This is a genomic window from Umezakia ovalisporum Ak1311 (genome assembly GCF_029891685.1).
GTDB classification, from domain to species: Bacteria; Cyanobacteriota; Cyanobacteriia; order Cyanobacteriales; family Nostocaceae; genus Umezakia; species Umezakia ovalisporum.
Genome location: NZ_JANQDJ010000086.1, coordinates 115,344 through 173,014 on the forward strand (window position 1 = coordinate 115,344; position 57,671 = coordinate 173,014).

Here is a 57,671-nt window from a genome sequence, read left to right on the forward strand (position 1 = left end):
TAGGGGTTCCCGTGGGTTGCGGGGCTTGGGTTTCATTACCTGGTCAGATTTCGGTTCAAATGCTAAGGGTATAGTCATGGTTACAGAGTTTACCATGTTTAACCACAGTACTTGCAGCGATAAAATTGGTAAGGGTGCAGCGATTAGGGCACTAATGAGAATAGTCATTGATTCGCCACCGTTAACAGGTAAGATAAAGGCGATGGCTTTTCGCAAGTTTTGATAGACTGTCCGCCCTTCCTCTACTGCAGCTTCAATGGAAGCAAAGTTGTCGTCAGTCAGTAGCATATCGCAGGCTTCTCTGGCTACATCTGTGCCGGAGCCTCCCATGGCTATACCAATATCAGCTTGTCTCAGTGCTGGCGCATCATTAACACCATCTCCAGTCATGGCGACAATTTCGCCTTGGGATTGCAATGCTTCGACTAATTGTAATTTTTGTTCTGGGGCAACTCTAGCAAACACTACACCATTTTCTACGACTTGTGTCAGTTCAGCATGGTTCATTTTGCTGAGTTGTTTGCCTTCAAAGGCTTGTACCTGACCATTTTTTTCTAAACCAATACGTTCAGCGATCGCTTTAGCTGTGGCAATGTGGTCACCAGTAATCATTTTAACTTGAATGCCAGCAGTTTTACATGTACGCACCGCAGCAATTACTTCTGGTCGAGGAGGGTCAATCATTCCTTGTAATCCTAAGAAAATCAGCCCGGTGGCAATATCCTGGTGATCTACTGAATTTTGGTGATCTGGTACAATTTTTTTACCCAAAGTCAGTACGCGCATTCCCTGTGTAGCTAAAGCTTCTACTTGGTGTTCTATGAATTCACGGTTGATTGGTTCTGGTTGTCCTTTGGCATTGAGCATTTGTTGACAACGGCTGGTAATTGCTTCTACAGAGCCTTTGACGTAAATAGTTCTGGCTCCTGTGGTTGCTTCACCCAAGCTATCACCAGTTTGTTCTATGGATTGATGGCTATCATGTAGTGTGGCCATATACTGAAGCTGAGATTCAAAGGGAATGGCATCTCTTCTGGGAATTAACTCTTTGATGTGAGAATGATTCCACCCTGCCTTTTGGGCAACTGCAATTAAAGCACCTTCAGTAGGATCACCAACTACAACCCAATTACCATTTTTTTGTTCTAAACAAGAGTCAGTGCAGAGTAGCCCAGCAAGTAAACAAGCTTTGAGGGTTGGGAAACTTCCCGTTTCTAGGTTTACAACTTCTTGTGCCAGTAAAATTCGTCCTTCTGGGTTGTAACCTGTGCCTGTGACTTGGAAGTTCTGTCCCCCGGCATAAATTTCCTGCACTGTCATTTGGTTTTCTGTAAGTGTGCCGGTTTTGTCAGAACAAATAACTGTAGCTCCGCCCAAAGTTTCCACTGCTGGTAACTTGCGAATGATAGCGTGACGGCGTGCCATTCGATGTACTCCCATGGCCATTGTGATGGTTACTACCGCTGGTAATCCTTCGGGAATTGCACTCACTGCTAAAGCTACAGCGGCTTCAAACATTGCTGGCCAAGATTGTCCTTGCCCTAAGCCTAGGGCAAAAGTCATGGTTGCCAGTCCTAGAATTATGTAAAGTAACTGATGACTAAATTTGTGGAATTTGCGAGTTAGCGGTGTGCTTAGGTTTGTCTGCTGTTGCAAGGATTGGGATATGCGGCCAATTTCTGTAGTATTAGCTGTGGAGACTACAATACCTGTTCCTTGCCCAAAGGTGACAAAGCTACCTGCATAAGCCATGTTTACTCGTTCTGCTAAGGGAGTATCTGGTGCTACAGTTGTAGGAGATTTTTCCACGGGTACAGATTCCCCGGTTAAAGCTGATTCATCTACCTGTAAGTTGCGTGTATTGAGCAGGCGCACATCAGCAGGAACTTTATCACCAGAAGCAAACAGCACTATATCCCCAGGTACTAATTCTGACGAAGGAATGCGTGATTTTTGTCCGTTACGGATGATTGTAGCTTCTGTAGTCACGGATTGAGCTAAGGAGGCGATGGCGCTTTCAGCTTTTGATTCCTGGACAAAGCCGATGATGGCATTAATTAGTGTTACAGCCCAAATTACTGCTGCATTTGTCCATTGACCCAACAGGGCTTTAATGAAACCAGCCACCAGCAGAATGTAGAGGAGAGCTTGATTAAATTGCGATATAAATCTTAACCAAGCAGGTTTTCCTTGTTTCCCCTTTAGTTGATTCTTGCCAAATTTTTCTAATCGATGGTTAACTTCTCTTGTGGTTAAGCCTTTTTTTGTGTCGCTATTGAGGATTTCGGCAGCTTGTTGTCCTGGTAGTGCGTAATACTCAAGTCCTTGTTGGCCTCCCATTTTGCTTGCAGACATAAAATTTTCTGAAATACTAAAATTGTAAAAGCCTGGTAATTGTTAAAAAATTGGAGCTGCCAAGGGAAAGACGGCATCACGCTATTCTGACACACTGGCAGTAATGTGATTTTAATAATTCCTCAACAACTTCTTAGGGCAAGATTTCTGTATATGGTATTATTTTCGCAGTGGACTTTCTTCTCCCCTGGGGGATAGCCTTTTCTTTGCTGTTGGCTGTTCAGCGTTGATTTTTCCCTACTCCCTCTGGGAACAGAGTTTCAGAAATTGCTGTGGAATGTCTGCACTTTCTCCCCAGTGTAAATGAATATAAGAAGCATAAAGATTTTTGGATAAACCCCATCCTTCAGTTCCCAAGTTATCGTCACAATCGTAACGATAACTCGTAAATAAGGGTTGATGAGGATGAGTGGTTAAAGAGGAACGATGAAATTCATGCCCGTAAACGTTTGTACCTGCGGATACTAATAGATTATCTTGCAAAGGAACTGCGCGACGATAACCTAAAGTTAAATTTCTACCCATAACAGCAGATGTGGGTAACACTCCCACCATAGGCCAAGATTTAGTTTCAAAATCAATAATTTGCTCACACAAGTACATTAAACCGCCACATTCGGCAATTGTGGGCATTCCTTGCAGAATTGCGGTTTTCACTTTATGAAGGATAGTAGTATTTGCTGCCAGTGGTTTGGCAAAAATTTCTGGGAAACCGCCGCCAAAATACATTCCTTGGACACCTTGGGGTAGTTCAGTGTCTACTAAAGGACTCCAAAATACTAACTCTGCACCTAAGTTTTGTAGTAAGTCGAGATTGTCTTGATAGTAGAAGTTAAAAGCGCGATCGCGTGCAACGGCAATTTTGACTGGATATGTAGAATAATTACTGAATATATCTACCTTGTTACTTTTGGTTTTATTTTCTAACAGTGGTAACAGCTTCTCCCAATCAAAACAAGTGTCTCCTAAATCAGCAAGATGACTAATAACAGCATCCAATTCTGGGAGTTCTGCGGTGGGTATTAAACCGAGGTGGCGATCGGGGATTGTAATACTATCTTGACGCCGGAGGACACCGAGAACAGGTAATTGCAATGCTGCTAAAGAATCTTGGAGTAGGCATAAATGGCGATGGCTTCCCACCCTATTTAAAACTACTCCAGCAATTTTAATTCTAGAATCAAAGGAACAATAACCGTGAGCGATCGCTGCTACAGAACCAGACAAGCGACTGCAATCAATTACTAACACCACAGGTAAATTTAACAGCCGTGCAAGGTGTGCGGTACTAGCAAAATCGGTGCTAATTAGACATTCATTTTGATTGTGAATTGCTTTTACGCCATCGAATAACCCCATTACTCCCTCAACGAGGGAATATTCACTTGCTTGGCTATGATGAGCGAAACATTTTTGAACGTAAGCTTCAGAAGTCAGTACGGGATCTAAATTCCGACAAGGACGGCCAGTTACGTATGAGTGAAACATAGGGTCAATATAATCTGGGCCGACTTTAAAAGATTGTGTTGCTACACCACGACGGCGTAAAGATGCTAAAAGGGTGAGCGTAACTGTTGTTTTGCCCACCCCACTACGTTCTCCGGCAATGACTAAAGCCATAGAATTGAGATAATTGGTAATTGGGCAGCATTGTTAATTATCACATTGCTCATAGTCAATGAAGTAGTTCGACTTAAAAAAACAGGTGGAGGATTTATATTTTTGTGATCTTATTTTTAATAAGATTTATCTACTTACAAACAAAAAAGGGATGACCTGAGCATCCCTGTTGACTGTTAACTGTTGCCTGCTCCCCATTCCCTGTTCCTTCTTCCTTTAGAAATATGTCTTACGGAAAAATGAAGAATCCCCACACCTAAAGGCGTGGGGAGTGTGAATTCTAGGTAAGTTGTGTGCAAAGGAAAAATCCCTTAATCTAAAATTGGCGCGGTTAATTACGTAACTTGAGAGTCTGCGCTATAAATTCTAGACTTTCTTCAAAAAGTAACTCCCGACCCCAACGTTGCACTTGCTGACTCAGCAAAACTTCAGCTTTTTGCTCTGAAAGTGAACCCAGCTGTTGAAACAGACCAGCAGCTTGAGCGCCGCCGTGTGTTTCCATTCGCATACAACCGCCGGTTTCTGAGCATATTATCGTACCACAGTTTGCTTGGGGATTTGTAGAACTCAGGCGTAAGGCAATCAAATCACCCAGAACTTCACCCACGTCGGCTACGGGGACCCCGGCTAACTCAGCTTCCACTTGTCGTTGGTCTTGAGAAACAAAGCTTATTTGAGTGATTTCATAATCACCGATTTCCTTTTTATAGGAAACTGGCGACCATTGTAATCGACTGGCCAGCCAACCCAAGAATAGCAAAGCTTGGGCGGGATTACCTTTTTCATAGTCAATGTTCACACGGTCAACTTCTTTGAGAGCAGCGCGACGATGGGGTGAGTCGTAAGCTTGAGCCGTCAATTCCTGCCATGCTGATAACCGTCGCCAGTTCAAATCAGCAAGGGGGATGCCATTTTGTACCAAATCTTGGAGACTAAGTAAATCATTTTCTGGCTCGTTAAAGTTGCACGAGTCAACAATCACATTATTGCAAACTGCCGCCAGTCGCTTGAATAGATTGTTATTAGGGTCTGGTGTGGCTTTCCACCACAGGAACTTTGGTAAGCCACCAATTAACAGTGCAGGAATCATACCTCCCACCCGTTCCAAAGCAGCTGCGGTTCCACTCAAAGTAATGTATTCACAACAAATGAGTGTACTTGAAGATTGCTTTTGAATTGGGCAATAGGCAGAAACTTGGGCTTTTACGCCTTCATCTTCGCCAGCGATGGGAAACAAGGCAATAATCCGACAAGGATTACGCAGGGCAATTTCATCTGCAATTGTGGGATTTGTGGGACTGAAGTTATAAGCAACACTGTCTCCTGTTGCCATATTGCCTTGACGCTTTGCAAATTCTTCGCGCAAAACAGCAAGTGTTTCTGGTGTAGCTGTACCAGTTTCTGGTAAGCCATATTTAACTTGTACTTGTCGTAGCGCAGCGGCCATTTGTGGTCCGAGAATGCCATCAATGGGGCCCTTATAAAAGCCTAAACCAGCCAACAGATACTGAGTTTCTTCTGGTTCGTAAACCACTAAAGTAAATGTTGTGGCTCTGGTAGCAGCGGGAAGTCCACCTTCCTCACCTGTGATACCGTAACTTTGCCAAATTTGATTCAGTTCCGATTCTATTTCGTTGAGGGAAATATCCTTTGGAGCTTGAAGTGAAAAGATTGTAGGAGCTTGGGAAATCATAGTAGTTTAGTCATTGTTCATTGGTCATTGGTCAGAAGTCCACTCTTTTACAGTCTGCGCCAGCGACGACCATCTTGGTTAATTAACAGTTCCGCTTCTGCCGGTTCCCAAGTACCTGCTTCATACCGAGGAATGGAAGCTGGATCTGTGGGTGCGTCCCAAACGGAAAGAGCTGGGGTGACTACTTGCCAAGCTGCTTCAACTTCGTCAGCCCGTGTAAATAATGTTTGATCACCCATCATACAATCGAGAAACAGGCGATCATAGGCATCGGAAGTTGCTTGAATGCCAAAGGAACCATAACTGAAGTCCATATCAACAGAACGGGTGCGGAATTCTGCCCCTGGCATTTTCACATCAAAGCGCAAAGAAATTCCTTCATTTGGCTGAATCCGCATTGCCAAAATGTTGGCATTTCTCTGTTGCGCAGCAGATTGAAACATCCGAGAGGGAACATCGCGAAAGTGAATGGAAATCTCACTGACTTTTTTCGGCATCCGCTTACCTGTACGGAGGTAAAAAGGAACACCCTGCCAGCGCCAGTTGTCAACTACAAACTTCATAGCTACATAGGTGGGCGTGATGGAATGGGGGTCAACTCCGGCTTCTTGGTGATAGCCTGGCACTTGTTGACCTTTCATCCAACCAGCGCTGTATTGACCGCGCACTGCTGAACGTGACAGGTTGGGAATATCAGCTAAACGGGTAGCTTGAAGTACTTTAACTTTTTCTGTACGGATGCTATCGGCATCCATTGAGTTAGGTGCTTCCATTGCTGTCAAGCAGTAAAGTTGCATGAGGTGATTTTGTAACATATCCCTCAGTGCGCCGGCTTTTTCATAGTAGCCAGCCCGGTCTTCCACGCCCACGGTTTCTGCTACAGTAATTTGCACGTGGTCAACAAATTGACGATTCCACAATGGCTCAAAAATCGCATTGGCAAAGCGGAATACTAGCAAATTTTGAACTGTTTCTTTGCCTAGGTAGTGGTCAATGCGGTAGACTTGATTTTCTTTGCAATATTTTTGCACTATTTGGTTAAGACTTTGAGCTGATGCCAAGTCACGACCAAAGGGTTTTTCAATTACAAGACGATGTTTGTAGGGGTCGTCTAGCATTCCTGCTCCCCCCAGTTGTCTGATTGCTTCAGGAAAGAAGTTAGGAGCTACCGAGAGGTAGAACATCCGGTTTCCCCGTGTACCGCGTTGCTCGTCTAATTCCCTTAAGAAGGTTTTCAGTTTTCGGTAGCTTTCTGGTTTGTCTATGTCTCCAGGACAGTAGAACAAACCTTGACAAAAGTCTTGCCAGAGTTCACTTAAAGGAACATTAGCATGAGCTTCTTCCATGCCTTTTTGCATTTGCTCGCGGAAATACTCGTGGCTCCACTCTCGACGTGCTACGCCAACAATTGTTGTTTCTGGAGGTATGCGCCCTTCTCGCCGCAATTTGTACAGTGCTGGCACTAATTTACGCCAGGTAAGGTCGCCAGAAGCGCCAAAGATAACTATAATTTGGGGTTCGGGCATCCCCTGCTGTTGGAGGCCAACTCGCAAGGGGTTTTCTAGCAAACTAACCATATGTGTTTTCAGTGGGGTGTTGAGTGGTGTGTTGATGAAACGCTTGGGAATTACATCTAAAAGAGTTGTGTGTTGTTGGCGTTGGTGTCTTTCCAGGAGAAGTCCTATACTGGTGACAATAACTTGACTTTGTTTTCTAAAGAGTTCATCAAGGACTGGTAGGGCTTGATGAATTTATCAATGCCTTCAACTAACAATTCTTCCATGACAATATTAAGATTAATATCAATGTCTGGGTCTTTGAGGCTTTCGATGAGTTGATAAGCTTGATCAATGCCTGTTTCTAGGCGACTCGCCACGTTGCAATGATGGGCACAAGCGGCTATTGTTTCTGGTGTTAAGGTGTTAACGGTGTCGGGGCCGATTAATTCGTCAACATACATCACGTCGGTGTATTTTGGGTCTTTGGTACTGGTACTAGCCCAAAGTAACCGTTGTACTTTCGCTCCTTTTGCTGCTAAGGCTTGCCATCTCTGGCTGTGAACAATTTTTTTGTATTCCTGGTAGGCAATCTTGGCGTTGGCGATGGCTACTTTACCTCTGACGGCTTGGAGTTTTGCTTCGTGGGCAATATCATCAACACCGCGCTTCAATTTGGCTTCTATTTTGGTGTCAACATTTGTATCGATGCGACTGAGAAAGAAGCTGGCGACGGATGCTATTTTACTTATGTCCTGGCCTTGTGCTGATCGTTTTTCTAAGCCACTTATATAAGCTTCTGCGGCTTTATTATAGCTATCTACTGAAAACAATAGCGTGATATTTATGTTGATTCCTTCAGATATGGCTTGTTTGACTGCGGGTAAGCCAGCTGCTGTACCTGGAATTTTCACCATTAAGTTTTCCCGCCCAATTTCTTGGAAATACCGCCTAGCTTCAGCTACTGATGCTTCAGTATTATGGGCAATGGTGGGTGGTACTTCTATGCTAACGTAACCATCAAGTCCATGGGATGATTCATATATGGGACGCAGGATATCACAGGCGTTGCGAATATCTGCAAAAACCAGGGATTCGTAAATTTTGTATGTGGGTAATCCAGTGCGAATTCCTGCTTGGATATCGTCATCATACATCGCATTGTTAGCGATCGCTTTTTCAAAGATAGCTGGATTGGAGGTAATTCCAGAAATGCTCTGATTTTCTACTAGGTTTTTCAGTTCACCTGATTGAATAATTCCACGGTTTAAATTATCCATCCAGATGCTTTGACCATATTGTTGAATTTCGAGTAAATGATTGGTTGTCATGGCTCTAGTTTTACTCCTGTTAATCATTTGTCACTATTCACAGTACTCCCTACTCCCTGTTCACTGTTCTCTAATTGGCTAAGTGAAGGAACATAAAACAGACGAAACGTTCATGCTTTCTTTTGAATTGTGGCGTTGCCAATCACTTATTACATCGACCAGCTGAGGTAATTTTTAATTTATCACTAGGGCTATTTCTCGTCACGCCAAGTGGAGGTGCAAAGTCGGCATAAGCCTTTACTGATAAGGCTTTGCTGTCTCAATAAATGGTTAAAGTTAAGATGGTACTTAAGTGCTTCTTGGATTCCAGATGTTCTCGAATAACATAGCTATAATTAACTTTTAATTACTGGTATCACTTCGTTGCAATCGTTGGAATGGGGGTAGATGTCACTACCTTTTGTAGTCAATTAAAGGCGCATTTATTATAGGGTATGCTGTTTGAAGATTTTTGATTTTTGAGTTTTCTGTGGGTTCTTTAGTGTCCGTTTTGAATAAAAGATTCCACTTTTGCTACGTCTTCTTTACTACCAATGATTAAGGGTGTGCGTTGATGTAGTTTCTTGGGTACTACTTCCAATATATCTACTAGACCAGTGGTGGCGCGACCACCTGCTTGTTCAATGACAAAGGCTAAGGGAGCAGATTCATAAAGCAAGCGCAGTTTACCTTCTGGTTTCTGAATTGTGCCGGGATACAGAAATACGCCGCCTTGAATTAGAATTCGATGGATGTCACTGACCATTGCACCGCTATAACGAGCTGTATAACCTTCGGTGCGGTGGACGTAGCGGATATACTCCCGCATGGATTCTTCCCACTGCCAAAAGTTCCCTTCGTTAACACTATAAACCGAACCGCGTTTGGGAATACGGATATTTTCTTCTGAGAGGATAAATTCGCCTAAACTGGGGTCAAGGGTAAATGAATGAACGCCATTACCTATGGTATAAACCAGCATTGCGCTGGGCCCGTAGAGTATATATCCTGCGGCAATTTGCTCGCGTCCGTTGGTTAAGAGGTCAGATGCTTTTTGGTCTTGATTGTCTCCTTTTTGTTTACGAATTGAGAAGATGGAGCCTAGGCTGAGATTAGTATCGGTGTTGGATGAGCCATCAATTGGGTCATATAGTAAGGTATAGCGACCACTGGGGCAGTTTTCTGGGATGTAGTAGGGTTCTTCCATTTCTTCGGAAGCTAGGCGACAGACTAAACCGCTTTGCTTAAACACTGAGATAAATACATCGTTGGCGTAGATATCCATGTTTTTTACGGATTCTCCTTGCACGTTGATGTCTCCTGAAAATCCTAAAACACCTTCCATTAAACCAGCGCGGCTGAGGCGGCGGGCTATTAGTTTGCCTGCTAATGCGATGCGATTCATCAGCGCACTTAAATCCTGTGCTTCTCCTCCAAAACTGTGCATTTGCTGGAGTACGTGACGTGATAAGGTTGTACAGTCACGATCTAAGCTTTTCTTCGTGGCATCATTCACGGATAAATCTAGAGATCCTGAGGCTTGAGTCATTTTTGTTACTCCCTAGCATTTTGCATATGGGTGAGTTGTATCAGTGGCAATTTTTGGTTGCTGCCTCTATCTTAGAAAGGTATTTTAATAACTTAAATATGATTTTAGATAAACTAAAGAATTGAAATTCCGGGGTGGCTTTTCCAATAATTACCAGGGCGGGAGGATTTGCAGAGATTTTTCCATCACCTTTGTAGGCATGGTTGATGAATTTTGACTAGATTTTCGCTTAGATAATACTAATGTAGTATAGCTATGACAAGTAGAACCATCACTAGTAAGTAATTTGGTGTTTTCAGTATTTTTTTAACTACTCAAAATTTAGATGTAAGCATTGAGACAGTACATCAAGTTGCAGATAATCTGGCTTCAGTACGTTGACAGTTTTCTGATAGAAATGCCCGGCTAGCTGGGAAATTTGCTGACTATTCAAGACCAGCCGGGCGCGGACTTATTTTTTCTAGTTAATTTACGCAAACTAATTTTGCCTAACTAGAAAACAATCTGGTACGATAGAAAATCTCGTTTATTAAAAATCTTGTTTTTTACTCCAACCCCCTCCTCGCCGATTATCTTCCCTGGGTTTAGCCTTATTAACTCTGAGTTGACGGCCCATCCATTCTGCGCCATCTAACTCAGTAATAGCCGCGTCTTCTTGGGCATCTTCATTCATTTCAACAAATGCAAAGCCACGCACTCGTCCTGTTTCGCGGTCAGTAGGTAGAACTACTCTTTTGACTTCGCCATAGTCTGCAAATACATTTTTTAAGTCTTCTTCAGTAGCGCGGTAAGAGAGGTTTCCAACGTAAATAGTCATGTGGGTCAAGTAATTTTCAACAGAAAGCGATTAGTTCAGCTGGGGAAACAGATGTAAACAAACTGCAAATACTGCATAGTCCGCTCTGACTCACCGATGGCGAATGTTGTAGGACAGCGATCATCATGCTGGCTTTTGCTTCAACTAAAGATGCCAAGGGGCTGAACTTAGGCATACGCTCACATAATAACCGATTGTGACATTTTTCAAAGTATGACATTTAACAAAGTCAAATAATATAAAATTAAAAGTTCTTATATGTTTTCTATTGTCAATGTTTTTGTGGTATGATGAAGCTATTTTAAGTTTTATTTTTCCTTAAATAAACATACTGTTAGGGCAGGCAAAACACCCACCCTACAAGAGTTTTGTTAACCCTAAATCCTGGGTTAGTCAGTTTCCGAATTCGCTGCAATTTTAATCAATGGCAATTTGCTGAGGCTTTTTAGCTTTGCCATTATGTGCTTCATTGCTTGAGGTAGCATGCTCGGTGGAGCTAATATGTTGATCTAGCCAGCTTTTTACGGGGTCATCCTTGAGGTTGAGTCGTAGTAAACCAGAGAAAAATCCCCCCATAAATGAAACTGGGTGCTTGGTTAATTGTTGAAATATTGGTGACAATTCATCAATAAACATTTTTTAGAGTCTCCTATTGTTTTAATTGATCCTAACTTGGAAACTTAAAAACGGGACGAATCGGGCCTGTATAAAAAAATAGGGAGAAAGAACTGAGTAAAATTCACTTCTTCCTCTCCCTGATGTATTTAGACTTTACGACATTGGTGCTTGGTCGGGAAACATACACTTATCAGAGTCACAACCACTAGGTCCAGCTTCTGTTAACTCACCAGAATCATAGCGGCTTAAAGCTGCACAAAAATCATCTGTTTTGCGTCGCGTTTTCACTTCTAGATTTAAACGCTGATATGTGAGTTTGTCGATTGGCTCAAATGGTAGTCGGGGGAACGATTGCAAATCGTCAAATCGGGCTAACAATGCTGCTGAAATATAACCCTGATCGTTTTGGATACTATCATAAATCCCCTGTGCGAGGGTTTCAATTTCTTCAGAGCGCAACTCCAGTGTTGCTGATGTGTTGTGAGTGACATACCAACGCTGAACCTGGAGGACGAAATCAAATTGAGCGGAGACCGAAAATTGAGAGACATCAATTTCATCGGCTCCTGGTAAATCAGCCCAAGATACTGCAACAGGTATTTCTACTAGCCATTCACTAACGCGGGGATCGAAAGGATCGTTTAATAAATTACCCTGTTCGTCTTTGTCCGATTGGGAGGGGATGACACTGTAACCGTAGTCAATGCAGGCCAGAGCCACTGGGTCATTTTTGCCGAAAGTGATGCGGCGAATAAATCTTTGCGCCTTGGGGGGATGCCAGCCTGAACTAGCACCTGTTAATAACGATTTAGTGCCACTGGGTTGGACTGTGGTACAGCGGTTAGGACGTTTGAGATGATGGCGATCGCAATAATCCCACACAACTCGATGTACAGTATCTTTCCAGAAGGTTAAATATTTCTTTTCCTGCTCCTTAAAGGCTAATCCTTGGGGAGTTGCGGGTCTTCCTTCTGCCCACCAACTCAGCCAATCTACACCAAAAGCATGAACAAAGAAATCAAATAAACCTGTGAAGGAAACCCCAACAATGGGATCTAATTCCCGGCTTTGTTGGTAGCGGGGTTCTAAAAATTTATGATTTAACAGTGCAGCTACAGATAACGCGCCGGCGGTGAAGGCCTCTTCTTGTTCTTTATAGTTATGTGGATCAATTTGGTTTAAGTGAATCTCTGACAAATTACAGTGGAAGTTGCTACCTATGATTTCACCACAGGGATTGAGACCGTATCTAGCCAAACGATGCTCTATTTCTTGAGCATTAATATTTGGGTCGAGTTTTTGTATCCATTCTTGGGCTTTTCCTTGCTCATATGCTTGCAAAAACTCTTTTTTTAGTTCTGGTGTATTTACTAGATCACAATTAGCTCTAGCAACGGCTTCACCAGCCCATTGAATAGCACCTTCGCCGCTGTAATATTGTTTGCGAACAGCTTCTACACATTCTTCTAATGTGGGCTTGCGGTGAAATACTCTGGTATGGTTAGCCATCCGTAAAGCATCCCGTTCTGGATCAATGCGCCAGTTGCCATTTTCATCCTGTTGCCAGAGATTATCTTTGGCGGTGGATCCCAATTTATCCTCAGCTTGGAATTGACGCATCCCGGCACTTCTTCTAATATTGCCTGCAACAATTGTTACGGCCGCTTCATCAATTAATAAACAGCACTCCACTGAATTTAATTGTCGGCCGGTAGCTTCATTGAGAATGGAGGCACAACGTTGATAAAGTACTGGTAGTTTCACAGGATTAGCGACACCTCCAAAGCCTTTGAGAGTTTCCCCGGATTGACGAACATCGCTGAGATCAACAACTACTTCCACTTCTGTGGAGAATCGTTCATCTGTAGAGAGTTCCAACAGAGTTTTATAGGATTCTACCCAACCTTCACGGCTATCTCCTACGTAAATAGTGACGCTGTTACCTTCAATGTGGGTGTGAGTGTATTCACGACGTAGTTCTTGAGGTGTAGTACCGATTTTTCCCTTTATAGTCACATTTAGGCGATTACGAACACTAGGTAATTGATTAATGTATTGTGGTTCTATGATGGCTCCAGTACCATTAAACTAAGCAACACTCTCACGAGTGATACTCGTCTCCAGAACCGGACATGAGACTTTCATCTCATCCGGCTCCTCAGAAAACATACCCTTGTCACGGGAACTACTCAGACTACCAGCTGTGGCTATTTTTTTATGGCAATGTCTATGCAATGTTTGTAGATGAGCGAACTTTGTCCTGTTTAAGCTAATTGTTGCTTGGTTTGCTGTTGTCAACGTTAGACCGCAACCAGCAGATTTACCCTTGTGCCCGTAAAGGTTTTTTATCGGTAAAGAGGAAATCTCCTTACTCTGACCAGTTCTTGCTCCCCAGTATACGAACTCACCATGATAGAGTGAGGTCTCGTCTTTAACCTTGATGTGATGAAAAATTTGTGTCCAAGTGTGCTTTGAAAGAATATATCTTTCATTGGTGTCTGGGTTAATGTAGCCAAAGACCCAGTTATCTCCTCCTAGGGTTGTCCAATATTTCTCTAGTACCCACTTAGTTCCTTGATTGGGGTGTCTGTATCTTGCCCATGATCTCAACTTGACATAAATCATGCGACTTATGTCTTTAAAAGCTTGTGTTGAGCTAGCAGATGAGTAGTAATTAGCCCATTTTTCTATGATGGGATTGAGTTTTTGGATCAGTGCCTTTTGTGGTGCTGCCTTGTGGGAGTCGATCACATCGGATATAACTTTGTAGTGGCTTTGTACTGCTTTTTTGCTTGGTTGGATGATTGTTTGGAAACCAAGGATTTTTCCTCTTGTTGACCTTGCGCTCATCCCATCATTGACCGGGAACTGGCGAATATTAAAACCCAAGAAGTCAAATCCAGGTTTTTCCCCTTCATATTCTTCTAAGGTGTGACAGATTCTGGTTCTGCTTGGTTTGAGTTCCAAGCCAATGTCTTTCAAGAAACCTGCAATGATAGCTTTTGCCCTTAACACAACATTGACATCTTTGTGAATAATCACAAAGCCACCTGCGTAGCGAATCAAACTGAGGGTATTGTGGTTTTGTTTTCTCCCATAATTCCTAGGAGTAGGTGGGGCGTTGGCGTATTCCTTAATGACCTCTTCCATCCCGTGAAGGGCGATATTTGCCAGCAGTGGTGAAATAACTCCTTGTTGTGGCATTCCCGTTTCTGTGGGGAAGATATCGCCTTTGTCCATTAAGCCAGATCTTAACCATTTACGGATTAAGCGCCGCATGGATGGGTATGTGTTTAATTTGCTCAATACTTTTTGATGTTCAATGTTGTCAAAACACTTGGAGATGTCGGCATTTAGGACATACTTAGCTTGACACTGTATTGCTAAGTAAATGGCTTTGATGGCATCATGTGCTGCTCGTCCCGGTCTAAACCCATAACTATTTGGCTCGAATTTGGCTTCCCATTCTGGTTCAAGAGCTAGTTTAGCTAAAGCCTGATTTGCTCTGTTTGCCAATGGGGCTATTCCCAGAGGTTGTTTTTCGTGTGTCCCTGGTTTGGGAATCCAGATTATACGGTTAGTTCCTAGATTTTTAGCTAGTTCTAGGCGTTGAGCATAGCCAAGAGATTTTACTTTGTCTACCTCTACCGTGTTCTTACCTTTGTTGTTTTGGGTGATTGTGCGCGTTGCTAGTAGCTTGGCATACCAGGATTTCATCAAGGTTTTCTGGAGTCTTCGCATTGCTTTGACATCCCCACGTTGAGCAGCTTTATGTATGCGCTTTTGCAACTTCAACACCATCCTCTGGATTTTGTTCCAGTTGATATTGTTCCATACCACCGTAGTCTTAAAACTCGTTTTAGTCGTCTTCATTGCTATTTATACCTACATATATCTGTTTTCCGTGAGTCCGTCAGCATATCCTACGCATTACCGCAGGCTTTAGCTTCTGACTCAATCTCGCCAAATAGTTCATCCGGTTAGCACCTACTCAGGTATCGACCCACCTGAGAGAATCTATGTGGTTACTTCGTTCCTGATAGTCATTGATTGAGAGTTTAGGTTCCTACTGTTCACCGGGGTTATGAGTGGTGCAGGCCAGACGGTTGTATTCTGGTCACTCTACCCTTGCCTTTTGGCACAGCCTGCTAGTCCACTAGGCTGTTTTATATGTTGACGATGATTCAATCGTAGGTTCGCTTTTGCTAACCGTATTCTCCTGCTGGTTGGAGTTGAAGCCTGGACTAGCTTCTTACCACCGTTCATTCCCGCTTCACGGATTGATGGCTAGTCGCTACCGTGGGGAAAGTGCTTTCACCCTTGCACTCAGGGGGTTGGACTTCATCTATTTTTCTTATGCTTTTCAAATTTATGATTGGAAATTTCTATAGTTTATTTGTACTCACACAAGATAGTTTGATGTCACCAACATGACCATCAAGTTGTCAAGGTTATTTACCTTGCGGCTAATCCTCCTAACCCTTTATGTGGTTAGGTTTCTAGCCAACGAGTCGCACACAACCCATCATGGCTAAATCCATCATCAACCCAAAGGCTTTCCAGTCCTGTAGGTTGGTGGAGGTGCAATTATAAGCCCCGGAAAAGTTTTTGGGTTTGGTGATCCAGTCTGTACCACCCACCCATAGCCAGCGTCCGCTGGGTAAAGCTTTGAGGTTTCGTTGCATATTCTCCAAAATAGCAATTTCTACTGGGTTCAGCTTTCCCAGTTCAATGATGCCTTGGAGAGTGCGATCGCACACTTCATCCCATGTTTCCCTCAGTCCTGTCTTTGTACGACGGCTGTAGGTTCTAAAAAATACAGGATTAGCAGCTGGGGCAGTTTCTGGAAACTGAGCACTCTGACGTTTTCTTTCTAGCTCTCGAACCATAATCAAATCTTGTTGCTTGCGAACAGATTATGACTATACGCTAACTAGATTTTGGATGAAAGATTGCAAAATTTACCACTTTGCGCTATCGCTGGGGTACTAATTACGGTTAAATTTATCATGTATAATTTACCTTTAATCAAAAAACAGTAGTTATAGTATGTTAAAATCAGTTTGTATAAAACCATGTCATTCTCTGGGGTTTTCTGATAGATAAAAAAGCATAATTTTGTCGTTTCGCCGATGTAGAAATACTCAAACTAGGGTAAATACAGTCAAATATACTGTTATGAGTTGATTAATTTATCTAAGTGAGTGGAGTAAGACGAAGCCACTGTATTACGAATGTGACTAGATTGCTAGAGAATTAGTTATTTCTTGGCTAGGAGAGTACAGTAATTTTGCTGCTTAATTATTTTGTCGGACACCGCCCACAACAGGCCTAACTTCGCTACCAGAGAATGGATTTGTACCACCAGTCCAATTAAAGTCGCTAATCCGGATGCTGAAACCGCCTAATTGTAATACTGGGTTATAACGTAAAGTTATTCCATAAGTACGGCGGCTATATTCCAGAATATAATCGGTGCTAGTTTCTTTACCAGTGTCCAAGTTAACTGCGGTTTGAAATCCTAAACGAAATGGCCCATAAATTTGCTGTGAGATTCCAGCGCTCAGCACTTTGTTATCAACTGAGCGGTCAAACAAAAAAGGTGACAATCCTCTATTTAATCCCTGAGAGTAAGTGACATTGAAGGCGGTATAGTCCAAATAGGGACGAGAGAAGTTACCGAGTTGTCCCATTAAGCTAACTGTACCAGTGAGGGTACTTTGGTTTTCGCCATTAGTGTAATAACTGCTGGTACCTGTAAGACTGGCAATTGTCTGTAAGTAAGGAACTACAGGGTTGGCTGTATATTTTAGTCCTTGAGTAGGGGTAGGTGGTAATGGTTTACCCTGCCAGAGTAAAAAGCTCTTACTAAGGCTAGCACTACCTTGTAAGCGACCGAGAGAAATTCGATTATTTGTTCGGTCTGGTTCTAGTAACTCTGGGCGGTCGGTGTTAGCGTTGATATATTGTGCACCTACCTGATAGTTGAGATTAACACCAGTATTACCCAAAGGAATGACAGGAGAGCTAATTAAACCACCAATACTAGTCTGGACAGTTTGAAAGCCCAGAGTACCGTTATACAGGCGATCGCGATAACTATATTCTAGATTTAAGATGTGAGGATTTGTATCGCCCAATGTCTGGCGCATTCGCAAACTAGCCCGCAAATTTTCGTCTACTTTGTTTAAGTCAAAACTGGTTAATTCAGTATAACTTTGAACTATTGCCTGTGGGCTTAATCGGGCATTGAAACTGGTTGTGACGCCAAATAAAGAAGCTAAATCATCTGTGCCTTCTTGTAAGGCTTTTTGCACAAATAATTGGGGTGTGATCCTTAAACGTCTTTGTTGGGTATCGACTAGTGTGAAGCCCCGTTCTACATACAAACCACCACGTTTATCCCCATCAAATCCGGGGGAAACATAAAATGGTGAAGCATCACGTTGAAAACGGTCAATGGTCTGTCTATCTACAGGAATTGGTAAGGAAACTTTTTGGTCAAAGACTAAACGCTGTCCCCGTGTGCTGATGGTTTCCACTAAAGGTGATTCCCGCATGGAAGTAACTTCAGATGCCCGTAACTCTAATTCTGGGGGTGAAAAAGGGTCGTTAGTAATTCGCACATCCTGTCCTTTCCACCCTCTCGGGTAAAACTCAATGCGTTTAGCTTCAAACCGCAGTCGCCTAACTTCACCTCCCGCTTGTGGGGAGGGGATGTTCCTGGCATCCATACCACCACCGAATGTAAAGTCAATACCCCCTGGGCTAGTGACACCAGAAAGAGGCTGATTTCTTCTGACGCCATCGCTCATGGGACGCTCAATGCTTCCGGGCATGATATGAGTGGGTGAAAAAGCCAAATCTGTTTGGGCGGAGGGGATGAAGATTTCGCCACTGGCGTTTTCGATTTTGCCTTGATCTTGGATAAAATTGTAGCTAAAGCCTTCTCCACGCAAAACTTGATCTCCTCGTGTTAAGGCCACGTTACCTGATCCCACGGCAATCAAATTTTCTAAATTTACTTGCAGGCGATCAGCATCTATTACGGATCCATTAAATCGCACCACCACGTTACCTTCCGCAGTTATGATGCGTCTTTGTTGATCATATTCTTGCCTATCGGAGATAACTTCTACAGTGTTTTGTTTCGTTGGCGGGGTAGGCGTTGGCTGTTGATCTTGGGGGGTTGGTGATTGGAATTCTATAGTTGAGGGAGTTGAGATTTCGTTGCTCGAATGACGAGACTTGAACTTTAGGACATTTTGTATAGGTTGAGAACTGGGTATATGATCGGGTTCATCAACAGAGATATTGATGCTATCGGGAAATTGCTGTAAAGGAAGATTACTTTCCTGCTCTTGTGCAGTTGTTTTTCCTGCTACAACTTGCATTTTGGCTGTAGTGTTGGGTGGGTGCAACTGTTGTTGGTAATAACCAACTGTTTGGGGTTGACCCAAATTTGCAGCACTCTGAGAAGCCGTGAAGGAAGAAAATTCTGGCGGAGAAGTTTCTGGTGTATTCTGTGTAGCTAGAGTTTTGACAGATAAATTATCCCTAGTGACATTGATAGGAGTTGAAGAACCAAAGGTATTTTTAAGTTCTCTCACATTTGAGATTTCTGGGATTTGCTTTAGTGGGCAAGATTCCTCTTTTTGTTTGTGGGAATCAGTCTGATTGGTTAGAACTGAGGAAAACTGAGTATCACTAGCATGGGGAATTGAATTTGCTGATGTTACTGGTTGCAGAATAGCAAGTGGTGCAGGTGGCGAAACTAAATGAAGCATATCTAGGCAAATGAAGCTAAAAAGTAGCTAATTGATAGCCGGAAGGTTAAATTACACCTTGGGCCTTCCGACTTTTGCTGTTTGCCTAAATATAGCAAGCTGCCAAGAGAAGGAAGTTTGGTGTTTTCCGTCTGTCGGCAGTTGTAGATAATTTGTGCAAATCCTACTCTGAATCCCGACGTCCGGGGTTACGAGCTGGATCATTGGACAAAAATCCGAAGACGAAAATAGCCACGAAGAAGGCAACAACAATATAAACAGCGATTTTTAAAGTCACCATACAAATATCTCCAAAGGGTGTGAGAAAAAAGTATCTCTCTCTCAGTATCTGCTGTGCAGGAAAGATAGTTACTTTATATTACCGAATCTCGTACCTTTTTGAGATAACTCAAAGTCGATGCTCCTCGGCTATTTTGAACTGCTTAGTTTGCGGACGTTTACTCACGACGGAAGTTTCCAGTTGTGGTGACAAAGTAGCTATTTTCTGGATGTTGCTATTTTTGCTGCTATTTTAGTTTGGCCGTACTAGGATGTCACCAAATCCTTGGTGATTCGGCTTTTAATTACTCGTACAGGCACACCTACGGCCACAGAGTAGGGGGGAATATCTTTATTGACAACTGTTCCCGCGCCAATAACACTGCCCTTACCGATAGTAACGCCATCTAACACTGTTACCCCATGGCCCAGCCAGCAGTCGTCTTCAATCACGATTCCCTTACGAGTTACTCCTTGGTATTTGATCGGTTGTGTTGGGTCTGCAAATTTGTGGCTATTGGCATATATTCCTGAGTGGGATGCTATCATACAGTGCTTACCAATTTTGATGTTTCCTGGACCAGCAATACAGACATGAGGAGCGATAAAAGTTTCATCATCAATGGATATATAAGTGTTGTCTAAACAACCAATATCAACGTAACGTTCCAGCGCTACTCCATTGCCTAAATAAATTTTATTATTTTGGTCTCCGTGGGCATCTATGCGTACACCTTTAAAAATATATACCCCATTACCAATTTCAATGCCAGAGGTTCCCAGAAATTCCACTCCGTTTTGAATATAAACTGGTTTACCCATCTGGGCAAAAATCCTACCATATAATATGTTTCGCAGTTTTGGTCCAAAAGCAATTGTGGGAATATCTCCCAAAAAAGTAGTGATTAATAATTCTTGTAATCGTTGCAATTTGGATAGATATTCTTTGTTATTCATGGTTAAATTTTTGTGAATTTCAGTGATTGTGAAGGCTTATAGACAAAGTATCTTGACTTGTGGTAGTGACACTTATACTGATATTCATAAAGATTTGAATTTAATTTCATCTATACAAAATATTGACCAAAGGTTTGTTGATTCCTATGGAAATAGATAACTAATTTCTTAGCTAGCCAATTTGGGAATCTGCTAACTTTATTGTGAAAATTTTAATTGAGATGGGTAACATTACTCAATTTATCTGCACATATTGTTCCTAGGTATTCTGTATCAGAATCAAGAAAAAATTTTGCTATTTTCTAACGTCATTACTAGATGTAATACTCGTTGCTTTACAGTGTTAAACATCAGAGCATTAAATTAGATAATCCGTTGTTTTCAGATATACCAATTTTAATTTTTTGGCGAATTTTAACAAATATACTACTTTTATGTAGTTATTCGCCTTCCACAGAATTTCTGTGAAATATCAAATTTAACAAGGTTATTTCAAAACAATTACATTTTTACTGGTTTGCTGGTATATCTCAATTTTTGCAGATAATTTTCCCATACATCCATATGTAATTTGTGTTGAATTTTTATTAGTGTTGTTATAAAAGTCAATCAAGCTTAGGGTGGAGTATCACCAACGTCAGCCATTACATTAAAATTCACCATTGGTGCAAACAAATAAGCGCTTCCACGATTGCTATGACGACTTTCTTGGGACGAATTTTTAGAGTATGCTGCGCTAATCATGTTGCACACCGATGAGTTACAGGCGAACAAAATCACAAATCTGATTACATCAATTATTTGTTGTGATATATCTTCTTAAGATTAACACATTTTTTTGATAGAAGCACTCTTAATAAAGAAGTTTTATGCATTTTGACCAATTCAAGTGAACTGGGAATTTAAAAACCATTATTACTTGCGTAAAAATGGTTAATATTTATTTTTGTACCTATAAAAATAAATACTTATTTAGAGCTTGAAACATTGAAAATCATCAAATCTACTATAAGTACTGTAGAAGCAAAATCCTTAATAAAAAAATATTACCTTTGAGTCAAAAGAAATAAATTATAACTCTAGTTAGTTATTTTACCCTAAATACAACTAATGTATTAAGTTTGCTTTTAGGTACGGAATTTTATTGGCTATGCAACCAAGTAACGATAGCGTCTAACATCTAAATTAATTAAACTAATTGCCTCAAACTTTGGAAAGTTATATGGATCAGCAGAACCAATAGTTACTTTCATAGTCTAGATACATTTCTATCAATATGTTATGTCAATTAATATGAAACATCAAGTACGTTATTTCCCTCAAGCCAAAGCAATCTTAAAATGGCTAGAAACTTATTCCTAGCTAATACCTAAAATCCGAAATTTATAAATTACCCCATGGGGATATGGCAGGGAGTAATAAGTTCCGCAGTTTATATAAAAAATTTGTTTTAAAATCGGAGATTATTCTACGTAACAAAATATAAGTTACACACTTGGTTCAAATCATGGCTTTAGTTAATGAAATTGTTCAAAGCTCTTTGAGTATTTCACCCCATAACTAACTAGAATTGCTACTGCAAAAAAGTTATGATTGAGAATATTTAGCTGTGGTAGCTGGTAATGTTAAACAAGAGTTAACTACTCATAAAGGTGGTTTATCTCCCCATAGCCTAGAGAATCTATCTAATATTAAACCTGGTTATTAAATAGCAGCCGAGATTGCTTTTGCAGCAGCACTAAGTTTAACTATACCTAAAAATAGTTAACACCAGCCTTATTTACGGTCATAATCATGACTTTAATCCTACATAGGCCCTCATTCTAAGTGGTAAATTAAGGGATTATGTGTGTTTAGAAATAGAGCCTTAAGGAATTTACAATTGAGGAAAGCACCCAATCACTTTAGACAACGAAGACAAGGAGGTAGAAATTGGAAAATTTATGTCTAAGCAATCTTTAAAGGCAAGTATATCTGGTAATATTCGTAAATATAGATGTAATTGATACTTATTTATGTAATTTTTATTTTTTCAGCTATTGCCTCAGGCACTGCCCTCAGCGCCACCCCCCGTGACCAACTGACTTATTTACTGATGTTGTAGATGAATGCTGTTATAATCAACATAAATATGTAACTTTTGTTACAAAAATTACAAAGAGCTAAAAATTTTTGGAAGAAAAGATTAAAAAATTACCTTCAGTATTGCTTGACAGAGAAGAAATAAATTTTAATATACTAAGTACATACTTGAGGGTAATTCATAGACTTGGAAATGCCCTTAGTGTAAACTTTATCAGCGATGGAAAAAAATAACTCTCAATGCTGAACAAAGTAGTCGCAATTTTACAAACACAGTAAAAAGAATTGGCAACATTGGGTAGAGACAGTAATACATACGTAAACAATAGCCAAAATTAGACTTGGAGTTTTACCAACCTATGCAGCCAATTCGCACATTTAACGTTTCTCCTTCCTTGCCGTCGCGACTTGAACCTCTGCGGCAATTAGCATATAACTTGCACTGGGATTGGAATGTTGAGAGTAAAGATTTGTTTCGTCGGCTAGATCCCGACCTATGGGAATCTAGCCGACATAACCCTGTATTGATGCTGGGTACTATCAGTCAAGCACGGCTGTCGGAAGTTGTGGAAGATGAAGGCTTCCTAGCACAAATGGATCGTGCAGCTCGCCAGTTAGAAGACTACTTACAAGAGCGTACTTGGTATAAGAAACAACGCAACCAAAAGCCCAAAGAATGCTACGCCTATTTTTCGGCTGAATTTGGACTTGTAGATTGTTTACCGATCTATTCTGGCGGGTTGGGTGTTTTAGCAGGGGATCACTTAAAGTCTGCTAGTGACTTGGGTTTACCTCTGGTTGGTGTGGGCTTGTTGTATCAGCAAGGATACTTTGCTCAATACCTGAATGCTGATGGCTGGCAGCAAGAACGCTACCCCATCAACGATTTCTATAATATGCCCTTGCACTTGGAGCGTAACACCGATGGCTCAGAACTTCGGATTGAAGTAGATTATCCAGGGCGCAAAGTCTATGCTAGAGTTTGGCGGGTACAAGTGGGAACGGTACCACTGTATATGCTAGACACTAATATTGAACCCAATAATCCTTACGACCACGACATAACAGATCAACTATACGGTGGCGACATCGATATGCGAATCCACCAGGAAATGATGCTGGGGATCGGTGGTGTACGGATGTTGGAAGCTCTGGGTTACAATGTCACTGCCTACCATATGAATGAAGGCCATGCGGCATTCTCTGCTTTAGAGCGTATCCGCATCCTAATTCAGGAAGCAGGATTGACTTATGACCAGGCCAAACAGGTGGTAGCTTCCAGCAATATCTTTACTACCCACACTCCTGTACCAGCGGGGATCGATTTGTTTTCTCCTGACAAGATTTTGTATTATCTCGGTCACTATGCAGAAGTCTTTGGTTTGCCTAAAGAGCAATTTTTAGGATTGGGACGAGAAAATACAGGTGATTTATCAGCACCTTTCAGTATGGCTGTGTTGGCCTTGAAGATGGCAACATTTTCTAATGGTGTGGCACAGTTGCATGGTGTGGTATCACGGCAGATGTTTCAGGGTTTGTGGAAAAAGGTACCACTGGAGGAGGTACCAATTGCCGCAATTACTAACGGTGTTCATGCGCGTAGTTGTGTGGCTAAATCAACTCAAGAGTTGTATGATCGCTACTTAGGTCCAAACTGGTCATCAGCACCACTAGATAGCCCATTGTGGGATCGAATGGATGCGATCCCCGATGAGGAATTGTGGCGGAATCACGAACGTTGCCGTTTGGACATGATTTTATACGTGCGAGAACATTTGGTGAAGCATTTGCGCGCTCGCGGTGCTTCTGCCTCGGAAATTAATCAAGCTCAAGAAGTTCTCGACCCCAACGTTTTAACCATTGGCTTTGCTCGGCGTTTTGCTACCTACAAACGCGCTACCCTATGGATGCGTGATGTGGACAGGATCAAGCGGATTTTGTTGAATAACAAAAATCGCAAAGTGCAATTTGTCATCGCTGGTAAGGCTCACCCCAAAGATATCCCAGGAAAAGAACTGATCCGTGACATTAATCACTTTATCCGTGAACATCACTTGGAAAAACAAGTAGTGTTTGTCCCTAATTACGACATTCACATTGCTCGATTGATGGTAGCTGGTTGTGATGTCTGGTTAAACACACCACGCCGTCCACGAGAAGCTTCCGGTACCAGCGGTATGAAAGCTGCAATGAATGGATTGTTGAATTTAAGTGTTCTGGATGGCTGGTGGGATGAGGCTGATTATGTCCGCACTGGTTGGTCAATTGGACATGGTGAAAATTATGATGATCCTAATTACCAGGATGAGGTAGAAGCTAATGCTCTGTACGAATTGTTAGAGAAAGAAGTTGTACCTCTGTTCTATGAGCATCAGGATATTGATGGTTTACCCCGGTCGTGGATTGCCAAAATGAAGGATGCAATTCGTTTGAATTGTCCTTTCTTTAATACAGCGCGGATGGTGGGAGAATATGCACAAAGGGCTTATTTCCCAGCCAGCGATCGCCATCATACTCTGACTGCTGATCATTACGCCCCAGCGAAAGAATTAGCTCATTGGAAAGCCCAACTCAGTGACCAGTGGTATAACATCAAAATCAAAGATATTGCTGTGTCAGCGGATGCGGATATTGAGGTTAACCAAACCGTAGCCGTTAAAGCCAAGGTGGACTTAGCCAATTTAACTAATGATGATGTCCGGGTGGAGTTATACCAAGGTGCTATTGATGCTAATGGCGAGATTGTCCATGGTGTGCCCGTAGTTATGGATTACCAAGGACAGGATGCTCAAAACTTGAGCATTTACACAGGTAATATCACTTATACTGCCTCTGGTTTACAGGGCTTGTCTTTGCGTGTTTTACCCCAACACCAACATTTGTCTAGTCCCCATGAGCCAAGATTGATTGCTTGGGCAGAATAAGGTGAAGAAGTAGGGAGTAGGGTATTTAACATTCCTTATTCCCTATTTTGCCAGGGATGATAATGTAACCGGTGTTGCCATCGCCTAGCACTATGTTATGTTGTTCACCCCAATACCACCAGTGGGCTGCTACATAAGCGCAAATAAGGCTATCTAGTTTATCTTCCGCTGCTTTAAGTGCTGGGCCTGTGCTGGGGATTTCGGCAGAAAGTGAACCACAGAGGCGCAGAGTAAGCAAAGAAGGAGTCAGTGTTGGGAGAATATCAAGAATATAGTTTTGCAGTTTGATTAGTTCTAAGCGACGCTCATTGAGGCGTCCTTTTTTATATTTAAGGATGCGTTCTAAGTTGAATAAATTAATTATTGCTGGATGGGGAAACACTTCTATTTGATATCTCCCAGGTTTTTGAGGTTGAATTGTGGGTGCATGGGCAAATCCACGAGACTCCAATTCTAAACCAAAGTTTACAGTACGTTCTGCAAAGGGTAAATTTTGATTGGCTGGATAACATCCAGCATGATATTTGCCAAAGTATTTATGTGTGAGTTTGTCCGCGAGACGACTTCCCGTAGCATTGGGTATCAATGTCGGCGCATCTACGGCGATCATCCCTGGTTGATTTGCAGGTACATGGTTATCTATCCAAGCGAAAATGTCTGTAATACATTCGCGCCGATCTAAATCGATGATTTGCAGTTTTCCTGCTATTAATTCTAAGCCGCATAAGCCGCTTGGTTGAGATTTCCAGCCTAAATCAATGCCGATAAATTTCATTTTTTTCAATTTAAAAATATGTTAAAAATATTGATATATTTATCAATTGTTTATTTTGGATTCATGTTTTAAATTAAAATGATTACAGAAAAATCCTGAATAATTTAGCAATATCAAGATACCGGTGGTCTTGAAAGATTCTGGCAATTGAGCATCTTTTTCTTAGTAAAGAGAATAGACTTACCATAATATACTAAAAGGATTTAATAATTCTTATTCATAAAATAATCTTGAAATAATTTTGATAAAAATACTCGCAATCACAATCATGACTTTCACTATAGTAGTAGCGCATATCTGATTCTGAATTGGAAATTTTCGATGATTGCAAACGCCAATTAAGGCTAATGGCAAGGCAAAATTTAGCAACTTTTTTCCATATTTTACCTACTTATTGAGAAACTTATCCTAGAAAGTGTCAAAATTGAAGGAGGTTTGTAACCGCCATATTCTTAGAGCGGGTTTGAGATACATTGGGAGTTTATGGGCAAGAAGCAGCGTGTTCTTTCTGGAGTTCAACCAACCGGTAATTACCATCTGGGTAACTATTTAGGAGCTATTCGCAATTGGGTAGAAGGTCAGAGCGAATACGAAAATTACCTATTCGTGGCTGATTTACACGCGATTACGGTACCACACGACCCTACAAGGTTAGCATCTGATACTTATGCCCTGGTGGCGCTTTATCTAGCTTGTGGTCTGGATTTAAATCACTCGACGATTTTTGTACAATCTCATGTTTCTGCCCACAGTGAATTGACCTGGCTGTTTAATTGCATTACACCTTTAAACTGGTTGCAAGATATGATTCAGTTTAAGGAAAAGGCGATTAAGCAGGGTGAAAATGTCAATGTCGGCTTGTTGGACTATCCTGTGCTGATGGCTGCTGATATTTTGCTGTATCAAGCTGATAAAGTGCCAGTGGGTGAAGACCAAAAACAACACTTGGAATTGACTAGGGATATTGTTAACCGATTTAATCACCAATTTGGTAAGCCTGATCAACCAGTGCTAAAATTACCAGAGCCTTTAATTCGTCAGGAAGGGGCTAGGGTGATGAGTTTGGCTGATGGTACACGCAAAATGTCCAAGTCTGATCCTTCTGATTTAAGCCGGATTAATTTACTTGATACACCGGAGGAGATTCAATACAAGATTAAGCGCTGTAAAACTGACCCGGTTCGGGGTTTGACTTTCGGTGATCCAGAGCGTCCAGAGTGTAATAACTTGTTAACGCTGTATATGCTGCTGTCTGGGAAGAAGAAGGAAGAGGTAGCAGCAGAATGTCAAGATATGGGCTGGGGACAATTTAAGTCATTGTTGACGGAAACTACAATTAATGCATTAAAACCCATACAGGAAAAATATCAAGGGATTATAGAAGATCAAGCTTATCTCAATTCTGTTTTACGGGAGGGACGGGAGAAAGCAGAGGCGATCGCTAACCAAACTCTGGCACGGGTAAAAACAGCTTTAGGCTACTGTTTACCTGTATAAAGGTTTCACTTTTGGGCGTAATTCGTTATAGCCTTTAAGGAAACGGAAACATTAATGTTATGGAGAATACCCAAAGTTCCACGGTTTTAAATTCTTTTCGTCGCGCCGCCCAAGCAGGCGAATTCTTAGTTACTGCGGAGGTAGCACCCCCAAAAGGTGTGGATGTCACACACATGATTTCAATGGCGGCGACCCTTAAGGGAAGGGTTCATGCTGTCAATATTACCGACGGTAGCCGCGCTGTATTAGGAATGTCTTCTTTGGTAGCGTCAGTTTTTTTGTTACAAAAAGGTATTGAACCAATTTGTCAGGTTGCTTGCCGTGATCGCAATAGAATTGCTTTACAAGCTGATTTGATGGGTGCTCATGCTTTGGGTATCCGCAACATTCTAGCTTTGACTGGAGACCCTGTGAAAGTAGGTGATCACCCCAATGCCAGAGGCGTGTTTGATTTGGAATCTGTGCGCCTGCTGCAACTAATTCGGAAGATGAATCAGGGTCTTGATGATAATGAGAAGCCTTTTACAGATGGGGCGACTGATTTATTTGCTGGTGCCGCAGTGGATCCACAGTGTCATAGTTGGTCAGGTTTGCAAAAGCGATTTGAACGGAAGATAGAAGCAGGAGCACAGTTTTTCCAAAGTCAGATGATTACAGATTTTGAGCGCCTAGAAAAGTTTATGGACACTGTGGCTGTTGCTTATGATAAACCAATTTTGGCAGGAATTTTTTTGTTGAAATCGGCAAAGAATGCTCAGTTTATTAATAAGTATGTTCCGGGTGTAAATATTCCTCAGCACCTTATTGATAGGTTGGCTCAAGCAAAAGATCCCCTTGAGGAAGGAATGAAAATTGCGGCGGAACAAGTACAGATTGCCGGACAATTATGCCAAGGTGTCCACATCATGGCAGTGAAGCGGGAAGATATGATTGCGCCAATTTTGAATTTGGCGGGAGTTCCACCAGTGAAAAAGGCGACAAATGTTCATTAAATAACCTGCAACGAACCTTCCCTTTTCTTTGCTCAGGAGGGAAGGGTTGGGGGTGGGGTTATGTACTTGATTAAATCCTCACTCCCAAAGTATTTGGTGGCGAGGTACAACAGCGATTGCCTCCGGCACAGTCCTCCGCGCAATCGCGCCTCATTTTTTCTGAGGAAAAATTAAAATAAGTTAAGCAATAAAATAAGGAAAACAATAGAGTCTATGTCAACTCAAATTGAGACAGAACTGCATCAAGCAGTGGAACTTCGTCGTAATTTTGCGATTATTTCTCACCCCGACGCGGGTAAAACCACACTTACAGAAAAACTACTCCTATACGGGGGTGCTATTCACGAAGCTGGAGCAGTTAAAGCGCGTAGAGCGCAGCGTAAAGCCACTTCAGACTGGATGGCAATGGAACAACAAAGGGGAATTTCTATTACTTCCACGGTATTACAGTTTGAATACCAAAACTGTCAAATAAATTTACTAGATACACCCGGACACCAAGATTTTAGCGAAGATACTTATCGCACTCTCGCAGCGGCAGATAATGCTGTAATGCTGATTGACGTAGCTAAAGGTTTGGAACCTCAAACCCGAAAATTATTTGAAGTATGTAAGTTAAAAGGTCTGCCAATTTTTACATTTGTTAATAAACTCGACCGTCCGGGAAGGGAAGCCCTGGAACTTTTGGATGAAATTGAGCAGGAATTGGGTTTACAAACCTATGGAGTGAACTGGCCTATTGGCGTAGGCGATCGCTTTAAAGGTGTATTTGACCGTCAGGAGCAAAAAATTCACTTATTTGAACGTAACGCCCACGGTAGCCGAGCAGCCCACGATACAACTGTAGATTTAGGTGATGCTGAAATTGAGAAACTGCTGGAGGAAGACCTTTACTACCAACTGAAAAATGATTTAGAACTTCTAGAAGGAGTTGGGCCAGACTTAGATTTGGACTTGGTACATCAAGGGAAAATGACTCCAGTGTTTTTTGGTAGCGCAATGACGAACTTTGGGGTAGAGTTATTCCTTAAGTACTTCCTGAAGTATGCCCTCAAGCCTGGTGCTCATAACAGCAGCGTGGGTAAAGTCCCCCCCACTTATCCTGATTTTTCTGGGTTTGTTTTCAAACTACAAGCAAACATGGACCCTAAGCACCGTGATCGCGTGGCATTTATCCGGGTTTGCACAGGAAAATTTGAAAAAGATATGACAGTGAATCATGCGCGGACTGGAAAAGTCGTGCGCCTGTCTCGCCCGCAAAAACTTTTTGCTCAGGAAAGGGAATCCATTGATACGGCTTATCCTGGCGATGTCATTGGTTTAAACAATCCGGGTGTTTTTGCTATAGGTGATACTATTTATACAGGGCAGAAGCTGGAATACGAGGGAATTCCCTATTTTTCCCCAGAACTGTTTGCCACTCTGAGAAACCCCAACCCTTCCAAGTTTAAGCAATTTCAAAAAGGCATTTCGGAATTGCGCGAAGAGGGTGCAGTCCAAATTATGTATTCATCTGATGAAGCTAAACGTGATCCAATTATGGCTGCGGTGGGTCAGTTGCAATTTGAAGTGGTGCAGTTTCGTTTGCAAAACGAGTATGGTGTAGAAACCATATTAGAATTATTGCCTTACAGCGTCGCCAGATGGGTTGAAGGTGGTTGGGAAGCTTTGGAAAAAGTGGGACGTATTTTCAATACCACTACAGTCAAAGATAATATGGGACGCCCAGTTTTACTGTTTCGCAATGAATGGAATTGTCAACAGTTACAGGCGGATCATCCAGAGTTGAAATTAAGCGCGATCGCCCCGGTTTATTCTTGTGAACAACCAGTGAAGGAATAATTCACTGATGGAACTAACCGGGTGCAATTGATGTCCACTGTACGAAAAATTAGCGCTTGTGTCCCACCGTGGACAGTTAGTGGACATTGGAGCCAAAATTTCTATGCCTTCTCTACGAGACACTATGCGAACACATGGCGAACATTCTTTGGAGGCTGGTTTAGTTGCCCTCAAACAAGGAAATTACCAAACTGCCATCGCCAAACTCACACCTGTGGCTGACAGTCAAGACAATTCCACTATCAACTTACAGGCTCGGGTGGGTTTAGTGATGGCTTACGCACGCACTGGAGAGATACACAAGGCCACGGTCTTGTGTCAGACTCTCACTCAAAGTCAAAATACACAGGTTAAAGAATGGGCTGAACTTGCTCTGATGCACTTGACAAAACCCAAAAAGTGCAAGAGTGCTTCCAAGAATTCGGAAACCGGACTTGTGACTTGTAAGGATGCCGGAAACGCCACTGTACCAAAATATCAACCAAAAGACAGAGTACCAGAAACTACAAGCGATGGCAAATCATCTGCTGTGAAATCTGCTAGCTTTCCGAATCCAGTCATACCTTCAGTTGAGTACAGAAACAAAATCGTTACACAAACACTTAGTAATACAAGAAGTAGTGTTTTTTGCTCCACTACTTATACAGAAACTGCTGGGAGTGAGGGTAGTGTCAACCCATTGTCCAATATTTATTGGCGACAAGCAAAACGCGCCAATGTATGGCAGCCTCTGCGTAAGCCTAATTTATTTCCCCTGCGGTTACTAGCACTGGGCACATTCGTGGCTTTGTTTTGGGTGTTGAGGGAAATACTCAATTTGATGAAAGAATTTATTAACTATGCCTTAGTCAAACTACCATATCTGGAGCCATTACAGTTTCTTTATCAGGATCCCACCTCACTGTTACTGATAGTTCTATTCGTTATGATTGGACTATCACCTTGGTTGCTAGATTGGCTATTAGCAAACTTTTATGGACAGCGAGAGTTGTCCAAAGATTTATTACATAGCCACAGTCGCGAAACAACCAGGGTATTACAACGTTTCTGTCAACAGCGACGCTGGCCGTCAGTTAAACTCAGAATTTTGCCGACAAATGCACCAATGGCGCTGACATATGGCAATTTTCCCCGCAATGCTAGGATTGTGGTCAGTCAGGGATTATTAGATCAACTAGCAGATGATGAAATCGCTACTATCTATGCGGGACAATTAGCACATATTGCCCACTTGGATTTTCCGGTCATGTCTCTGTTGTTGCTGGTATCATTACCTATTCATCGCCTGTATCAGCAAATTTCAACATGGGGCATCGGAGAATCTGAGGGGATTTGGTATAAGCCAAGAGCAATTACAAGTAGTATTACTTATGGATTTTGGTGTTTGTTGACTGGTATTAGTTTATGGTTATCGCAGTTACGGCTTTACTATAGCGATGGCCTCGCGTCGGAAATTACTGGTAATCCCAATGGTTTGACTCGTGCCTTACTCAAAATTGCTATGGGAATTTCTGTTGATATCCAAAATTCAGAACAAACCTCTTGGCATTTGGAAAGTTTAAACTTGTTAATGCCGGTAGGTTATCAGCAGAGCCTTTCTTTGGGTAGTATTGCAGGTCATCTGCCCTTTGAATCTATATTCATGTGGGATACTTTTCATCCCTATAGCCGTTGGTTAGCAATTAATAATAGCCATCCCTTAATAGGCGATCGCATTCTAAATCTAAATCAAATTGCCCGGCATTGGCATATAGACCCTGAGGTACATCTAACTAACCAATCAACTTCTCAGGTGAAACTTCAGTCATTCTTATTACAAATTGCTCCGTTTTTGGGCATTCCCTTGGGTTTGATCTTTGCGGGCCTGATTTGGCTGATGTGGCACACTGGTTTTGCTCTCAGGTTGTTAAATTTACAATGGATATACGATGATTGGAATTTTGTGACCGGTTCCCTACTCATTGGCTTTAGCATCGGGATGGTGTGCAGAATAAACTCGTTTTTTCCAGATATCAAAATTGCTAGTGTGCAAAATGCCCAAAACCTTCCCAATCTCCTAACTTATCCATCTACGATTCCCGTTGATAGTATTAGTGTGCGTCTTGTCGGTAAGCTGTTGGGTCGCTTAGGTGCTGGCAATTCCTTAGGACAAGATTTAACACTGCACTGTAGCATAGGCTTAGTAAAATTACATCACATTTCCTTGGGACAATCAGTTAATCCCCAAGATTTAATAGGTCAGCAAGTTATACTTACAGGCTGGTTTCGCCGGGGAGCAACACCTTGGATTGATATTCACACAGTGCAAACCCAAAGCGGCAAAATTATTCATAGCCCTCATCCCATTTGGTCTACTGCTGTGGCAGTTGCCGCACAGGCTTGGGGTGCATACATCTTTCTCACAGGCTAGTGACCCAGGGCAAAAGTCAAAGGTCAAATTGTGTTATGGGTTCCATTGGTAGTGGCCAATTGAGTTTACCGATGGAAACATAAATAAAAGTTGCAGTTTTCATCAATCAGTGTTACATTTATTAACATGATTGTCTACGACCAAATTAACTCAGCAATATAGCTTAGTTATCTAAAATTGGATGGTTCCTGCAAATTTATGCCTTCTATCTTCCCCATACAGCAGCTAATTCACCAGCCAATGGCTGGTTTTTGTTTCTGATAACCTTTTGTGAGAAAAAAATGTATTTTATGCTACGATATACATATACTATCATTGAAAATGTATGCTCTGAACTAGCTACGTAGATAATACCGTGGTAATGTAAGGAATGGTATTTAATTCTGCGGGCAAGGTCATCAAACAAGACATTTACATTAGCAAGCCAAGGCTTATAAATTTACAAGTCTTAGAATTAAGTTGGTATTTGCTGGGCGTTGTATGCGCTTTTGTATTAAACAAGCTTGATCCCAACAAAAAACTGTATTGTATAGGTTAACAGTTTGGAGTAAAAATTTTGGTTTACGGCAGTGTTGGTCAATCGCATCTATTTAATAGCCAAAGCCAAGTGATTGTTTTCTTGCCTTGCCATGTTCATTTAACTCTGGAGGTATAGTTCATGTCGGTTCGCCTATATATAGGCAATTTGCCAAAAGAAGAAATAGATCGTCAAGATCTGCAAGCAGTTTTTGCCGAAGAAGGCGATGCTGTAACTACAAAACTAATTAAAGACCGCAAAACTGGTAAATGTCGTGGTTTCGGTTTTCTCACGGTCAACAATGACGAACAAGCTGATCAGATTATTGAAAAGTATAATGGTCAATTGTTCAAAGAGACTCCTATAAAGCTAGAGAAAGCATTACCTCGGACAAAAGGTGAAGAGGGTGAGGAGCAAGCTCCTAAACTGGCGAGTACTCCCACAACTCATCCGGCTCCTAGTGCACCAAAAGAAGGCGGTCGTCGTGAGAAAAGCTCTAAGAAGTCGCGGCGTGGCGGTGGTGGTGTCCGGGAAACCAACACGACCAGTGCTGACTCAGATGCTATTCGTCCAGATCCACGTTGGGCTTCTGAGTTAGAAAAGCTGAAGCAAATGCTAGCAGCACAAACTACGAATTGATTCTGTGGCGATAGGAATTAAAACTTAAAACTTGCAGTTTTTAGGTTTTAATCACCGCTAATTATTTAGCCATTGTTGTTAGTGCGATCACAACTTTTGGTGCAATCCGCCCACATTTACGCACATGGAAGAAGTTTTCACAAAATTCTATGTGGTAATTTTGGGCTTATTGTGCCAATAATCGCGATCGCGCTTGCATGAAGAAACTATTCCAAATGTGTTTCTTTGTCCTGGGTTGCTTTGATGGAATTTAAATAGTGGTTTATCTATACTTAAGCAGTAGATATTCATACAGGTTCTGATGTATAAAAAATGCTAAAAAATCATGTAGAAATAACCATACACCAGGAAGCAAAAAAATTTAATTTTTAGACATTATTAAATTAAAATAAAGATTAATGAAAGTTACTCACTAAATGGATTGGTTAAGTTTGCGCGGCGCAACTTTGACCATACACTCCTAGAACTAGCAACACACAAACTATGAACGCTACTACCGACAAATGTATTGCCTTAATTTCTGTTCATGGAGATCCAACGATTGAAATTGGTAAGGAAGAAGCCGGTGGACAAAATGTTTATGTGCGTAATGTTGGCGAAGCACTAGCAAAACTAGGATGGCAAGTTGATATGTTTACCCGCAAAGTAAATGTAGAGCAAGATACAATTGTCCAAATTAATGAAAATTGTCGGACTATTCGTCTAGCAGCAGGTCCACTCAAGTTTGTGCCACGAGATGACCTTTTGGAATATATGCCGGAATTTTTGGACAACTTACTGCAATTCCAAAGCAAGAACAACATATACTATCAGATAGTACATACAAACTACTGGCATTCTAGCTGGATAGGAATGCAACTCAAAAAAATCCAAGGTACTCACCAGGTTCACACTTACCATTCTCTAGGAGCAGTTAAGTACAATACAATAGAAATAATTCCTCTAGTGGCTAGTCAACGATTAGCAGTGGAAATAGAAGTGTTGGAAACAGCAGAACGAGTGGTAGCTACAAGTCCCCAAGAACAGCAACACATGCGAGCACTCGTTTCTACTAAAGGTAACATAGAGGTTATTCCTTGCGGTACAGATACTTGCCGTTTTGGTTCCGTTGACCGTCAAGCAGCTAGATCAGAGTTGGGAATCCCTCAAGAAACTAAACTGGTGTTGTATGTAGGACGTTTTGATAAACGTAAAGGAATAGAAACCCTGGTCCGAGCAGTAAACGCATCTCAATTACGTGGAGATAAAAACCTCAAGTTAATTATTGGTGGTGGTAGCACAGCAGGTAATAGTGATGGTATTGAGCGCCATCGCATCGAGAAGATAATCAACGAATTGGGGATGAATGAATTTACCATCCTCCCTGGTCGCCTCAGTCAAGAAATATTGCCTACTTATTACGCTGCGGCGGATGTTTGTGTTGTTCCCAGTCACTATGAACCCTTTGGACTGGTAGCCATTGAAGCCATGGCTAGTAGTACGCCTGTAGTAGCCAGTAATGTTGGTGGACTTCAGTTTACCGTGGTTCCAGAAGTCACGGGTTTGTTGGCTCCACCAAGAGATGTAGCTGCCTTTGCAGCTGCTATTGACCGTATTTTGTTAAATCCACAATGGCGAGACGAATTAGGTGAGGCTGGTAGAAAACGCGTAGAAACTAAATTTAGCTGGGATGGGGTAGCCACTCAGCTAAATCAGCTATACAGCGAAATTTTGCAGCAAAAAGTGAAAGAACCAGCATTAGTTCAGTAATTAATAGGTAATTTTAACTCTTGTGCAACCAGTTGACTATACTACCCTGACCGCTGCTTGTAGCGAACTCCGCGCTCACTGGCTGCCATCTCGATTAGAGCAAGTTTATCAGCGCGATCGCTATACCATTGCTGTGGCGTTACGCACTCTCACACAAAGGGATTGGCTAGAGATTTCTTGGCATCCCCAAGGAGCGCGTATTTGTATTGGAGAACCACCTCCCAAACTACCAGATACATTCACATTTAGCCAACAATTAGTACATCAATTGGGTGGTTTGGCGCTGGTGAATATTCAAGCGATCGCCCCTTGGGAGCGTGTTGTTGATTTGCAATTTGCCCGTCGTCCCGGAGAAGAGGCATTGTATCATATATATGTAGAGGTGATGGGCAAATACAGCAATGCCATCCTCACCGATGCCAGCAATATGATTATTACGGCTGCCCATCAAGTTAGTCAGTATCAATCGAGTGTACGTCCCATCCAAACCGGACAACCTTATGAAACCCCGCCAAAACTCACTGGCCCGGTTCCCAGTTTGAGTGAACCCTTGCAACGCTGGCAAGAACGTGTCAGCCTGCTACCAGGAGCAATTAAGCGTCAGCTATTAAAAAGTTATAGCGGTTTGAGTTCTGCGCTGGTAGAGTCTATGCTAATTGCAGCTAATTTAGCCCCAGAAACTACCACCGAACAAGTCACACCTGAAGATTGGCAACGACTGTTTGCCCGATGGCAAGAATGGCTACAGGCTTTGGAATTAAGTAAATTTCAACCAGCTTGGACGGCAAATGGATATAGCGTTATGGGTTGGGGCGCAGTTGCACCAGAAAAAGATATCCAAACTTTACTTCACAGCTACTACACTGACGAGTTAAATCAGCAGGTGTTTGTTCAGTTACGACATCAGTTAAATCAGAAATTAGATAATATCTTAGTAAAATTAGGTAATAAAGCTGAAACCTTTTCTGAACGTTTGCAGCAATCAGATCAAGCGGATGAATACCGAGGAAAAGCTGATTTGTTGATGTCTAACTTGCAAAAGTGGCACCCAGGAATGACAGAAATCATCCTGCTTGATTTTGAGACACATCAGCCCATAGCCATCGCCCTGCAACCAGATAAAAACGCTGTTCAAAATGCTCAACGCCTTTACAAACAGCACCAAAAACTCAAACGCGCTCGTGCTGCTGTGGAACCGTTGCTTTTTGATGTCCAATCAGAAATTAGCTATTTAGAGCAAGTAGAAGCTGCGCTGGCTCAGATAGAAAATTACGAAACAGCAGCAGATTTGCAAGCTGTAGAAGAAATCCGCGATGAGCTAATTGGACAAAAATATTTAGAAGATCCAGGATACCGCAGTCGCAGTACCAGCGAAACAGCCAGCACAAACTTTCATCGTTACCGCACCCCTAACAACTTTGAAGTTTTAATCGGTCGTAACAATCGCCAAAATGACCAATTGAGTTTTCGTGTAGCGGGAGATTATGATTTGTGGTTCCACGCTCAAGAAATTCCTGGAAGTCATGTCCTGCTGCGTTTAGAACCTGGTGCAGTTCCAGAAGCAGCAGATTTACAATTTGTCGCTAATCTCGCCGCCTACTACAGTCGTGGACGTCAGAGCGATCAAGTACCAGTAGTTTATACTCAGCCTAAGCACGTTTACAAACCCAAAGGAGCCAAGCCAGGTGTTGCTATTTACAAGCAAGAGCGTATCCTCTGGGGACAGCCGCAATTAGTTATGGGTAATTCGTAATTCCTAGGGGTAATGGCAATGGGATAGGGTGGGATATTTTATTCTTGTTTCCCCACATCTGCCTTCCGAGATGGGAAATTTATTCTTCAAGATAGAGGCTACCTCCTTTGGGGCATATCTTTTTTATAGATTTTTATAAAAAAACTGTGTTGAGTGTTACAATAGTGTTAAGAAAAGTTGCCCGTTAATTTTGGGAACGCGCAATTTGATTTTGACTCTATTGAGAAGACAACGCGGAAAAACATCTACCAGGCCAGCTGTGAGAGGCTGGTCTTTTTTGTTTTACTCAGAACTAGAAGACGCAAAACATGATTTTTTAGGTCTTATTTCCAGATTTTCTAATATTTAGAAGCTAAAGGTAGTTCTCAGTGCGCCAATAACAACGTCATCGTTGTTATTGTTATGGTCTGGAGATGTCAACCAGATCACACCAGGGGTAATGGTAATGTTATCAGTCAACTGGTACTGGTAGAAAGCTTCAATGTGATAGGAAGTGTCTGTATCTTTATTCACACCTGGGATAGTGGAACTTGTCACTTTCGGTTCTACACCAGCAATAATCCCAGCTAGGTTACCTTTTTTCCCCAAGTCAAGAAAGCCTAAAGTGAGAGCATAATTCCAAATTTCAGCCTCTCCGCGATTCCCCGTTAAGTTACTGCTGTTAGTGTATCCTGCCCAACCACCTAAGACAAATTTTTCACTGATACCAATTGATGCTTGGATACCGTAGGAGTTGTTGGAAAAAGCTGCATCGCCTTGTTGTAATAAAGTTTGGAAGGTTGCAGCATTACTACCTGTAGCTAATGGCTGTTTGTACGAGTTGATATAAGTGAAACCTACCGCAATGCGATGGCTTGGTCTAAAAGTCATTTGTGCCAAAGCACCGTAAGGACCATCAAATAAACCATTCTTAGGAGAGGGGTCATTGCCTGTGCTACTCAAATACCCCAAGCTGAGTGCTAAGTTATTACTGAACTGGTGGGTTATTCCTAACCCCGCACCATCCATTTGGTTATAAATTGGGTTGCGCGTACCAAAGGTAGATAAAGCACCACCACTACCATCACCGTCAAATATATTAACTGTATCAGTGATGTCATCTGCTGCACCAGCGTTAGCAATGGCGATTACCTGTGTTTTTGCACCGAGAGGAAATTCGTAAAACAGTGCGTCTATCTCAGCATTGGTAGTTCCATTCTCACCAGCGAAGGCGAAATTACCCTCCGGTGTGCCGATATCAGAGCCTAAAATATTATTGGCTTGTATTCTAGTAAATAGGGTATCTCTCCCTGTAAAACTTGTGACAAATTGAATGCGTGTTCGCCCTCCCAAGCTGGTATTTTTGTCTGTGATGTTTTCATTACTTCCCAAAACATCACTGATAACTGCGACCACTTCTCCTTCCAGTTTGGTTGTAGTGGAAAATTGATTCTTTTCCAATTGAGATGCGCGTGCTTCCACTGCATCCAGGCGACCTCGTAATGTTGCAAGTTCTGGGGAAAATTCTACTTGCAGTCTTTGTAATGCGGCTAAATCTTGTTGTGTCAACATATCACTGGTGGCGGTAGCAATTAGTTCATTAACCCGATTCAGACAAGCATTCAAACCAGCCGCGAATTCATATCTAGTTAATGCCCGATTACCGCCATAAGTGCTATTTGGATAACCTGCAATACAACCGTAACGTTCTACCAATGATTGTAATGCTTGAAAAGCCCAATCAGTAGGTTGCACATCGGATAACTGAGAAACTGAGGTAACTTGTGCTGTTAGCTGACCTTTTGTCAGGTTCTCAGCTTCTATCCTTGGATCATTTATTGCTGATGTGTTGAGTGTTTCCCCTGCATACATAGGATGACAAAAGAACAGCATATTAGCACCAATTACTGGGGCAACCAGTAGGTATTTCCATAATTCTTGCATTTACTGCCTCAGACTTATTAATAATTAATTTCACTCACTTAAAACGTTTTTTATAATACCGTCCCTCAAAAGGGGTATTCAAAATATTAACAGTAGTTTAAGAATTTTCCTTACATTACACCTACTTATTGAAGAAACGTAAATATTTATTAGGTTGTTTTCTTATACAAAACAAATGCAGTATTGTATGAGAATGATAGTTATTCTATAATAATAAGCCATATTCATTCTCAATAAAAACTTGACAAAAATAGAGTAGTTCTAGAGAAAATTTTATTTTAGAGACAAAAAACCGTGATTTGGAAGCATTCAGGACTTAAAACAGCCGAAAAAAATAAGTGTATTCTGCTTTTAATGGCTTTACTCATGTTGTCAGCGGCCGCGGGCTGTAACCAATCAAACACAAATAGAACGGAAACTTCAGAACAGACATCTCTAGCGCAAGAAGCAGCATCTATTCCAACAACGCCAGAAAAAACTAAAATTGTGGCCACAATTTTGCCAACGTATTTGTTTACCAAGGCTGTAGCTGGAGAGGCCGCAGATGTATCAATTCTCGTATCGCCAACTACGGATGTGCATGATTACCAATCGACACCCGATGATGTTAAAGCAATTTCTAAAGCGAGTATCCTAGTAAAAAATGGTTTGGGGTTAGAAGAATTTTTGGAGAATACTATCAAAAATGCCGAAAATCCTAACTTAGTTAAAATTGATGCCAGTAAAGGTATTAAAATCTTAGAGCAAATTTCTCCTGTTGATAAAACGTTAGGCGAACATCGACATGATCATGGACATGACCATGCTGACGGAAATCCTCACGTTTGGTTAGATCCAATGTTAGCAAAACAGCAGGTAACAAATATTCTGAATGGATTAATTGCTGCTGATCCTGCCAACAAAGCAACTTACGAGGCAAATGCAACGGCTTATATTCAAGAATTAGACAATTTACATCGAGAATTTCAGGAAAGTTTGCAAAAGACTCCTAATTGTACCTTTATTACCTTTCATGACGCATTTCCATATTTAGCTCAACGCTACAATCTCAAACAAGTTGCCGTGGTGCAAATTCCTGAAGACCAACTTTCGCCATCAGATGTGCAAAAAGCTGTCAAGGCTGTAAAAAAGTATAATGCTCAAGCTTTATTTAGTGAACCAGGGGTAGATAATAAATTATTAACCAGCCTTGCCGAAGATTTGAATTTAACTGTGCGTTACTTGGATTCTATAGAAACTGCTGCCGACGATACAAATCCGCAGTATTACTTTCAAGTCATGAAAACTAACTTACAAACTATCGAGGCTGGCTGTAACTAATTGGATGCTCAAGAAGGGGATAGCTTCTGATGGTTTTTCTTAATGTCATCATCCGTTATTAATTATCCATAATCCAGGACTAATGACATCTCCTATTTTAAAAGTTCAAGGTTTAAATGTCTATCAAGGCAGTTATTTGGCTGTTCGAGATGTTACTTTTGAATTATTGCCAGGAACAGATACAGCTATCGTTGGTCCCAATGGTGCGGGTAAAAGTACTTTGGTGAAAGCAATTTTAGATTTGATTCCTCACAGTGCTGGCAAAATTGAAATTTTTGGTCGCTCAATTAACAAGTTGAGAAATTTGCGCCACCTTTTGGGTTACATGCCACAAAATTTTATTTTTGACCGCAGTTTTCCTATTTCTGTGGCTGAACTGGTAGGACTGGGATGGGTAAATCAAAGTAAAAAGCAAAATTTATTTTTTCTCCATCTGTGGCAACAAGATAAGCGAAAGTCACTAGCAGTAACAGAGGCTTTACGGCGAACAGATGCTTATCATCTCAAGCATCAACCTATTGGCAGTCTTAGCGGCGGTCAGTTGAAGCGTGTATTGCTGGCTTATTGTTTAGTCATGCCTCGCAAACTATTAGTACTAGATGAAGCCTTTGCCGGTGTTGATGTTCAAGGTACAACAGATTTCTATGCTCTGTTAAATGACTTAAAGCGGGAAGAAGGTTGGACAGTGTTGCAGGTTTCCCATGATATTGATATGGTTAGCCGTCATTGCGATGGCGTTCTTTGCCTCAACCAAACTGTTGTTTGCACAGGTCAACCTGAAATTGCCCTTTCACCTCAAAATCTGTTATCAACCTATGGGCCTGGATTCAGTCCCTATGAGCATCATCATGAGCATTTTAAATAATACCGTTTATAACAATTTTGTATAATTGCCATTCCCTCGCTTTTTAAATTATCATTGAGTTTATAATTGTTCATTCTGGTTCATCTAAATGTTCAGTAACAGCCTGATAAAGATGAAAAATATGATTATCGTGGAGGTGATAAAATACATTACGTCCTTGCTTACGGTAACCAACTAATCGCATGGATCGCAGGTTCCGGAGCTGATGAGAAACAGCGGATTCACTCATGTTTAATAATGCGGCTAAATCACTAACGCACAATTCTTGATTAGCCAAAAAAGAAAGAATTCGTAGGCGATTAGCATCTCCTAAAAAGCTAAAAAAATCAGCCATGCGTTGTGCTTTTTCACTACTGAGAACTTGATCTGCTAAGTTTTGCACAATATATATCTAGTAATCTAAATTAAATTATACTCAATATTATGTCCTTTTAAAATAAAAATTATTATAATGGTCTAATTTAAGTTGATAATAATTTGGATGTCAGCAATAAAATAAGGCTAAAAAAATTAAATGTATATATCTTATTGTAGTCATGTATTTATGCTCTGTTTGCCAGATTAACTTGCTAGGGATCACCACTACTTTTGACTTTGTAGATTTGCTACAATTTCCCTTTATGCAGCGAGCAATCGCGGGTGCTGTGTTGATGGGAATCTTGGGGGGGTTACTTGGTAGTTTTGCGACATTGCGCCAGCTATCATTTTTCAGCCATGCTGTTGGTCACGCAGCATTGATCGGCGTGGTCCTAGGTGTTTTATTACAGCTAAATCCAACTTGGATGCTTTTGCCTTTTAGCTTAGTTTTTGGGGTGCTTGTCCTTTACTTCATCGACAAAACTGATTTGGCTAGCGATAGCGTTCTTAGTATAGTGCTATCAGGCGCGTTAGGTATTGGTGTAATTCTGACTAGCTTCGTTTCCGGTTATCGTGGCAACTTAATGAGGGTATTGTTTGGCGATATTCTGGCTATCGGAGCTACAGATTTAATTTTGACAACACTTTTGCTAGTAATCAGTGGCATATTTTTATTTTCAACTATGCAACAGCAAATTTTGTTGACCCTGAACCCCGATGTAGCCCGAGTACAAGGAGTTCCTGTTCAAGTGTATCGCTATGGCTTTGTAATTTTACTTTCTCTGGCTGTGGCGGTGGCAATTACATCTGTAGGTGTGTTGCTAGTAAATGCCTTTTTGGTGATTCCTGCTTCCACAGCCAAGCTCATGAGTCACCACTTTAGCGGATTTTTAATCTTATCAATTATTGTTGGTTCTACCACAAGCCTCACTGGTATTATAGTTTCAGGTCTTTTCAACCTGCCATCAGGCCCCAGTATTGTGCTGGTGCAGTTTTTGTTTTTTGTAGCTGTTTTCTTAGTGGTTAAGTTGAGGTTGAAAGCAGGTTAAACTTTTTTCTTTACCCTATTGCCAAACAATTTTTCTTGTGCTACGATTATTAACCGTGGGTGTAAAACACTCCCAGCCGGGATAGCTCAGTTGGTAGAGCAGAGGACTGAAAATCCTCGTGTCACCAGTTCAAGTCTGGTTCCTGGCATGTTACTAAACCCCTTGAAAGCAATGGTTTCCAGGGGTTTTTGTTTGTAATGGCTGAGTTATTCTCCAAAGAGCCTTGAGTGTTGTAGGGCATACCGGAACCTGGATCTTAGATCCCAACAGGTTAGAGAAATCCTGTATGAGAAAGTTGGGTCGATTAATGAAGAATCCCCACGCCTCTAGGCTAGGGAGTGTCAAGTAGGTAAACCACTACGCCAACGCTTTAACATCAAAGGTAAACGAGTTATGAACAGCTTAAACAGCATTGCCATACCTGTAAAGCTACTAGACTTTTGCAATAAATAGAGAAAAGCTGATGGACTTAACCATAGTCCTTTTTGCTGTAATAAGTAATCAACTAAATCGGTATCAGTAAGAGGTTTTTTTAATTTATCTAGTAATTCCAGACTGGATGGTAAACTATTGGGACAGAAATGGGCTTTATATTTAGCATTAGCCCAGGTTGGTTCTTTTCCTTTGTAAGTTTTCGCTTCAGGATGACCAAATCCAATATTGTATGTCAAGGAATTAGTAGGAATAATATGTACTTTCTGGTGATACAGCGCAGCAACTGTGAATGTAATAACCCAATCTGTTTGTTTATTTTTTTCTAGCCAAAACTGATTGATCATTGTCATTTTGGTCTGGGATGTTGCAGGAATTTGATAAAAATTGCCAAAGGGATTATATTGGGATGATTGAGATAAATTGAGTTCTTGCCAGCGATCACACCAAGTACCGAATCCCCAAGAAAAAACACGGTTAGATACAAGAAAATCTGTATGTATTTGAGTATCGCATCCTGCTGGTAAGGTTGCATAACCACTGACTGAACACACTTGTTTATAGTCGCGATAAGCCTCTAATAGTCGGGATATGCGGTCATAAAAATATTGATTGGGAACAGTATCCTCTTCTAAGTAAACAACAGCATCATGAGCAGAGAAAATCTCTGTCAAACCCAAAATTATATTTTTGTCACATCCTAAATTATGGTCTCTGGCGATGATTTCAACTGGTACTAATTCAGAAAAATCTTCTAATAAGGAAATACACTGTCCAATCAAAAGTTCATCATCTTCCTTCCTTGCACCGTCTACAAAACTAATTATTTTTGGAGGTAACAAAGTTTGTTGACTAATTCCATTTAAAACTTCCTTTAGCAGTTCAGGACGAGTAAAAGCTATGAGAACCATTGGAGGTAATTTATCTGGCAATGGCACATCATCAAGAGAAGTAGGTAATTTTAGATGATTATTCATCTTTCATCAAACTCCTGAACTGTTAAGATTGACTGAGATATTAATTATCTATAATTTCAATCATTTATTGTATATGTTCGCGCAAATCCTTTTGAAAATGCCAATGAATATACAAATATGATAGAGTTTTTACCCCTTGTTGATGAATGTTGGTTTCAATGATATTGATGTTGTTCATAGCATATCCAGTCCATCGCTTGTAATTAACAGTTGTGAATGAAATTGTTCCTAATGACAAAAAAATAAAAGTATTCTTTCTGGTTGTATTAATTTCTTGCTAGACTTGCTAGAATTGACATAATAGCAAAGGGCAACCTGGGAATGCCATCTCAAACCATCCATTCCGAGGCGCGTTCACCTAAATCTAAAGGAATACTCACAGCTTTGCCAAGTCTCGGACGCTCCCGGGTTTCGGTAATAAATATTTGTACTTGTACATCGCCACCCAAGGCATGAAGATAATTAGCAATACTGTCCAGATGTTCTTGGTACTCTGCTTCACTCAAGGGAAAAGAAGCTTGCTCAAGATACTTCCACATGACTTGAAGAAATATCTTTCCCTTTGTGCGCCGGAACTGGACATCGTAAGAATATCCCCACTTGTCAAGCAATAATTTGCGTAATTCTTGTCCTGTCATAGGTTTGCTCAATCAGATTTTACATTTAGTTATGATGTTACGTTCCGTAACTCAAGTATGATAGAGATATAAAGAAATGTAATGCTAACAGAAGAGATGCTCAATATATCTTGCAATAAAGAAATTTAGCATCGTTGTGGGCGTTGGCATTTCCACTGAAACAGGAGTTACTCGACTACTGGTACTCTTGTAAGAATGCTTAACAAAATACACAAAGAGCGCGTAAATTATGGCTCAATTTTCTGAATCAATGGACGTACCAGATATGGGGCGTCGTCAGTTCATGAACCTGCTCACTTTTGGAACTGTAACAGGTGTAGCTCTGGGTGCATTGTATCCTGTAGTTAAGTACTTTGTTCCACCTGCTAGCGGTGGCGCTGGTGGTGGGACAACAGCAAAAGACGAGCTGGGTAACGATGTTGTTGTCAGTAAATTTTTGGCAAGCCACAACGTAGGCGATCGCCCCCTAGTTCAAGGACTCAAGGGCGACCCCACCTATATTGTCGTAGAAAGCAAAGAAGCGATTGCCGATTACGGTATTAATGCTATCTGCACACACTTAGGTTGTGTTGTCCCTTGGAATGTAGCAGAGAACAAGTTTAAGTGTCCTTGTCACGGTTCCCAGTACGATGCAACTGGTAAAGTGGTCAGAGGCCCGGCACCTTTGTCTTTGGCTCTCGCACACGCCAAAACAGAAGATGACAAAATCGTTTTGACTCCTTGGACTGAAACCGACTTCCGTACCAGCGAAAAACCTTGGTGGTCTTAATTGAGTGCTTCGTTCCTAAGACTAATGACCAATGACCAATTAACCAGAGAATCATTGTCCTTATAGAGATGAGAAATGCCTGTACCACAGCGAGTTTAACTCGCACTGCTAGAGTAATTACCAAAACATTGCTCGTAGCCATCGCTACCTTGACATTTTATTTGACTAGCGAGCTAGCTCTACCCCAAAGCGCTGCTGCATACCCCTTTTGGGCGCAACAAACCTATCCTGAAACTCCCCGGGAACCCACTGGTCGGATTGTTTGTGCCAACTGTCACCTAGCAGCCAAACCAGCAGAGGTAGAAGTTCCCCAATCGGTGCTACCTGATACTGTGTTCAAAGCAGTGGTGAAAATTCCCTACGACACCAGCGTGCAACAAGTTGGGGCTGATGGTTCTAAAGTTGGTTTGAACGTCGGTGCTGTACTGATGTTGCCCCAAGGCTTCAAGATTGCACCTGAAGACCGCATTCCTGAAGAACTGAAAGAAGAAGTAGGCGATGTTTACTTCCAACCCTACACAGAAGATCAAGAAAATGTTCTTCTTGTCGGACCTTTACCTGGTGAACAGTATCAAGAAATCGTTTTCCCAGTTCTTTCTCCTAACCCCGCAACCGATAAAAATATTCACTTCGGTAAATATTCAGTTCACCTAGGTGCTAACCGGGGACGTGGACAAGTTTATCCTACTGGAGAAAAAAGCAATAATACCATTTACAATGCTTCCGCCACTGGCACAATCAGCAAGATTACCCAAGAGGAAGATGAATATGGTAGTGTCAAACATCTAGTAAGTATCCAAACAGAATCTGGGGACACTGTGATTGATACGATTCCCCCAGGACCAGAATTGATTGTTTCTGAAGGTCAATCTGTAACTTCTGGTGATGCTTTGACTAATAACCCCAATGTTGGTGGATTTGGTCAAAAAGATACGGAAATCGTATTGCAAAATGCTACAAGAGTTCAAGGAGTGATTGCATTCATTGCTCTTGTGATGTTAGCTCAAGTTATGCTGGTGCTGAAGAAGAAGCAGGTTGAAAAAGTCCAAGCTGCTGAAATGAATTTCTAAATTCCCTACTAATTTTGTAGTTGTCAGGACAGGCAAAATGCCTGTCTTTTTTTTGCACAAATCATTTACCACCGTAAAAAAAGGCAATTTCTTTCTCTTTTAGGGGCGCAAAACCTGCATCTACAAGGGATTGATCAAGTTCCGGTTGAGGAATGTGTTTTGCCCCAATACGAACGATGCGCGATCGCATGGTATTTGATACACCACTACGCTGTCTATTTGCCTCTAGTGCCATGACTTTGTGATACAGTTCCAGCTTGGCTGGGGGGATGGGGGAACCATCAAAATCAACTCCCTGGGCGATGGCTTCGTCGATGGCATCAGCACCCTTGGTTGTGGCATTTTCTGGATTAGTTTCAGCAGACATGATCATTTTTTCTCAAAAACATGAATGTATTTTACCAGTCTTGCTGACAGCAAAAAAAACATCCACTGTATAACTGTTTCTGAGGAAGGGAAATAATTTCCCTTCCTCTCAATTGTCGATTATTTAGATTGTTGCAGGTGGTTAAGGATTTGATCCACCTTCTGTTGCAATTCGCGATTATCCGCCTCCAACTTAGTAATTTTATCCAAAAGTTGTTGACTTTCGGAAATTTCCCCTTAGGCTCGTACTTTGCGAACATCGGGATCAAAACCCATTAATGCTGGCCGTTCTACATAAGTGACACGGTGCAGCACCCTCCAGGTTTTATTTGGTTTGCCGGCTTGGGCTTGACGCAACGCCCGCGCTTCTTCATCATTGCTTTGCAGCCATTCTGGGTCAACTACATAGCTAAAGAAATCGTGGAAGTTTTGGGTGCTACTTTCCAAGTAGAAACTTATAAACCGATGGCGGTCAACTTTTTCTCCTGGTAGAATAGGGCGGTCTTTGTAGTCGGTGATGCCTTTATGTTCCAAACCACTTAGGTCTACATTCAACTCAAAGCCCTTGCTGCGTGCTTCGGTTTTGTTCATGGTTTGGGTGAGATTTACGGTAGCTTGGGCGGTGAGTTCTACATCAACACCCAATACCGAGAATGAACTGTCAACCCCGAACCCAGCATTCATGCCAAAAGACCCACCAATAGTATGCTCTACAGTGTTGGCGAAACTTTGTTGCTCGGTTCGCAGACCACCGTCCGCATCCCAAACATAGGTATTGACAATGTTGCGCTTACCCCCCACGTATTTGAATACTTTCCATGGGTTTTTGCCACTAAGCAAAACTTTCTGTGGCTTGTACTCTTTGCTCTTGGTCGCGGCAGAGGTTGTCCGATCAGCAGCACCCGCAGTATTGGTTTGAAATTGTTGGGCTTTCTGGTCTTGGGCTTCTTTACTCTCCTCATCACTGATTTCGGTGCTAGGTTTGTCTTCTTCCCGTTGTACCCCAATGGTGGTGGGTGCATCGCCACTGTCAATATTACGCTCTAAAGAGGTTTCATCGATTGTACGGACATCAAAGTTAGAAAAGTAAGATTCCCGTCGTTTATCCTCAGCTTCAATCGCGCGTTTGAGGTCATAGGCTTGTTGCAGACGGTAGTAACTGGCAGGATAATGTGAGCCATACTGCGATCGCATTTCTGGGATATGTTTAAATAAGCGATCGCTGGTGGCATTGCTACCGGTCAGCCCATCTAAACTACCATTCACAGTGTAGGCAGGATTGATTAAAAAGGTGATGGTATTTACATCTGGGGGAATGCCGTCAACGGGCTGTACTTGGTAGCCCACCATCTTACCACTACGAGCCAGTCGAGTTACAAACACATCAGATATTGCCGAAACTACTAAGGCATAGCCAATATTTTTGGGAACAAAGCGTGTACCTAAATCCGGGAATTTGGGACTTTCTTCCGGTGTGCCCCGCAGTTCCAGTTTATCGGTCATGCTCAGGGAAAAACTGGAGGTAATGTTACTCTCATTCAAGAACTGGTAGCTAAAGTCAAAGTTAGCTTTATAACCCACCCTGGTACTGGTGTCTACGGAACTTCCCACACCCAGAGGTGCTGTGAGGATAGACATGGTTCCCCCTGAGCCAGCACGCGCAATTTACCGTCGTTGGCTTTTTGATAGGCGGCAATCATCACATCGAAGATTAAACCTGCTGCTTCTGCGTCTTATTTTTCCCAATAACCCCAGTTGTCTACTGGTGTGGGTAAGTCAATTTCAAAGGTATGATCGTCTATTTTTTTGGTGGAGTAAAGACCTTGATAATCCCTGGTTCCTGTGATTTTTACAAGGTCGCCATTGGCTAATTCTCCTGCTTTGCCCTCCGTGGAGATTTTCACCAAATCTTCGGCATTTTCTGGATCAGTTCCCACTGCTAACCCAGTAATCATTCCTTGGGGGGGTGGGGTTTTGTCTGCAAGGGCTTTGATTTCGTCTAGGGTGTTTAAAGGTAACAGTATTTCTCGTTGACGACTAGGAATAATGGTGCATTCCGGGGTTTTGTCAATTTCTGCTAGGGTTCCATTTCCAGCAACGACAAAACTTAATGCTGCTGTGCCTTGATCTGTGGGCACTGCTAACATTAATTTGGTGGAAGTTTTCAACAGCTGTTTTTCCCCAGATTGGGTTTCCTGTTCCTGTTGTAAATCGTATTTAGTCGGTGATAAACCATTGGTGACTTTTACACCATTGATGTCTAAACTACGCTTAATCACTCCAGGAATCTTATCAGGTACTAAGGTACTGTTTGATTCTGCAAAAACAGTATAGTCTTGAACATCAAATAGTCCTTCTTCCGAGGCGCGAATAGTTGTTAATTCCACCTTCTGAGTTTGGCTGTTGTAGGGGAAAATATGCCAGCGATAAACGTCATTTTCAACAGTAGGAACTAAAACCACAGAAAACCAGCCTTGGAGCAGGTTATTGACTAAACATAATTCTGTTGTGGGTTCATAGAAAAAATTACCGTTGGCACCACGGTAGTCTAAGGTGTCAATATTAACTAAACCATTAGACCCCTTGTTCATGTTTTTGGTGGGTGTGTACTTTTGACCACTGCGCTTAAACCGCACTTCTAACTTGGGGTTCAGCTTATTGGTCATGCCATCTAACTAAAAAATACTATGTTGAAATATATTGTTTGTCAGTAGTGATTATACTGACAAGATAATGGTGGTAAATTTAAGTAAAATTACTAGTTGAGTAAAGCTATTTTGTCTTAACTTGAAAATAATCCCAGAATTTATATCCCATAAAAGGAAAGAATTTAGTTGATGGGTTTCGTCTCATATAGCTAACGTTTTTGATGTGTGATGGAACCACCAACAAAGGCTCCTAAAATAGCACCTGTCCATAATCCGGTTATACTACCGTGCCAAGCTGCTCCTGGAGTTACCCAAACATTACACATTACTTTTAAGCCCCAAGATTGATTTTGGCATTTCTGGCTGTGCACCATGGATGTGATTTGTCCACCGATGTAAGCACCAAAAAATCCTGATGTCAAAGCTAAAAATGTGCAAGTTAAAAGTCTATTTTTCTTCATGAGTTTTTCGATTCAGCGAATCTAGCAATGGTGGGTCAGTGTAGCATAACCCACCCCAAAGTTTTTGGGTAATTTAATTTTGGTGTTAGTAGTCAACCTGTATTTCTCATACCTGCGGCAATACCGTTAATAGTTAACAGTGCGCCTCGCAGTAACTCACCTTTGCTGTAACGCGAATGAATTACACCAGAGGTGGCAGTAATATTACGTGACTGGCGCAAGCGTTTGAGTAGGGAAACTTGGATAAATCCTAAAGGTACAATTGTACCATTGCGTAATTGTACTGAACGTTGCAAAACAGGATCACCATCCAAAAGTCGAGTGTGACCAGTGATTTTTAAGACCAAATCCCTGGTGAGATAGAATTCGTTGGCAATTTGCTCAAAAACTTTTTCTAGCCGGGGTTTATCTTCAGGATTCGCCAATTCTTGAACATAGTGATTTGCCATTTGCATATCTACTTTAGCTAGGGTCATTTCTGCCTTGGAAATCACCATTTTGAAGAAAGGCCACTTGAGATAAAAGTAGCGTAGTAATTTCAGGTGTTCTTCTGATTCTTCATTCAAGAATCCTTGTAAAGCTGTGCCGATACCATACCAAGAAGGCAGCAAAAACCGGGTTTGTGTCCAGCTAAATACCCAGGGAATAGCTCGTAAACTGCTTAAATCTTTTTTCCCTGATGGTCGCCGCGCCGGACGAGAACTAATTTGCAATTGGCTAATTTCTTCTATTGGGGTGACTTGGTGGAAAAAGTCGATGAAATCTGGCTGCTCGTAAATTAAATTGCGATAATGTTGACGCGATCGCACAGCTAATTCTTCCATAATTTCATTCCAAGGTTCAATATCATCAAACCCTGTTCGCAACAGACTAGCTTGAATTACAGCTGTGGTAATGGTTTCCAGGTTATACAGAGCTAAGTCCAGCAAGGAGTATTTAGAAGCTAATACTTCCCCTTGTTCAGTAATTTTGATACGCCCGTTAATACTGTGGCCTGGTTGAGCCAAAATCGCCTCGTAAGCCGGGCCGCCCCCCCGTCCTACAGAACCACCACGTCCGTGGAAAATGCGTAAACTTACACCATATTCTTCAGCAATTTTCTGGAGAAATTTTTGAGCTTTGTGAATTTCCCAATTGCTACTTAAAAAACCAGAGTCTTTATTGCTATCAGAATACCCCAGCATCACTTCTTGTAAGTTAGCGGTTAGAGGAGAAGCGGTGGTGGGAATACTGGAGGATGAAGATCCATTTTCTTTGGTGGCTTTGACTGCTTCGTAGCCACCTGCTAACAAAGCGCGATATAACGGTAGTTCAAACAACTGCCGCATGACGCTTTTGGAACGTTGTAAGTCTTCTACTGTCTCAAACAAAGGAACAACTTGAATAGTCCCCACCGCCATTGCAGGGTCAAAAAGTCTAGATTCTTTGGCCAATAGCAAAACTTCTAGGACATCACTAACTTGGCGGCACATACTGATAATGTATGTTTGGCAGATGTTAACACCAAACTCTTGCTGTAGCGATCGCATGACGCGGAAAGTTTCAATCACGTCATTGGTTTTTGCTGAAAATGGTAATTCTGCCGGAATTAGTGGACGGCGAGTTTGCAATTCTCCAGTCAGCCAAGCAACTCGCTGTTCTTCGGATAGTTGGTTATAAGATTGGGGTAGTATTTGCAGATATTCCAGAACCTCATTTAAAGCATCAGAGTGTCTGGTTGATTCTTGGCGGATATCCAACTGAGTTAAGTTAAAGTCAAAAATTTCTACTTGAGAAATGAGGGTTTCTAATTCGCGGCAGCTTAAGCCAGTTTCTGTCAAGTTACGTTCAATTAAGCGCAGTTCTGCTAAAAACTCTGCCCCGGAACGATATATGGGTGCGTCCTCTGGTATGGCTTCTCCACGCAAGCTATTAGTAACACCAAAGCGCACATTGGTTGACTTTTCCTGATTATACAAAGATAAATTGCGATCGCGGGTATTTTCCAACCGTCTAAGCACATAAGCGAGTTTTAATCGATAGGGTTCTTGGCGATAACGCAGGGCTAGCGAGTCGTAAACATCACTTAACTGGGACTGATCCATCTCTAAAGATTCCAGCAAGTCTGGTAAGACATCGCTCCAGTGCATGGATACACTCAATAATTCAATCAGCTGTTTCACTGATTTAATATATCGTTCCAAGACCATTTTGCGCTGATAGCAAGCCGTCTGCCAGGTGATTTCTGGTGTAACTGATGGGTTACCATCACGATCTGAGCCTACCCAGGAGCCAAAGGAGCAAAAGTTTTTATTCGGGGGTTCTAGCCAATTAAATGTTTTACCTAGGGCATATTTTAAGCGCTTATATAGTTGAGGAATGCCATCAAATAAAACTTCTTGGAAGTAGTGTAGAGCATAATCTACTTCATCCAGCACCGTTGGCTTGAATTGGTGGAGTTCATCTGTCCGCCACCATAGGCGTATTTCTTCCAACAATTTTTCTCGCAATTCTGAGGCTTCCCAAGGATATCCTCCCGGGGTGCTTTCAGTGCGGTTTTCCACTAAATCGAGTTTTTGCAGCAGGTTTACCACCTGTCTTTGTTTATCTCGGATGGTATGACGAACTATTTCCGTCGGGTGAGCTGTAAAAACCAAACGCACATCCAGTTGTGAAATTAGGCGTTGAATTTGTTGCGGTGGTACATTTAGCTTGAATAAATGGGGAAACAAGGTAGCAAAAGTACCTTTTTGTTTTCCTGCGGATTTGGTCAACCAGCTTTTTGCTAGTACGTCTATTTCTATTTCTTTATCAAGAATAATGGAATCATCTTCTTTTTGGTTGGAAGAGTAGGTAGCGTTTGAGACAATCTCCTTTTGAATTACAGTTTCTGCTTCTCCTTCAGAATAGCGGGTCAATTGCTGACGTTGTTCATATTCCTGCTCTATGATGTTTATCAGCTGGAAATACAAAGCAAAAGCACGAGCTGCTCGAATTGCCTCGTTGATGTTCAGTTGTTCAATCAACTTAACGGCAGATGCTGCTTGGTCGTTTCTTGCTTGTCCTTCAGGCGAACACAAGTCACGCAATTGCCGCAATAGATCCACCATCGCTTGACCGCATTCTTGTAGGAGTACTGATTCCCACAATTCCTCCACTATTTGAAGACGATGACGCAAAAATAATTCTGACGCAGGGTAAAAATTCGCCGCATGAGACAAACTGTATAAAAGAGAACCCATAATTTCTGCTCTTGTAAAGCTGATTACTGTTTATATCCTTAGTCGTGGCAATTCATTCTCACGGTAAAACCATGAGTGTTTTAGGTTTTAAATATATTTTCTAATTTCTTTCCTTGGTTCTGGGGGTTGTATGCAAAGTGTTGTCATTGGACGCATCTGGGAACGGAAGAATGGGCAGGCGATCGCCTCTAAATAATTCTTCACTGGCTTCCCCCATAGATTCTAGGGCCTTTACTGTGGCTTTTTGTGTGCTAAGTAGCAGTAGTATAGACGCTGTACCTATTTGTAAGAGGAAAGATTGGGGAATGTTAAACAAAGGTAGATTGAATCCGGTGTGATCTGAGAATTTTTCGGTAGTAGGAGTCATTGGTAATTTTGGGTTGGTAGCAAATAAGTAAAACAAAATGCGCGCATTCAAAATCTGTGAGACTTTTAAACCCATATGTCTATCTTGTCTGATTTTGCAAGCCCACAAAGTAACAAAATTATTAAAAAAAACTGCAAAATGTGATAGACCTATGCTTTTAGTTTACAGGTGCAGGCAATACCGTTTCCAGTGGTAGGTACAGGTGTGATGAATCGCATCTCTACAAGAAAGTCCTGAGTTGAGGTTTGACTCACCAAATAATAATGGTAAATGACTAATAACTAATGACTAGACTTAACTGCCGATGAAAACAGTATTACCAGATAGTCAGAAATCACTAGTGCAGTGGGTAAGCCAAGCAACAGGAATCAGTACCTTTGGGGTCAAAGTCCGATTGCGGGGAAATGACCTACACATTCTTTGTGAAGGTTCAAAGCCTCCTCCACGCTGGCGCACTTTGTCTGACTTGCTTCATGCGCTACAAAAAACAGACTTGGATCTTTTAACAAGCAACAAACAACCATCAATATACCAAGTATTTGTGTATGGGCGGAAGAAAGGGGAATATCGACCCCAATGGTGCCATCGGGTTTATTTAAATCAACTAGAGCGGCATCTAGAACAGGTCGAGCAAGCCCTAGAAGATGCGGAAAAATCCCCTCATGTGGGTGGGGTGCTGATTATCTCTAATGAAAGTTTGGCACGTCGGGGAGACCCCAGTGCCATTGCTCGTTATCTCAGCGAAACTCTGAGTTTCTTAGGTGTATCGGTAAAGGTAAAAACCCAGCAACATCAACCAAAAGATGGTAGTCAAGCGGTAGTTAATCGTCTGTGGATCTTTTGTCAGTCTAGCTATAGCCCCGATTCATCACTATTAGCTGAACCAGTAGCGCAGCAATTACGGCATTTAAAACTGGTGGGCTACGAAGATGCAGTAATTGTTGCCCAAGTCAATGGTGAAACAGCATCTGATTGGCGGCTGAGAGTTGATCTACGACCTCCAGAAATGATGCTCAAGGATTGGGCTAGATGGGGAGATGTGCAAGCGATTACTAGGCTGTTAAGGTCGATTTTGTCACCATCAAAGGTTGCCATACAAGTTGCCATGAAAGAATCAACCCTGCATATTTTTTGCACCGTCGCTGTTGACTCCTTAGCAACTCCCCCAGCGCCAGATAAAGACCAATGTCTAAGAATAATTTCACACTTCCTCAAAGACCTAGCCCCCCAAGGTATCTTGACTGCTACTGTTTACGGACAAAAAACTTCAGATCAGCAATCAGATTGGATTGACTCGCTAATTTTACCTGCTACACAGCATCCGGCCCTGGGGCTATTGCCTTTTGACTTAGCTAGAAATGGTGATGAACCAGCAATGATTTTTTTACTAGAACGCTTACTCAATTTCGATTTAGATTGGCGTTTAAAGACGGGTGGTATTCGTGTACTGCTATTACGCAAAGGAGACTTGTTACATATTATGTGTGATGCGCCCATTTGCCCACCGCGCTCGCAAGTAGCTAACAAAGTTGCCCAGTTTGTGCGGGAATTGAAAATACCGGGTATTACAGGGGTGCGCGTCTACGGCCGTAGTGCTGGTAGTAAGGAACCATTTTGGTATCATGGCTTAGATTTGGTACAACGCCAACGTCTAGTTCCAGAAGCTAATCCAGAATTTGCTCCTAGGGCAGAATATGTGACTGAGCTTGTAACCACTAATAGTGAACCTTTTTTACGCAACGATTTAACCTCAGCAGAAGTTCACAATTTTGTTACAGATGTGGCACAAAATAGGAGAACCAACATTATCACTACAGCGAAAAAGTGGCTAATAGAAACCCAGATATTTAGAGAAAATCGTGACTCAGTACCACAAAACCCTGATGAGCAAGGACTAAAGTTAGCCTTGGTTTGGGGCACCTTGGGTTTATTACTGACTCTGCAAACTGATTGGATTTTGAATTATTTAATCACTAGGCCCAAACCCATTTCACCACCAGTAAATAATGTTTTACCTTCATTATCCTCGGCAGAATATCCATTATTGATTTCTGAGGAAGATGAGAGTCAAAGGGCAGCATTTTTTCCTGGCAGATATCCCAAATCCTCTCATAATCAAAATGAGCTATTTAACACTTCTGGATTAACTAAAACTAATGAAGAGGATGGGATTTTAAAAGCAAGTCCACTAAAAGAAAAAGCTAACGTAGCAGCTATTTTATTGGCAGCGCGAACGCAGATACTTAGTTTCAATTCTCGACAATTAAACGAACAACTAGCATTGTATAAACAACGAGTTGCTAGAAACGGTAAAGCAGCAGATGTATTAATTATTGGTTCTTCCCGCGCCTTAAGAGGAATTGACCCTGTTGCACTTTCTCAGGGTTTAGCAAATCAAGGTTATCCCAATATTGATGTATTTAATTTTGGAATTAACGGTGCTACAGCACAAGTTGTGGACTTAATCATTCGTCAAGTACTAGAACCTGGAGAACTACCAAAAGTAGTTATTTGGGCAGATGGTTCCCGTGCTTTTAATAGTAAACGAGAAGATGTCACCTTTGAGGCAATTACTGCATCAGAAGGCTATAAACAGGTATTGCAAAAACCATTAACAGCTACAAATAGAGTTCAATCCGTGGAAAAATCTCACAATTCTGCTGGTCAGTATCCATTAGAAAAACCAAAAATAAACAACTACCAAGCAGCAAATGAGTGGTTAAATCAGGCATTGTCTGGTGTTTATACTAGCTACAAAAATCGTGAAAAAATTAAATATTTTTTCTACAAAAAATTGCTTAATTTACCTTTATTTATGACCGTCAAACATATAGGTTTACAAATAAAAAACAAATCAGAAAAATTAGAAGTTATAAACACAAATTATGCAGTTGATTTCGACGGATTCTTACCTTTATCTATGCGCTTTAATCCTGAAAAATATTATCAAAACCATCCCAAAGTTACAGGGAATTATGACAATGATTATCGAAATTTTCAGTTAGAAGGAGAACAAAATGTCGCTGTAGAAAATCTTCTCAAATTTACCAAATCGCGAAATATTTATTTGGTGTTTGTTAATATGCCTCTGACTTATGATTATTTAGATGCAGTTCGCTCAAAATATGAGCAAGAATTTCATCAACATATGTTATCTCTGACAAGTAATGCCAAATTTATATATAGAGATTTCAGTCAACTGTGGATAAAAAACAATGATTATTTTTCTGACCCTAGTCACCTTAACCGCTTTGGGGCGTACGCAGTATCAAAAAAGTTGGCTAATGACCCAATGATTCATTGGCCCAAGAAATAAAGTGCTGAGTGATATGAATAATGACCAATGATTAATGACTAAAATATGAACCTCATATCAATTTCTTATGCAGTGTTTTTGCTGACTGTACTGGGAATTTACTGGTCTGTAGCTCACCAAAAGTGGCGCATGTGGACGTTACTAATTGCTAGTCTTGTGTTCTATGGGTCTTTGGATATTCATTACATTCCTTTATTATTCTTACTCGTTGGGATTAACTTTCGTCTGGGGGTAGAGATCGGTAACAATGCC

40 protein-coding genes, 1 tRNA gene and 1 pseudogene (2 of these 42 cut by a window edge) are annotated in these 57,671 nt (G+C 41.6%); 16 read left to right on the forward strand and 26 right to left on the reverse strand.

Going from position 1 to position 57,671, the window contains the following annotated elements:
* The 15 genes and pseudogenes from NWP25_RS17345 to NWP25_RS17415 form a co-directional block, all read right to left on the reverse strand.
* A protein-coding gene (locus NWP25_RS17345; RefSeq protein ID WP_280699867.1) for an HAD-IC family P-type ATPase crosses the window boundary here: on the reverse strand, nucleotides 1-2,355 show its 5' portion. Its footprint begins 417 nt before the window's first position; 2,355 of the gene's 2,772 nt are visible here — the first part of the coding sequence; its start codon is at nucleotides 2,353-2,355; its stop codon lies off the left edge, out of view.
* Between the two features lie 237 nt (nucleotides 2,356-2,592).
* On the reverse strand, nucleotides 2,593-3,975 hold the full coding sequence (locus NWP25_RS17350) for a cobyrinate a,c-diamide synthase (RefSeq protein WP_280652626.1): 1,383 nt from the start codon (nucleotides 3,973-3,975) through the stop codon (nucleotides 2,593-2,595).
* A 331-nt stretch (nucleotides 3,976-4,306) separates the two neighbouring features.
* Nucleotides 4,307-5,668 (reverse strand): glucose-6-phosphate dehydrogenase assembly protein OpcA, encoded by a 1,362-nt coding sequence (gene opcA / locus NWP25_RS17355; RefSeq protein WP_280652625.1) that lies wholly within the window; start codon nucleotides 5,666-5,668, stop codon nucleotides 4,307-4,309.
* Nucleotides 5,669-5,715: 47 nt separating this feature from the next.
* Nucleotides 5,716-7,245 (reverse strand): glucose-6-phosphate dehydrogenase, encoded by a 1,530-nt coding sequence (gene zwf / locus NWP25_RS17360; protein WP_280652624.1) that lies wholly within the window; start codon nucleotides 7,243-7,245, stop codon nucleotides 5,716-5,718.
* Nucleotides 7,246-7,349: 104 nt separating this feature from the next.
* Nucleotides 7,350-8,495, reverse strand: a complete 1,146-nt coding sequence (gene tal, locus NWP25_RS17365) for a transaldolase (RefSeq protein ID WP_280652623.1) — start codon at nucleotides 8,493-8,495, stop codon at nucleotides 7,350-7,352.
* Between the two features lie 478 nt (nucleotides 8,496-8,973).
* Nucleotides 8,974-10,023: a class 1 fructose-bisphosphatase gene (gene fbp / locus NWP25_RS17370; RefSeq protein ID WP_280652622.1), complete on the reverse strand. Its 1,050-nt coding sequence runs from the start codon at nucleotides 10,021-10,023 to the stop codon at nucleotides 8,974-8,976.
* Between the two features lie 529 nt (nucleotides 10,024-10,552).
* Nucleotides 10,553-10,840 (reverse strand): RNA recognition motif domain-containing protein, encoded by a 288-nt coding sequence (locus NWP25_RS17375; protein WP_280652621.1) that lies wholly within the window; start codon nucleotides 10,838-10,840, stop codon nucleotides 10,553-10,555.
* Between the two features lie 417 nt (nucleotides 10,841-11,257).
* Nucleotides 11,258-11,476 (reverse strand): hypothetical protein, encoded by a 219-nt coding sequence (locus NWP25_RS17380; RefSeq protein ID WP_280652620.1) that lies wholly within the window; start codon nucleotides 11,474-11,476, stop codon nucleotides 11,258-11,260.
* Nucleotides 11,477-11,611: 135 nt separating this feature from the next.
* Entirely contained in the window at nucleotides 11,612-13,528 is a 1,917-nt protein-coding gene (gene nrdJ, locus NWP25_RS17385; protein ID WP_280652713.1) for a ribonucleoside-triphosphate reductase, adenosylcobalamin-dependent, read from the reverse strand.
* Between the two features lie 18 nt (nucleotides 13,529-13,546).
* On the reverse strand, nucleotides 13,547-15,331 hold the full coding sequence (locus tag NWP25_RS17390; RefSeq protein ID WP_280699868.1) for a reverse transcriptase domain-containing protein: 1,785 nt from the start codon (nucleotides 15,329-15,331) through the stop codon (nucleotides 13,547-13,549).
* A 644-nt stretch (nucleotides 15,332-15,975) separates the two neighbouring features.
* Nucleotides 15,976-16,347 (reverse strand): annotated as a pseudogene (locus tag NWP25_RS17395) (ribonucleoside-triphosphate reductase, adenosylcobalamin-dependent); the annotation flags it as partial.
* A 408-nt stretch (nucleotides 16,348-16,755) separates the two neighbouring features.
* A complete protein-coding gene (locus NWP25_RS17400) occupies nucleotides 16,756-19,245 on the reverse strand; it encodes a DUF3769 domain-containing protein (RefSeq protein WP_280699869.1) in 2,490 nt (829 codons plus the stop codon).
* Nucleotides 19,246-19,408: 163 nt separating this feature from the next.
* Nucleotides 19,409-19,525 carry a photosystem II reaction center protein I gene (locus tag NWP25_RS17405; RefSeq protein ID WP_280652617.1) on the reverse strand — a complete coding sequence of 39 codons (117 nt, stop codon included), beginning with the start codon at nucleotides 19,523-19,525 and terminating at the stop codon, nucleotides 19,409-19,411.
* A 245-nt stretch (nucleotides 19,526-19,770) separates the two neighbouring features.
* Nucleotides 19,771-20,460, reverse strand: a complete 690-nt coding sequence (locus NWP25_RS17410; protein WP_280657287.1) for an acyltransferase — start codon at nucleotides 20,458-20,460, stop codon at nucleotides 19,771-19,773.
* Nucleotides 20,461-21,075: 615 nt separating this feature from the next.
* Entirely contained in the window at nucleotides 21,076-21,204 is a 129-nt protein-coding gene (locus tag NWP25_RS17415) for a hypothetical protein (RefSeq protein WP_280652615.1), read from the reverse strand.
* A 1,697-nt stretch (nucleotides 21,205-22,901) separates the two neighbouring features.
* Here NWP25_RS17415 and glgP point away from each other — a divergent pair.
* Nucleotides 22,902-25,466 carry an alpha-glucan family phosphorylase gene (gene glgP, locus NWP25_RS17420; RefSeq protein WP_280651641.1) on the forward strand — a complete coding sequence of 855 codons (2,565 nt, stop codon included), beginning with the start codon at nucleotides 22,902-22,904 and terminating at the stop codon, nucleotides 25,464-25,466.
* 25 nt (nucleotides 25,467-25,491) lie between these two features.
* Here the strand turns inward: glgP and NWP25_RS17425 are convergent, their stop codons facing one another.
* Nucleotides 25,492-26,241, reverse strand: a complete 750-nt coding sequence (locus tag NWP25_RS17425) for a DUF429 domain-containing protein (protein ID WP_280651640.1) — start codon at nucleotides 26,239-26,241, stop codon at nucleotides 25,492-25,494.
* Nucleotides 26,242-26,724: 483 nt separating this feature from the next.
* On the opposite strand from NWP25_RS17425, the gene trpS reads away from it, so the two are divergent.
* The 7 genes from trpS (at nucleotide 26,725) to NWP25_RS17460 (ending at nucleotide 37,640) form a co-directional block, all read left to right on the forward strand.
* On the forward strand, nucleotides 26,725-27,738 hold the full coding sequence (gene trpS, locus NWP25_RS17430; RefSeq protein WP_280651639.1) for a tryptophan--tRNA ligase: 1,014 nt from the start codon (nucleotides 26,725-26,727) through the stop codon (nucleotides 27,736-27,738).
* Between the two features lie 59 nt (nucleotides 27,739-27,797).
* Complete coding sequence (locus NWP25_RS17435; RefSeq protein WP_280651638.1) at nucleotides 27,798-28,730, forward strand: methylenetetrahydrofolate reductase; 933 nt, start codon at nucleotides 27,798-27,800, stop codon at nucleotides 28,728-28,730.
* 213 nt (nucleotides 28,731-28,943) lie between these two features.
* Nucleotides 28,944-30,572, forward strand: coding sequence for a peptide chain release factor 3 (gene prfC, locus NWP25_RS17440; RefSeq protein WP_280651637.1), 1,629 nt, complete (start codon nucleotides 28,944-28,946; stop codon nucleotides 30,570-30,572).
* A 124-nt stretch (nucleotides 30,573-30,696) separates the two neighbouring features.
* Nucleotides 30,697-32,982, forward strand: a complete 2,286-nt coding sequence (locus tag NWP25_RS17445; RefSeq protein WP_280651643.1) for a M48 family metallopeptidase — start codon at nucleotides 30,697-30,699, stop codon at nucleotides 32,980-32,982.
* A 658-nt stretch (nucleotides 32,983-33,640) separates the two neighbouring features.
* Complete coding sequence (locus NWP25_RS17450) at nucleotides 33,641-34,138, forward strand: RNA recognition motif domain-containing protein (RefSeq protein ID WP_280651636.1); 498 nt, start codon at nucleotides 33,641-33,643, stop codon at nucleotides 34,136-34,138.
* 483 nt (nucleotides 34,139-34,621) lie between these two features.
* A complete protein-coding gene (locus NWP25_RS17455) occupies nucleotides 34,622-35,887 on the forward strand; it encodes a glycosyltransferase family 4 protein (protein ID WP_280699871.1) in 1,266 nt (421 codons plus the stop codon).
* A gap of 22 nt (nucleotides 35,888-35,909) precedes the next feature.
* A complete protein-coding gene (locus tag NWP25_RS17460) occupies nucleotides 35,910-37,640 on the forward strand; it encodes an Rqc2 family fibronectin-binding protein (RefSeq protein WP_280699873.1) in 1,731 nt (576 codons plus the stop codon).
* Between the two features lie 345 nt (nucleotides 37,641-37,985).
* Here the strand turns inward: NWP25_RS17460 and NWP25_RS17465 are convergent, their stop codons facing one another.
* Nucleotides 37,986-39,563 (reverse strand): iron uptake porin, encoded by a 1,578-nt coding sequence (locus tag NWP25_RS17465; RefSeq protein WP_280699875.1) that lies wholly within the window; start codon nucleotides 39,561-39,563, stop codon nucleotides 37,986-37,988.
* A 294-nt stretch (nucleotides 39,564-39,857) separates the two neighbouring features.
* Between NWP25_RS17465 and NWP25_RS17470 the strand changes: the two genes are divergently transcribed.
* Both NWP25_RS17470 and NWP25_RS17475 read left to right on the forward strand, forming a co-directional pair.
* Entirely contained in the window at nucleotides 39,858-40,883 is a 1,026-nt protein-coding gene (locus tag NWP25_RS17470) for a metal ABC transporter substrate-binding protein (RefSeq protein WP_280657282.1), read from the forward strand.
* Between the two features lie 82 nt (nucleotides 40,884-40,965).
* Nucleotides 40,966-41,748 (forward strand): metal ABC transporter ATP-binding protein, encoded by a 783-nt coding sequence (locus tag NWP25_RS17475; RefSeq protein WP_280699878.1) that lies wholly within the window; start codon nucleotides 40,966-40,968, stop codon nucleotides 41,746-41,748.
* A 70-nt stretch (nucleotides 41,749-41,818) separates the two neighbouring features.
* Here NWP25_RS17475 and NWP25_RS17480 read toward each other — a convergent pair whose 3' ends face one another.
* On the reverse strand, nucleotides 41,819-42,082 hold the full coding sequence (locus NWP25_RS17480) for an ArsR/SmtB family transcription factor (RefSeq protein WP_280651642.1): 264 nt from the start codon (nucleotides 42,080-42,082) through the stop codon (nucleotides 41,819-41,821).
* 202 nt (nucleotides 42,083-42,284) lie between these two features.
* On the opposite strand from NWP25_RS17480, the gene NWP25_RS17485 reads away from it, so the two are divergent.
* On the forward strand, nucleotides 42,285-43,154 hold the full coding sequence (locus NWP25_RS17485) for a metal ABC transporter permease (RefSeq protein ID WP_374913567.1): 870 nt from the start codon (nucleotides 42,285-42,287) through the stop codon (nucleotides 43,152-43,154).
* Nucleotides 43,155-43,229: 75 nt separating this feature from the next.
* Nucleotides 43,230-43,302: transfer RNA gene (locus tag NWP25_RS17490), tRNA-Phe, on the forward strand.
* Nucleotides 43,303-43,495: 193 nt separating this feature from the next.
* Here the strand turns inward: NWP25_RS17490 and NWP25_RS17495 are convergent.
* Complete coding sequence (locus tag NWP25_RS17495) at nucleotides 43,496-44,563, reverse strand: glycosyltransferase family protein (RefSeq protein ID WP_280651629.1); 1,068 nt, start codon at nucleotides 44,561-44,563, stop codon at nucleotides 43,496-43,498.
* A gap of 329 nt (nucleotides 44,564-44,892) precedes the next feature.
* Nucleotides 44,893-45,201: a DUF3067 family protein gene (locus NWP25_RS17500; protein ID WP_280651628.1), complete on the reverse strand. Its 309-nt coding sequence runs from the start codon at nucleotides 45,199-45,201 to the stop codon at nucleotides 44,893-44,895.
* 229 nt (nucleotides 45,202-45,430) lie between these two features.
* Between NWP25_RS17500 and petC the strand changes: the two genes are divergently transcribed.
* Together petC and petA are read left to right on the forward strand one after the other, a co-directional pair.
* Complete coding sequence (gene petC / locus NWP25_RS17505) at nucleotides 45,431-45,970, forward strand: cytochrome b6-f complex iron-sulfur subunit (protein WP_280651627.1); 540 nt, start codon at nucleotides 45,431-45,433, stop codon at nucleotides 45,968-45,970.
* Nucleotides 45,971-46,038: 68 nt separating this feature from the next.
* On the forward strand, nucleotides 46,039-47,040 hold the full coding sequence (gene petA, locus NWP25_RS17510; protein ID WP_280699880.1) for a cytochrome f: 1,002 nt from the start codon (nucleotides 46,039-46,041) through the stop codon (nucleotides 47,038-47,040).
* A gap of 61 nt (nucleotides 47,041-47,101) precedes the next feature.
* On the opposite strand, the gene NWP25_RS17515 is transcribed toward petA, so the two are convergent.
* The 6 genes from NWP25_RS17515 to NWP25_RS17540 all read right to left on the reverse strand — a co-directional run bounded on the left by NWP25_RS17515 (nucleotide 47,102) and on the right by NWP25_RS17540 (nucleotide 54,103).
* Nucleotides 47,102-47,407 carry a small RNA NsiR4-regulated ssr1528 family protein gene (locus NWP25_RS17515; protein ID WP_280651625.1) on the reverse strand — a complete coding sequence of 102 codons (306 nt, stop codon included), beginning with the start codon at nucleotides 47,405-47,407 and terminating at the stop codon, nucleotides 47,102-47,104.
* Between the two features lie 236 nt (nucleotides 47,408-47,643).
* Entirely contained in the window at nucleotides 47,644-49,044 is a 1,401-nt protein-coding gene (locus tag NWP25_RS17520; RefSeq protein ID WP_280699882.1) for a hypothetical protein, read from the reverse strand.
* A 95-nt stretch (nucleotides 49,045-49,139) separates the two neighbouring features.
* Nucleotides 49,140-50,072, reverse strand: coding sequence for a hypothetical protein (locus tag NWP25_RS17525; protein WP_280699884.1), 933 nt, complete (start codon nucleotides 50,070-50,072; stop codon nucleotides 49,140-49,142).
* 191 nt (nucleotides 50,073-50,263) lie between these two features.
* The gene (locus NWP25_RS17530) at nucleotides 50,264-50,515 is read right to left on the reverse strand and encodes a hypothetical protein (RefSeq protein WP_280657278.1); all 252 of its coding nucleotides are present in this window, start codon (nucleotides 50,513-50,515) and stop codon (nucleotides 50,264-50,266) included.
* A 92-nt stretch (nucleotides 50,516-50,607) separates the two neighbouring features.
* Entirely contained in the window at nucleotides 50,608-53,736 is a 3,129-nt protein-coding gene (gene ppc / locus NWP25_RS17535; RefSeq protein WP_280651621.1) for a phosphoenolpyruvate carboxylase, read from the reverse strand.
* Nucleotides 53,737-53,836: 100 nt separating this feature from the next.
* Nucleotides 53,837-54,103 (reverse strand): hypothetical protein, encoded by a 267-nt coding sequence (locus tag NWP25_RS17540; RefSeq protein ID WP_280651620.1) that lies wholly within the window; start codon nucleotides 54,101-54,103, stop codon nucleotides 53,837-53,839.
* 304 nt (nucleotides 54,104-54,407) lie between these two features.
* Here NWP25_RS17540 and NWP25_RS17545 point away from each other — a divergent pair, with 304 nt between their 5' ends.
* Together NWP25_RS17545 and NWP25_RS17550 are read left to right on the forward strand one after the other, a co-directional pair.
* Nucleotides 54,408-57,419 carry a DUF1574 family protein gene (locus NWP25_RS17545; RefSeq protein ID WP_280699886.1) on the forward strand — a complete coding sequence of 1,004 codons (3,012 nt, stop codon included), beginning with the start codon at nucleotides 54,408-54,410 and terminating at the stop codon, nucleotides 57,417-57,419.
* Between the two features lie 45 nt (nucleotides 57,420-57,464).
* On the forward strand, nucleotides 57,465-57,671 hold the beginning of the coding sequence (locus NWP25_RS17550; RefSeq protein ID WP_280651618.1) for an MBOAT family O-acyltransferase. 1,293 nt of this gene lie beyond the right edge of the window; the window shows 207 of its 1,500 coding nt (coding positions 1-207); it begins with the start codon at nucleotides 57,465-57,467; its stop codon lies beyond the right edge, outside the window.

What these genes read in the sequence shown, in the direction of transcription:
- NWP25_RS17350 (WP_280652626.1), bottom strand. Translation starts at nt 3,975, where the DNA reads ATGGCTTTAGTCATTGCCGGAGAACGTAGTGGGGTGGGCAAAACAACA.
- opcA (WP_280652625.1), bottom strand. Translation starts at nt 5,668, where the DNA reads ATGATTTCCCAAGCTCCTACAATCTTTTCACTTCAAGCTCCAAAGGAT.
- zwf (WP_280652624.1), bottom strand. Translation starts at nt 7,245, where the DNA reads ATGGTTAGTTTGCTAGAAAACCCCTTGCGAGTTGGCCTCCAACAGCAG.
- tal (WP_280652623.1), bottom strand. Translation starts at nt 8,495, where the DNA reads ATGACAACCAATCATTTACTCGAAATTCAACAATATGGTCAAAGCATC.
- fbp (WP_280652622.1), bottom strand. Translation starts at nt 10,023, where the DNA reads ATGACTCAAGCCTCAGGATCTCTAGATTTATCCGTGAATGATGCCACG.
- NWP25_RS17375 (WP_280652621.1), bottom strand. Translation starts at nt 10,840, where the DNA reads ATGACTATTTACGTTGGAAACCTCTCTTACCGCGCTACTGAAGAAGAC.
- NWP25_RS17380 (WP_280652620.1), bottom strand. Translation starts at nt 11,476, where the DNA reads ATGTTTATTGATGAATTGTCACCAATATTTCAACAATTAACCAAGCAC.
- NWP25_RS17390 (WP_280699868.1), bottom strand. Translation starts at nt 15,331, where the DNA reads ATGAAGACGACTAAAACGAGTTTTAAGACTACGGTGGTATGGAACAAT.
- NWP25_RS17400 (WP_280699869.1), bottom strand. Translation starts at nt 19,245, where the DNA reads ATGCTTCATTTAGTTTCGCCACCTGCACCACTTGCTATTCTGCAACCA.
- NWP25_RS17405 (WP_280652617.1), bottom strand. Translation starts at nt 19,525, where the DNA reads ATGGTGACTTTAAAAATCGCTGTTTATATTGTTGTTGCCTTCTTCGTG.
- NWP25_RS17410 (WP_280657287.1), bottom strand. Translation starts at nt 20,460, where the DNA reads ATGAATAACAAAGAATATCTATCCAAATTGCAACGATTACAAGAATTA.
- NWP25_RS17415 (WP_280652615.1), bottom strand. Translation starts at nt 21,204, where the DNA reads ATGATTAGCGCAGCATACTCTAAAAATTCGTCCCAAGAAAGTCGTCAT.
- glgP (WP_280651641.1), top strand. Translation starts at nt 22,902, where the DNA reads ATGCAGCCAATTCGCACATTTAACGTTTCTCCTTCCTTGCCGTCGCGA.
- NWP25_RS17425 (WP_280651640.1), bottom strand. Translation starts at nt 26,241, where the DNA reads ATGAAATTTATCGGCATTGATTTAGGCTGGAAATCTCAACCAAGCGGC.
- trpS (WP_280651639.1), top strand. Translation starts at nt 26,725, where the DNA reads ATGGGCAAGAAGCAGCGTGTTCTTTCTGGAGTTCAACCAACCGGTAAT.
- NWP25_RS17435 (WP_280651638.1), top strand. Translation starts at nt 27,798, where the DNA reads ATGGAGAATACCCAAAGTTCCACGGTTTTAAATTCTTTTCGTCGCGCC.
- prfC (WP_280651637.1), top strand. Translation starts at nt 28,944, where the DNA reads ATGTCAACTCAAATTGAGACAGAACTGCATCAAGCAGTGGAACTTCGT.
- NWP25_RS17445 (WP_280651643.1), top strand. Translation starts at nt 30,697, where the DNA reads ATGCGAACACATGGCGAACATTCTTTGGAGGCTGGTTTAGTTGCCCTC.
- NWP25_RS17450 (WP_280651636.1), top strand. Translation starts at nt 33,641, where the DNA reads ATGTCGGTTCGCCTATATATAGGCAATTTGCCAAAAGAAGAAATAGAT.
- NWP25_RS17455 (WP_280699871.1), top strand. Translation starts at nt 34,622, where the DNA reads ATGAACGCTACTACCGACAAATGTATTGCCTTAATTTCTGTTCATGGA.
- NWP25_RS17465 (WP_280699875.1), bottom strand. Translation starts at nt 39,563, where the DNA reads ATGCAAGAATTATGGAAATACCTACTGGTTGCCCCAGTAATTGGTGCT.
- NWP25_RS17475 (WP_280699878.1), top strand. Translation starts at nt 40,966, where the DNA reads ATGACATCTCCTATTTTAAAAGTTCAAGGTTTAAATGTCTATCAAGGC.
- NWP25_RS17480 (WP_280651642.1), bottom strand. Translation starts at nt 42,082, where the DNA reads ATGGCTGATTTTTTTAGCTTTTTAGGAGATGCTAATCGCCTACGAATT.
- NWP25_RS17485 (WP_374913567.1), top strand. Translation starts at nt 42,285, where the DNA reads ATGTATTTATGCTCTGTTTGCCAGATTAACTTGCTAGGGATCACCACT.
- NWP25_RS17495 (WP_280651629.1), bottom strand. Translation starts at nt 44,563, where the DNA reads ATGAATAATCATCTAAAATTACCTACTTCTCTTGATGATGTGCCATTG.
- NWP25_RS17500 (WP_280651628.1), bottom strand. Translation starts at nt 45,201, where the DNA reads ATGACAGGACAAGAATTACGCAAATTATTGCTTGACAAGTGGGGATAT.
- petC (WP_280651627.1), top strand. Translation starts at nt 45,431, where the DNA reads ATGGCTCAATTTTCTGAATCAATGGACGTACCAGATATGGGGCGTCGT.
- petA (WP_280699880.1), top strand. Translation starts at nt 46,039, where the DNA reads ATGAGAAATGCCTGTACCACAGCGAGTTTAACTCGCACTGCTAGAGTA.
- NWP25_RS17515 (WP_280651625.1), bottom strand. Translation starts at nt 47,407, where the DNA reads ATGTCTGCTGAAACTAATCCAGAAAATGCCACAACCAAGGGTGCTGAT.
- NWP25_RS17520 (WP_280699882.1), bottom strand. Translation starts at nt 49,044, where the DNA reads ATGTCTATCCTCACAGCACCTCTGGGTGTGGGAAGTTCCGTAGACACC.
- NWP25_RS17525 (WP_280699884.1), bottom strand. Translation starts at nt 50,072, where the DNA reads ATGACCAATAAGCTGAACCCCAAGTTAGAAGTGCGGTTTAAGCGCAGT.
- NWP25_RS17530 (WP_280657278.1), bottom strand. Translation starts at nt 50,515, where the DNA reads ATGAAGAAAAATAGACTTTTAACTTGCACATTTTTAGCTTTGACATCA.
- ppc (WP_280651621.1), bottom strand. Translation starts at nt 53,736, where the DNA reads ATGGGTTCTCTTTTATACAGTTTGTCTCATGCGGCGAATTTTTACCCT.
- NWP25_RS17540 (WP_280651620.1), bottom strand. Translation starts at nt 54,103, where the DNA reads ATGACTCCTACTACCGAAAAATTCTCAGATCACACCGGATTCAATCTA.
- NWP25_RS17545 (WP_280699886.1), top strand. Translation starts at nt 54,408, where the DNA reads ATGAAAACAGTATTACCAGATAGTCAGAAATCACTAGTGCAGTGGGTA.